The organism is Burkholderia sp. KCJ3K979, from assembly GCF_016759955.1.
Classification (GTDB): Bacteria; Pseudomonadota; Gammaproteobacteria; order Burkholderiales; family Burkholderiaceae; genus Burkholderia; species Burkholderia orbicola.
Map to the genome: position 1 here is coordinate 1 of NZ_JACFYV010000044.1, position 40,374 is coordinate 40,374.

The 40,374-nt window shown below is 68.3% G+C and carries 37 protein-coding genes; 27 read left to right on the plus strand and 10 right to left on the minus strand.

Annotated elements, in window-relative coordinates; all coding sequences use genetic code 11:
- Window positions 1-15: 15 nt before the first annotated feature.
- Together H3O04_RS12740 and H3O04_RS12745 are read right to left on the minus strand one after the other, a co-directional pair.
- Window positions 16-738, minus strand: a complete 723-nt coding sequence (locus tag H3O04_RS12740) for a haloacid dehalogenase type II (RefSeq protein ID WP_023478147.1) — start codon at window positions 736-738, stop codon at window positions 16-18.
- Between the two features lie 215 nt (window positions 739-953).
- Window positions 954-1,592, minus strand: coding sequence for a hydrolase (locus H3O04_RS12745; RefSeq protein ID WP_023476540.1), 639 nt, complete (start codon window positions 1,590-1,592; stop codon window positions 954-956).
- 302 nt (window positions 1,593-1,894) lie between these two features.
- Between H3O04_RS12745 and H3O04_RS12750 the strand changes: the two genes are divergently transcribed.
- Window positions 1,895-2,788: a LysR substrate-binding domain-containing protein gene (locus tag H3O04_RS12750; protein ID WP_124476427.1), complete on the plus strand. Its 894-nt coding sequence runs from the start codon at window positions 1,895-1,897 to the stop codon at window positions 2,786-2,788.
- Between the two features lie 281 nt (window positions 2,789-3,069).
- Window positions 3,070-5,319 (plus strand): putative bifunctional diguanylate cyclase/phosphodiesterase, encoded by a 2,250-nt coding sequence (locus tag H3O04_RS12755; protein ID WP_202587820.1) that lies wholly within the window; start codon window positions 3,070-3,072, stop codon window positions 5,317-5,319.
- 22 nt (window positions 5,320-5,341) lie between these two features.
- Here H3O04_RS12755 and H3O04_RS12760 read toward each other — a convergent pair whose 3' ends face one another.
- Together H3O04_RS12760 and H3O04_RS12765 are read right to left on the minus strand one after the other, a co-directional pair.
- A complete protein-coding gene (locus H3O04_RS12760) occupies window positions 5,342-6,403 on the minus strand; it encodes a diguanylate cyclase (protein ID WP_023476537.1) in 1,062 nt (353 codons plus the stop codon).
- Window positions 6,404-6,480: 77 nt separating this feature from the next.
- Window positions 6,481-7,485, minus strand: a complete 1,005-nt coding sequence (locus H3O04_RS12765) for a chemotaxis response regulator protein-glutamate methylesterase (RefSeq protein ID WP_023476536.1) — start codon at window positions 7,483-7,485, stop codon at window positions 6,481-6,483.
- A gap of 312 nt (window positions 7,486-7,797) precedes the next feature.
- On the opposite strand from H3O04_RS12765, the gene H3O04_RS12770 reads away from it, so the two are divergent.
- Complete coding sequence (locus tag H3O04_RS12770; RefSeq protein WP_043887657.1) at window positions 7,798-8,226, plus strand: hypothetical protein; 429 nt, start codon at window positions 7,798-7,800, stop codon at window positions 8,224-8,226.
- A 48-nt stretch (window positions 8,227-8,274) separates the two neighbouring features.
- On the opposite strand, the gene H3O04_RS12775 is transcribed toward H3O04_RS12770, so the two are convergent.
- Window positions 8,275-8,499, minus strand: coding sequence for a hypothetical protein (locus H3O04_RS12775; protein ID WP_011548005.1), 225 nt, complete (start codon window positions 8,497-8,499; stop codon window positions 8,275-8,277).
- A gap of 271 nt (window positions 8,500-8,770) precedes the next feature.
- Here H3O04_RS12775 and H3O04_RS12780 point away from each other — a divergent pair, with 271 nt between their 5' ends.
- The 4 genes from H3O04_RS12780 (at window position 8,771) to H3O04_RS12795 (ending at window position 12,668) form a co-directional block, all read left to right on the plus strand.
- Window positions 8,771-9,460 carry a DUF969 domain-containing protein gene (locus tag H3O04_RS12780; RefSeq protein ID WP_202587821.1) on the plus strand — a complete coding sequence of 230 codons (690 nt, stop codon included), beginning with the start codon at window positions 8,771-8,773 and terminating at the stop codon, window positions 9,458-9,460.
- Window positions 9,457-10,407 (plus strand): DUF979 domain-containing protein, encoded by a 951-nt coding sequence (locus H3O04_RS12785; protein WP_011548003.1) that lies wholly within the window; start codon window positions 9,457-9,459, stop codon window positions 10,405-10,407. Before H3O04_RS12780 ends, H3O04_RS12785 begins: the two co-directional genes overlap by 4 nt.
- Before the next feature lie 19 nt (window positions 10,408-10,426).
- Entirely contained in the window at window positions 10,427-11,449 is a 1,023-nt protein-coding gene (locus tag H3O04_RS12790) for a DUF2891 domain-containing protein (RefSeq protein ID WP_043887661.1), read from the plus strand.
- Between the two features lie 157 nt (window positions 11,450-11,606).
- Complete coding sequence (locus H3O04_RS12795; protein ID WP_077179695.1) at window positions 11,607-12,668, plus strand: asparaginase; 1,062 nt, start codon at window positions 11,607-11,609, stop codon at window positions 12,666-12,668.
- Between the two features lie 53 nt (window positions 12,669-12,721).
- On the opposite strand, the gene H3O04_RS12800 is transcribed toward H3O04_RS12795, so the two are convergent.
- A complete protein-coding gene (locus tag H3O04_RS12800) occupies window positions 12,722-13,696 on the minus strand; it encodes a LysR family transcriptional regulator (RefSeq protein ID WP_124476424.1) in 975 nt (324 codons plus the stop codon).
- Between the two features lie 142 nt (window positions 13,697-13,838).
- Here H3O04_RS12800 and aspA point away from each other — a divergent pair, with 142 nt between their 5' ends.
- Both aspA and H3O04_RS12810 read left to right on the plus strand, forming a co-directional pair.
- Complete coding sequence (gene aspA, locus H3O04_RS12805) at window positions 13,839-15,245, plus strand: aspartate ammonia-lyase (RefSeq protein WP_027808950.1); 1,407 nt, start codon at window positions 13,839-13,841, stop codon at window positions 15,243-15,245.
- Window positions 15,246-15,322: 77 nt separating this feature from the next.
- Window positions 15,323-16,828 (plus strand): amino acid permease, encoded by a 1,506-nt coding sequence (locus H3O04_RS12810; protein ID WP_202587822.1) that lies wholly within the window; start codon window positions 15,323-15,325, stop codon window positions 16,826-16,828.
- A 68-nt stretch (window positions 16,829-16,896) separates the two neighbouring features.
- Here H3O04_RS12810 and H3O04_RS12815 read toward each other — a convergent pair whose 3' ends face one another.
- Entirely contained in the window at window positions 16,897-17,580 is a 684-nt protein-coding gene (locus H3O04_RS12815) for an alpha/beta hydrolase (RefSeq protein WP_202587823.1), read from the minus strand.
- A gap of 257 nt (window positions 17,581-17,837) precedes the next feature.
- On the opposite strand from H3O04_RS12815, the gene H3O04_RS12820 reads away from it, so the two are divergent.
- From H3O04_RS12820 to H3O04_RS12855, 8 genes are all read left to right on the plus strand, one after another.
- The gene (locus H3O04_RS12820) at window positions 17,838-18,080 is read left to right on the plus strand and encodes an antitoxin (protein ID WP_069230948.1); all 243 of its coding nucleotides are present in this window, start codon (window positions 17,838-17,840) and stop codon (window positions 18,078-18,080) included.
- On the plus strand, window positions 18,077-18,484 hold the full coding sequence (locus H3O04_RS12825; RefSeq protein WP_202587824.1) for a type II toxin-antitoxin system VapC family toxin: 408 nt from the start codon (window positions 18,077-18,079) through the stop codon (window positions 18,482-18,484). Before H3O04_RS12820 ends, H3O04_RS12825 begins: the two co-directional genes overlap by 4 nt.
- A 400-nt stretch (window positions 18,485-18,884) precedes the next feature.
- Window positions 18,885-21,272: an MCP four helix bundle domain-containing protein gene (locus H3O04_RS12830; protein ID WP_202587825.1), complete on the plus strand. Its 2,388-nt coding sequence runs from the start codon at window positions 18,885-18,887 to the stop codon at window positions 21,270-21,272.
- A gap of 22 nt (window positions 21,273-21,294) precedes the next feature.
- On the plus strand, window positions 21,295-22,023 hold the full coding sequence (locus H3O04_RS12835) for a methyl-accepting chemotaxis protein (RefSeq protein ID WP_202587826.1): 729 nt from the start codon (window positions 21,295-21,297) through the stop codon (window positions 22,021-22,023).
- Window positions 22,020-22,601 (plus strand): hypothetical protein, encoded by a 582-nt coding sequence (locus H3O04_RS12840; protein WP_202587827.1) that lies wholly within the window; start codon window positions 22,020-22,022, stop codon window positions 22,599-22,601. The genes H3O04_RS12835 and H3O04_RS12840 overlap by 4 nt, the downstream gene beginning before the upstream one ends.
- Window positions 22,602-22,626: 25 nt before the next feature.
- Window positions 22,627-23,592, plus strand: a complete 966-nt coding sequence (locus H3O04_RS12845) for a chemotaxis protein CheX (RefSeq protein ID WP_043887651.1) — start codon at window positions 22,627-22,629, stop codon at window positions 23,590-23,592.
- Between the two features lie 36 nt (window positions 23,593-23,628).
- Window positions 23,629-23,994, plus strand: a complete 366-nt coding sequence (locus tag H3O04_RS12850; RefSeq protein WP_006486240.1) for a response regulator — start codon at window positions 23,629-23,631, stop codon at window positions 23,992-23,994.
- A gap of 143 nt (window positions 23,995-24,137) precedes the next feature.
- Window positions 24,138-24,596 carry a DUF3592 domain-containing protein gene (locus H3O04_RS12855; RefSeq protein WP_202587828.1) on the plus strand — a complete coding sequence of 153 codons (459 nt, stop codon included), beginning with the start codon at window positions 24,138-24,140 and terminating at the stop codon, window positions 24,594-24,596.
- 21 nt (window positions 24,597-24,617) lie between these two features.
- Here H3O04_RS12855 and H3O04_RS12860 read toward each other — a convergent pair whose 3' ends face one another.
- A complete protein-coding gene (locus tag H3O04_RS12860) occupies window positions 24,618-25,508 on the minus strand; it encodes a LysR family transcriptional regulator (protein ID WP_202587829.1) in 891 nt (296 codons plus the stop codon).
- 137 nt (window positions 25,509-25,645) lie between these two features.
- Between H3O04_RS12860 and H3O04_RS12865 the strand changes: the two genes are divergently transcribed.
- Together H3O04_RS12865 and H3O04_RS12870 are read left to right on the plus strand one after the other, a co-directional pair.
- Window positions 25,646-27,076 carry an MFS transporter gene (locus H3O04_RS12865; protein ID WP_202587830.1) on the plus strand — a complete coding sequence of 477 codons (1,431 nt, stop codon included), beginning with the start codon at window positions 25,646-25,648 and terminating at the stop codon, window positions 27,074-27,076.
- Window positions 27,077-27,263: 187 nt separating this feature from the next.
- Window positions 27,264-28,058, plus strand: coding sequence for an enoyl-CoA hydratase (locus H3O04_RS12870; protein WP_202587831.1), 795 nt, complete (start codon window positions 27,264-27,266; stop codon window positions 28,056-28,058).
- A 198-nt stretch (window positions 28,059-28,256) separates the two neighbouring features.
- Here H3O04_RS12870 and alr read toward each other — a convergent pair whose 3' ends face one another.
- Window positions 28,257-29,378 carry an alanine racemase gene (alr, locus tag H3O04_RS12875; protein WP_202587832.1) on the minus strand — a complete coding sequence of 374 codons (1,122 nt, stop codon included), beginning with the start codon at window positions 29,376-29,378 and terminating at the stop codon, window positions 28,257-28,259.
- A gap of 302 nt (window positions 29,379-29,680) precedes the next feature.
- On the opposite strand from alr, the gene H3O04_RS12880 reads away from it, so the two are divergent.
- Entirely contained in the window at window positions 29,681-30,052 is a 372-nt protein-coding gene (locus tag H3O04_RS12880; protein ID WP_023476519.1) for an MAPEG family protein, read from the plus strand.
- A 45-nt stretch (window positions 30,053-30,097) separates the two neighbouring features.
- On the opposite strand, the gene H3O04_RS12885 is transcribed toward H3O04_RS12880, so the two are convergent.
- Window positions 30,098-31,045 carry a LysR family transcriptional regulator gene (locus H3O04_RS12885; RefSeq protein WP_027805305.1) on the minus strand — a complete coding sequence of 316 codons (948 nt, stop codon included), beginning with the start codon at window positions 31,043-31,045 and terminating at the stop codon, window positions 30,098-30,100.
- 118 nt (window positions 31,046-31,163) lie between these two features.
- On the opposite strand from H3O04_RS12885, the gene H3O04_RS12890 reads away from it, so the two are divergent.
- The 7 genes from H3O04_RS12890 to H3O04_RS12920 form a co-directional block, all read left to right on the plus strand.
- Complete coding sequence (locus tag H3O04_RS12890; RefSeq protein WP_202587833.1) at window positions 31,164-34,703, plus strand: ABC transporter ATP-binding protein/permease; 3,540 nt, start codon at window positions 31,164-31,166, stop codon at window positions 34,701-34,703.
- A 507-nt stretch (window positions 34,704-35,210) separates the two neighbouring features.
- Window positions 35,211-35,963, plus strand: a complete 753-nt coding sequence (glnH, locus tag H3O04_RS12895; protein ID WP_202587834.1) for a glutamine ABC transporter substrate-binding protein GlnH — start codon at window positions 35,211-35,213, stop codon at window positions 35,961-35,963.
- A gap of 15 nt (window positions 35,964-35,978) precedes the next feature.
- A complete protein-coding gene (glnP, locus tag H3O04_RS12900) occupies window positions 35,979-36,686 on the plus strand; it encodes a glutamine ABC transporter permease GlnP (RefSeq protein ID WP_185714663.1) in 708 nt (235 codons plus the stop codon).
- On the plus strand, window positions 36,683-37,411 hold the full coding sequence (glnQ, locus tag H3O04_RS12905) for a glutamine ABC transporter ATP-binding protein GlnQ (RefSeq protein ID WP_006486238.1): 729 nt from the start codon (window positions 36,683-36,685) through the stop codon (window positions 37,409-37,411). Before glnP ends, glnQ begins: the two co-directional genes overlap by 4 nt.
- 20 nt (window positions 37,412-37,431) lie before the next feature.
- Entirely contained in the window at window positions 37,432-38,481 is a 1,050-nt protein-coding gene (locus H3O04_RS12910) for a C45 family autoproteolytic acyltransferase/hydolase (RefSeq protein ID WP_202587835.1), read from the plus strand.
- 15 nt (window positions 38,482-38,496) lie between these two features.
- Window positions 38,497-39,831, plus strand: a complete 1,335-nt coding sequence (locus H3O04_RS12915) for an aspartate aminotransferase family protein (RefSeq protein WP_023476516.1) — start codon at window positions 38,497-38,499, stop codon at window positions 39,829-39,831.
- A 25-nt stretch (window positions 39,832-39,856) separates the two neighbouring features.
- Window positions 39,857-40,374, plus strand: a 518-nt coding sequence (locus tag H3O04_RS12920; protein WP_202587836.1) for a carboxymuconolactone decarboxylase family protein, incomplete at its 3' end; no start/stop codon positions are given.

Genomic DNA, 40,374 nt, shown 5'->3' on the forward strand with positions numbered 1-40,374 from the left:
CCGCGCCGCAGGCCTTCAACGCGGGCAGCCGAGCCGATCCGCGAGTTCGTTCAGGTCCCTGACGTCGAAATCCCATGCCTCGTCGGCTTGCAGGTCGGTCGTCTGGCCGGGCCCGTGCTCGGTCGGCCGCAGCACGAACGCGGTAGACAGCCCGAGCCGGCGCGCGGCGCCCAGATCGCCGTTGTGCGCGGCCACCAGGCACAGCTCGGCCGGCGCGAGGCCGAGAATCTCGACCGCTTCGGTATAGACCGCCGGCGACGGCTTGTACGCGCGGGCGACCTCGGCGCCGAGAATCGCGTCCCACGGCAGCCCGCCATGCTTCGCGACGTCGACCATCAGCCGGATATTGCCGTTCGACAGTGGCGCGATGATGTAGCGCTGCTTCAGCCGGTGCAGCCCGGCGACGGCATCCGGCCACGGATCGAGCCGGTGCCACGCGAGATTCAGCGAGTCGATGTCGGCGTCGGGCACGTCGACGATCCCGAAACGGTCGAGCGTGCGCACCAGGTTCTCGCGATGCAGCACGTCGAGCCGCACGTAGCGGCGGCGTCCGCTGCGGATTTCTTCCATCGACGGCGAATATTCGGCGCGCCACGCATCGGCGAACGCGAACGGGTCGAGCGTCGGCGCGTGGCGGTCCAGGAATGCGGCGGCGCCGCGCGCGACACCGCTTCTCCAGTCGACGATCGTTCCGAAGACATCGAAAACGAGCGCCTTGATTTCGGCAGGGTTCGTCATGGTGATCCAGTGAAGGTCGTTCGATGAGGGTTCACATCGCCGTGCCGCCGGATGGCGCGGCGCCGGTTCGATCGACATTGAATCACGGATACGAAAACGCGGCCGGGGAGGCCGCGATAGGTGGCTCGCGCGCCGGTCACGCCGGCGCCAGCGAGCGGGGGCAGGGCGCGCGGCGCCGGCCGGACGGCGCCGGCCGCCGCGCGCGCCCTCGCCGGTCAGCTCTTGTCGTACGAGAACTGGATGCCGGCCGTGCCACCGGTTTCGATGAACAGGTTGATGAACGCCGGCACGGTGGCGCTGCGTGCCCAGTCGCGCTGCAATTCGCAGAACAACTGCGCGACGCTGATCATCTGGCCGCCGGCCTGCTCGATGCGGCGCAGCGCGGCTTCGTGCGCGGCGACCGACGTGCCGCCGACCGCATCGACGACCACGTACACCTCGTAGCCGGCCTTCAGCGCATCGAGCGCCGGGAACGTCAGGCATGCCTCGGTCCACAGCGCCGTCATGATCAATTTCTTGCGGCCGGTCGCCTCGACGGCCTGGCGGAACTCGACGTCTTCCCACGAGTTGATGCTCGTGCGGTCGTAGGTCGGATAGCCTTCGAGCGCCGCGCGCAGTTGCGGGATCGGCGGCTTGTTCAGCCCGGTCTTCACGTTGACGGTCGAGTGGACGATCGGGAGGTCGTATGCAACCGCCGCCTTCGATGCGCCGACGATGTTGTTGATCAGCAGTTGGCGATCCATCGACGCGATCGAGTTCACCTGGACCGGCTGGTAATCGATGACGATGAACGCGGAATTCTGCGGGGTGAGCAGGTGGTCGTTCGCGGGGTCGCGAATCGGTTCGCTTGCCATGGTTGCCTCCAGAGACAGTGCAGGAAGTGAAGGGAAATCCCGAGGTTCCAGGTTGGCGCGGCCGCGGTGTCGGGACACTCGCCGCGGCTGCACGCTCGCGCTGTCGCAAACGTCCGACTCCGGTTGCACGGCGGGCGAATGCTTCAAGCGTAGTGAACCGTGCGGCCGAGCGAGGTAGCCGGCTGAAAAAAATCCCGCTGGTCGCGGCGACATCGATCCACGTCGAAACACGATGCTAAGCGTGCAACAACGGGTGTTCCAGTCCCTTAAAATGCCGTCAGTGTTCTATGAATGGAACAATCATGGATGACCTGAACGACCTCTACTATTTCGTGAAGGTGGTCGAACACGGCGGATTCACGCAGGCCGGGCGCGCGCTGGACGTGCCGAAATCGACGCTGAGCCGGCGCATCGCGGCGCTGGAAGCGCGGTACGACGTGCGGCTGCTGCAGCGCACGACGCGCCATTTCACGGTCACCGAAACCGGGCGCGAATTCTACGAGCGCTGTCTCGCCGTGCTGGTGGAAGCCGACGCGGCGCGCGAGGTGATCGAGCGCCGGCACGCGGAGCCGCGCGGCATCGTGCGTGTGAGTTGCCCGACCGCCTTGCTCGAATTCCGCGTGAGCGAACTCGTTGCACGTTTCATGGCGATTCATCCTCAGGTGCACGTGCACCTCGAGGCGACGAATCGCCGCGTCGACCCGTTGAGCGAAGGGTTCGACCTTGCGCTGCGCGTGCGCTTTCCGCCGCTGGAGGACAGCGATCTCGTGATGCGCGTGCTCGCCGACAGCCCGCAGCGGCTGGTGGCCGCGCCGCAGTGGCTGGACGGGCGCACCGCGCCGTCGGACCCGGTCGAGCTGATCGGCGTGCCGAGCCTCGACTGGGGGCCGGCGCGGCATCACGTGTGGCAACTGGTCGGCCCGAACGGCGAGCATGCGCAGTTGCGCCATCACCCGCGGTTCGTGACCGACGACATGCACGCGCTGCGCGATGCGGCGATTCACGGCGTCGGCATCGTGCAACTGCCGTGCATGGTCGTCGAGGACGACCTGCGCGACGGCACGCTGGTCGACGTGCTGCCCGGCTGGGCGCCGAAGGGCGGCGTGGTGCACGCGGTGTTTCCGTCGCGGCGCGGGTTGCTGCCGCGCGTGCGCCTCCTGATCGACTTCCTGGCCGAGCACATCCGGAAGGATTGACGGGGCGGCGCGCCCGCGTTTTCGTGCGGCGCAGCAATCTGGCGGCGCGCCGGTCGCCGCCGGCGAGCCGGCCGGCAACCGAGCGTATCCCCTGATGCAAGCGGATACGCCGATCGTCACGGATTGGTGTTAAATACATTTCGGCGCGCCCTGGCTCGGCGCGCGAAACGGGGCGCACCGGGTATCGGCGTAAACCCGGGGCGGACAGGGTACGAAAGGCACGAAATATCGATAACGAATCGGGCGCATCAGACCCGGTCGGACAGACGGCAGGATTCATATTGAATACCGAACCGCAAAGTTCTCGCTACAGCCTCGGGCTCGCCGCGGAAGTACTCGCATCCGAGCAGAGCGTACTGAGGCTGATCACGCGCAACACGCCGCTACCGGAACTGTTGGTCGAGGTTTGCCGGCGTGCCGAGGCTTTGCTCGGCGACGGCGCGTGCTGCACGATCCTGCTGCTCGATACGGACGGCGTGCACGTGCGCGTCGGCGCGGCGCCGTCGTTGCCCGCGCAGTACAGCGCGGCGATCGACGGCGCGACGATCGGGCCCGCGGCCGGCTCGTGCGGCACGGCGATGTACGAGCGCCGGATGGTCGCCGTCGAAGACATCGAAACCGATCCACTGTGGGCCGGCTACCGCGCCATCGCGTTGCCGCTGGGCTTGCGCGCGTGCTGGTCGGTGCCGTTCCTCGACGATGCGGGCGCCGTGCTCGGCGCGTTCGCCGTCTATCACCACCGGCCGTGCCGGCCGAGCGACGAGGAAACCGCGCTGTTGCGCGATATCGGCAACAGCGTCGGCCTCGCGGTGCACCAGGACCGGATCGCACGACAACTCGCGCGCAGCGAGGAACATCACCGGCTCGTCGTCAACAGCCTGAGCGAGGGCATCCTCGTGATATCGCGCGAAGGCGTCGTGATCGCGAGCAATCCGAGCGCAAACCGGATGATGCGCGTGAAGGGCGAACTCGTCGGCCGCCGGCTGTCGACGGTGATCCTGCGCAAGCTGCGCGAGGACGGCACGCCGCTCGACCCGCACGACTGGCCGAGCCGGCGCGCGCTCGAGACGGCCACGCCGATGCTCGACTATACGGTCGGCTTCGGTCTCGCGGACGGCGACATCATCTGGGTGCGCGGCAACGCGGTGCCGATCGTGAGGCCGGGCGAGACGCAGGCCGACTCGGTGCTCGTGTCGTTCAACGACATCGGCCCCGTGCGCGAAGCGCAGCAGCAGTTGCGCTACATGGCGACCCGCGACGCGCTGACGGGCCTCTACAACCGCCGCTGGCTCGGTGACCGCATGCGCGAGCTGTTCTGCGCGCACGACGCGGCGGCCGGGCCCGCGCGCGTCGCGATCCTGTTCATCGATCTGGTCGGCTTCAAGAAGGTCAACGACACGGCCGGCCACGACGCCGGCGACGCGCTGCTGCGCAGCGTCGCCGCGCGGCTCGCGGCCTGCGGGGAGGGCCGCTACGCGCTCACGCGCGTCGGTGGCGACGAGTTCGTGATCCTCGTCGACGATTGCGACGATCCCGATCGCCTGTCGGTGCTCGCACGCGAGGTGATCGAGGCGATCGCGAAGCCGTTCGCGATCGCGAACAACGAATACTGGCTCGGCGTATCGATCGGCATCAGCGTCGCGCCGCGCGACGGCGACGATGCCGTGACGCTGATGCGCAACGCCGATTCGGCGATGTACGACGCGAAGCAGCGCGGTCGCAACCACTTCACGTTCTTTACCGCGCAGCTCAACCTGCGGCTGCAGCGCCGCTTCGCGATCGAGCAGTCGCTGCGGCGCGCGCTCGCGTCGGACCTGCTGCGGCTCGCGTATCAGCCCGTCGTCGATGCGCGCAGCGGCCGCACGGTCGGCGCCGAGGCGCTGCTGCGCTGGACGAGCCCCGAGCTCGGGCCGATGTCGCCGGCGGAATTCATTCCGGTCGCGGAAGATACCGGGCTGATCGTCGCGATCGGCCAGTGGGTGCTCGAAACCGCGTGCCGGCAGGCGGCCGAGTGGCGCCGCACGATCGCGCCGGACCTGATGCTGGCCGTCAACCTGTCGCCGCGGCAGTTTCACGAGGGGCTCGTCGAATCGGTCGGCCGCTGTCTCGCGCAGACGCGGCTCGACCCGTCGGCGCTCGAACTGGAGATCACCGAAGGCGTGCTGATGAACGACACGGATACCGTGCTGCCGATGCTCGAAGCGCTCACGGACATGAACGTGCGGATCTCGGTCGACGATTTCGGCACCGGCTATTCGTCGCTCGCGTACCTGAAGCGCTTTCCGCTGCACAACCTGAAGGTCGACCGCTCGTTCGTGTCGGGCGTGCCCGATCATCACGACTCGGTCGCGATCACGCAGGCGGTCGTCGCGATGGCGCATTCGCTCGGGATGAAGGTCACGGCCGAAGGCGTCGAGACGCAGGCGCAGTCGTGGTTTCTGCAGCAGATCGGCTGCGACATGCAGCAGGGCTATCTGTTCAGCCGGCCGCTGGATGTGAGCGATTACGCGCGCCGGCTCGGCGCCGCATAAGCGCGCGCTCGGCGGCGTTCCGCTAGCGCGCGCCGAACCCGCTGGCGCCTGGCGGCGTCGACGACGGATCGATCTCCACCCGGTTCTTGCCTTCGTGCTTCGCGCGATAGAGCGCGCGGTCGGCCGCCTCGATCAGGACGGTCGTCGGCAGGCCGGGCGCGGGCACGATGCTCGCGCCGCCGATGCTGATCGTCACGGTGTGGTTGCCCGTCGACGAATGCGCGTGCCGCAGTCGCAGCGCCTCGACCGCGAGCCGGATCTTCTCGCCGAGCAGCCGCGCGGCGCCCGGCGACGAGGCCGGCATCACGACCGCGAATTCCTCGCCGCCGAAGCGCGCGGCGAAATCGCCCGATTGCCCGAGGCAGCGCTCGATCGTCGAGGCGATCTGCTTGAGTACGCTGTCGCCCGATACGTGTCCGTACGTGTCGTTGTAGAGCTTGAAGTTGTCGACGTCGATCATCAGCAGCGACAGCTCGCTGCGCTCGCGCGCGCCGCGCCGCCACTCGTCGGCCAGGTATTCGTCGAGATAGCGCCGGTTCGACAGCCCGGTCAGGCCGTCGGAGTGCGTGAGGCGCCGCAGTTCGAGATTGGCCTCGAGCAATTGCTGCTGCGACTGCCGCAGCGCGCGATAGGCTTCGTCGCGCTGCAGCAGGTTCAGGTACGAGCGCGAGTGGTAGCGGATGCGCGCGACGAGTTCGATGCGATCGGGCAGCTTGACCAGGTAGTCGTTCGCGCCGGACGCGAACGCGGCGCTCTTGATCACCGGTTCTTCCTGCGTCGACAGCACGATGATCGGCACGTCGCGCGTCGCCGGATTCGCGCGGTACGCCTTCACGAGGCTCAGCCCGTCGGTGCCCGGCATCACGAGGTCCTGCAGGATCACGGTCGGGCGCGTCTCGACCGCGGTTGCCATCGCGTCGTCCGAACGCGGGCAGTAGTGGAAGTCGATGCCTTCCTCGTCGACGAGCGCGCGCCGCACGGCTTCCGCGACGATCGTCTGGTCGTCGACCAGCAACACCATCGCCGGCGCGTCGGCGGGCGACGCGGTCGGGCCGCCCGGCGGTCGAGTCAGGTCAATCGTCATGGTCGATGCGGGTCGTGGCGGTGGTCGCGGTCGTTGCAGGGGCAGGCATGGGTGTTGCGCGTGGTCATCGTCGGAGTTCAGATCCGCGCTAGCGCCGCCAGTTCGCCCGCGATGCGCCCGAGCGGCAGGATCGCCCGCGCCGCGCCGAGCGTCGCGGCCGCCTTCGGCATCCCGTAGACGGCGCTGGTTGCCTCGTCCTGCGCAATCGTATGGTAGCCCTTCATCCGCAGCGCCTTCAGGCCGATCGCGCCGTCGCGGCCCATCCCCGTGAGCAGCACGCCGATCACGCGGCCCGGCCAGTGCTCGGTCAGGCTGTTGAAGAATACGTCGACCGACGGACGATACGGCGTGGCGGCCGGTTCCCGCGTGTATTCGAGTGTGCCGGCGCGCGTGATGCGCAGGTGATCGTCGGTCGCGGCGAGCAGCGCGACGCCTGGCTGCGGGCGGTCGCCTTCGCGTGCGACGCGCACGGCGAGCCGGGTCTGGCCGTCGAGCCATTGCGCCATGCCTTCGGCGAACGCGCGATCGACGTGCTGCACGATCACGATCGGCGCATTGAAATCGGCCGGCAGGTTGCCGAGGATCGACGCGAGCGCGCCGGGGCCGCCGGCCGATGCGCCGATCGCGATCAGCGGGCCGGCGCCGCCGCGCGCGGCCGCGCCGGCGAGGCGCGAGCCGCCCGGTGCGTCGAGCAGGCGGCCGATCTGGTCGATCTTCGCGAGCAGCAGTTTCGTCGTGTCGCCGGCCGCGCCGTCGCCGAGCCGCGGCGTGTCGACCGCGTCGAGCGCGCCGGCGCCCATCGCCTCGAACACGCGCCAGGCGTTCGAGCCGATGCAGCTCGTCACGATCAGGATCGCGCACGGTCGTTCGGAGCGCATGATCCGCCGCGTCGCCTCGATCCCGTCGAATTTCGGCATGATCAGATCCATCAGCACGATGTCGGGCGGCTGCGCGGCGCACAGTTCGACGGCTTGCGGGCCGTCGGTCGCGACCCACAGCACGCGGTGCTCGGGCCGTCGCGCGATCGCGCGGCGCATCGCCTCGACGGCAAGCGGGAGGTCGTTGACGATGCCGATGTTCACAAGCGGAATTCTCCGGTCGGTTCGTAGTGTTGGAGGTGGGCCGGGTTCATGGAAGGGCGCAGCCTGTTCGGCGCGGCCGGGCGGCATCGGCGGCCGGACGGCACGGCATTCTTTTCGGTTGGCGACGCCCGAATGCTGTCATGCGGCGCGGGCGGCGGCAATCGAAAAATATGCGCATTGTGCGGTTTCAGTACGTTTCCTCTATGGCGATTCCGCATTGTCGGCACGCGGGGCGGTCGATCCTGTCCGACAGGCCGCAAAAGTCCGCATGTTACCGTGCCGGCATCGACAAAAAAGCAAGGAGAGAACCGGATGAGCGCGCCCTATACCGTCCTCGTCAGCCGCGACCCGTACGCGCCGATCGTGATCGAGCAGGACGGCCGTTTGCTGTACCGGATCCACATCGAGAGCGGGCACGCGTCGTTCGACCGCGATTTTCCGGTCGAACCCGATGCGGTGCGCGTGCTGCGCGACGATGCCGAGCGCTACTACTTCCTGTTCGCGGCGCTTCACCATCCGTACCAGCTGAGCGCGACGAACCTCTCCGACGCCGAGCGCGAGCGTTATTTCGGCACGATCCTGTTCGCCGGCCGCGACGAAGTCGAAGCCTTCATGACGGAACGCGATCGTGCCAGCAACGGCGCGGTGGCGAACTTGCTGAGCATCTTCACGCAGGCCGATTACCGGCAACTGCGCGAGGGCCGGTGGTTCGGCATGGGCGCGGGCATGCCGGCCGCGTAGCGGGCCGTAGCGCGCATCGGGCCGCGCGGCGGCCGTGCCGCCACGCCGTCAATGGCTGCGCGCGTAGCCCTGGATCAGCGCGCGCATCATCCCTTCGACCGTCGCGTCGCGCAGGTCGGCTTCCTGCTCGGCTTCCTCGACCAGCGCGGCATAGGCGGTCGCGAGCGTCACGCGGTCGACTTCATGGCGTTGCTCCATCAGCGTCACCATCCCGTCCTTCGCCAGATGAGCGGAGAACGCGCGGCTGCCGATAGTCTGGAATACGTCAATCATGGCGGCTCTCCCGTACGTTGCCGATGCTCTTCAGTGTAGTCGGCGTCCCGGGGCTGCGCCACGCGCGCCGGGCGGCCCGATTCATCCGATGAAACGCGGCCGACACATGGCGCGGGCACGGTGTCCATCGGCTTCAACGTTTACCCGAACCGGCAAATTGTCGACTTTTTATCGATAAAGTCTCGTGTTAGATTGCGCCGTCCGAGCCCGATGCAAACCGGGCCGGCCGCGCGTGGCCGGAGTGCCGCGCGTCCAGACACAAGGAGGGGAAATGCTGGTGCTGATTGGGGTGCCGATCGTCGTGATCGGCTTCGCGCTGCGCTTCAATGCGCTGCTGGTGGTCACGATCGCTGGGCTCGCGACGGGGCTGGCGGGCGGGCTGAATTTCGTCGACATCGTCAGTGCGTTCGGCAAGGCGTTCACCGAGAACCGCTACATGGGGCTGATCTGGCTCACGCTGCCGGTGATCGCGCTGCTCGAGCGCAACGGGCTCAAGGAGCAGGCGAAGCGGATGATCTCGCGGGTGCAGGCGGCCACCACGGGCCGCGTGCTGATGCTGTACTTCGTGCTGCGCCAGGCGACCGCCGCGCTCGGCCTCACGTCGCTCGGCGGCCATGCGCAGATGGTGCGGCCGCTGATCGCGCCGATGGCCGAGGCCGCCGCGGTCGGCCGGCACGGCGAGCTGCCCGAGGCGGTGCGCCAGCAGATCCGCGCGCATGCGTCGGGCGCCGACAACGTCGCCGTGTTCTTCGGCGAGGACATCTTCATCGCGATCCAGTCGATCCTGCTGATCAAGGGCTTTCTCGAACAGAACGGCATCGCCATCGAGCAGCTGCACCTGTCGGTGTGGGCGATCCCGACCGCGATCGCCGCGCTGCTGATCCACTGCACGCGCCTCGCGCTGCTCGATCGCCGGCTCGCGCGCGGCTTCGGCCTGGTCAGGCAGGAGGGCGCGCGATGATCGGCCTCGAATCGCTGTACACGCTCGCGGGGCTGATGTTCGCCGCGTTCGCGTACTTCAACCTGACGGATCGCACGAACCCGCGGCGCGTCGTCAATTTCGCGTTCTGGGCCATCTACGCGGTCACGTTCCTGTTCGGCGCGCTGCTGCCGCATTTCGTGACGGGGTGCCTCGCGATCGCGCTCGCGGTGATCGCCGGCTCCGGCAAGCTGGGCCGCGGCCGGTCCGACGAGGCCGGCGAAGCGGCGGCCGGGCGGCGCGAGACGCTCGCGCAGCGCTTCGGCAACCGGCTGTTCCTGCCCGCGCTGCTGATTCCGCTCGTCACGCTGATCGGCACGTTCGCGCTGAAGCTCGTGCCGTTCGTCGAGCCGAAGAGCGTGACGCTGATCTCGCTCGTGCTCGGCACGATCGTCGCGTTCGTCGTCGCGCTCGCGATGCTGCGCGATTCGCCCGTGCATGCGCTGAAGGAGGCGCGCCACACGATGGATGCGGTCGGCTGGGCCGCGATCCTGCCGCAGATGCTCGCGGCGCTCGGCGCGCTGTTCGCGGTCGCGGGCGTCGGCGGCGTGGTGTCTGGGCTCGTGAAGGACTGGGTGCCGATCGATTCGCCGTTCGCGGTGGTCGCGGCCTATACGGTCGGCATGGCGCTGTTCACGATGATCATGGGCAACGGCTTCGCCGCGTTCCCGGTGATGACGGCCGGCATCGGCCTGCCGCTGATCGTCCACCAGTTCCACGGCAATCCGGCGATCATGGGCGCGATCGGGATGCTGAGCGGCTTCTGCGGTACGCTGATGACGCCGATGGCCGCGAACTTCAACATCGTGCCCGCGGCGCTGCTCGAACTGAAGGACAAGAACGGCGTGATCAAGGCGCAGTGGCCGACCGCCGTGCTGCTGCTGGCCGTGAACACGCTGCTGATGTACGCGTTCGTATTCCGCTTCTGATTCGATGGACGAGATCCTCATGACCGACCGACTCACCCCCGAACTCGCGTCGAAATTCGCGTCGCTCGCGCTCGCGCACCTGACCCGCGAATATCCGAACAAGCTCACGCATGCGCTCGAAGGGCCGCACGACGTGCAGGGCCCGCGCGCATTGCACCCGATCTTCTACGGAAGCTACGACTGGCATTCGTGCGTGCACGGCTACTGGCTTGTGCTGCGCGTGCTCGAACGCTTCCCGGCATTGCCGGAGGCCGAGCGCATCGTCGCGATCGTCGACGCGCATTTCACCGACGCGAACGTCGCCGGCGAGCGCGCGTATCTCGCGCGGCCGCACAACGCCGGCTTCGAGCGGCCGTACGGCTGGGCGTGGCTGCTCGCGCTCGTCGCGCAGCTCGAGCGGCTCGCGCTGAAGGGCGTGCTGCCGCAGGCCGCGCGCTGGGCGAAGACGCTGGCGCCGCTGGCCGACCTGTTCGTGTCGCGCTTCGAGACGTTCCTGCCGAAGGCCACCTATCCGCTGCGCGTCGGTACGCACTTCAACACCGCGTTCGCGCTGGCGCTCGCGCTCGATTTCGCGCGCGATACGCGGCGCGACGGGCTCGCGGCGCTGATCGTCGATACCGCGAAGCGCTGGCACCTGAACGACGTCGCATGCCAGGCGTGGGAGCCGTCGGGCGACGAATTCCTGTCGCCCGCGCTGATGGAAGCCGAACTGATGCGGCGCGTGCTGCCGGCCGCCGAATTCGACGGCTGGTTCGCGCGCTTCCTGCCCGATCTCGCGCAAGGCGAGCCGGCGACGCTGTTCGAGCCGGCGACGGTCAGCGACCGCAGCGACGGCAAGATCGCGCACCTCGACGGGCTGAACCTGAGCCGCGCGTGGTGCCAGCGTTCGCTGGCGGGCGCGCTGCCGGAAGGCGATGCGCGGCGCGCGAAGCTGCTCGATGCGGCCGACCGGCATCTCGCGAGCGCGCTCGCGCACGTGGCCGGCGACTACATGGGCGAGCACTGGCTCGCGACGTTCGCGTTGCTCGCGCTGGACGCGTAGCGCGCCATCGGGCTTTCGTGGAAGGCGACCGCCTTTGCGTCGGACGCAACACCGCTTTCCACGACCGGGCCGACGCGCGGCGGCGACGACTCGCTACACTGCCGTACCGGTTGGATGGGCCCCGGCATCAGGCCCGCGAGCAAGGAGACAGAAGAGGATGGAGACCCCACGCGCAGCGGTCGTCACGTACCGCGGCAATGCGATCGAGAACACGCACGTCGCCCATGTGGCGGTCGTCGATGCACGCGGCCGGCTGCTGGCCCGGTTCGGCGATCCGTACCGGATGACGCTCGCGCGGTCGGCGGCCAAGCCGGCGCAGGCGCTGTCGGTGATCGAGACGGGCGCGCCGGAACGCTTCGGCTTCGACGACGCGGACATCGCGCTGATGTGCGCGTCGCACAGCAGCGAGGATCGCCACATCGAACGCACGCGCGCGATGCTCGCGAAGGTGGCCGCGCACGAATCGGATCTGCGCTGCGGCGGCCATCCGCCGTTGTCCGATGCGGTGTACCGGTCGTGGATCAAGCGCGACTACACGCCCACCGGCGTATGCAGCAACTGTTCGGGCAAGCATGTCGGGATGCTGGCCGGCGCGCAGGCGATCGGCGCGGCGATCGCCGATTACCATCTGCCCGACCATCCGATGCAGGTACGCGTGAAGCAGGTGGTGGCCGACGCGTGCGGCCTGCGCGACGACGAGGTCGACTGGGGCATCGACGGCTGCAACCTGCCGACGCCGGCGTTCTCGCTGGACCGGCTGGCGCGCCTGTACGCGTCGCTGGCCGACGGCGCGGACGCGGTGGAAGCGGGCGGCGCGGTGACCGATCGGGTGCGCGCACTGGCGCGCATTCATCGCGCGATGACCGCCTATCCGGAACTGGTCGCGGGCGAAGGACGCTATTGCACGGTGCTGATGAACGCGTTCGGCGGGCAGGTGGTCGGCAAGCTCGGCGCCGATGCGTGCTACGGGATCGGCGTGCGCGCGTCGGAACGCACGCGGCAACTCGGCGCGGACGGTGCGCTCGGCATCTCGGTGAAGATCGAGGACGGCAATCTCGACGTGCTGTATATGGTCGTCAGCGAAATCCTCGAGCGGCTGCGGATCGGCACGGCCGAGCAGCGCGCGCAACTGGCCGCGTTCCACCGGCCGCGGATGCTCAACACGCAGGGCGTCGAGTTCGGGCACGCGACGTTCCCGTTCGACTTGCAGGCGGCCTGAACGCGGTGGCCGCGCCGATGCGCGGCCCGCGATCCGGGCCCCGCATCGGCGCGCTACGCGCGAGCGTCGCGAATCTTCGCCAGTTCCCGCTCCGACAGCTCGCCGATCTGCGCGAGGTGTTCCGCCAGAAAATCCTTGAGCACGCGCAGCTTCGCCGAGCTGCGCCGGTTCGCCAGATACGCGATGTAGATGAATTCGCCGGTCAGCCGGTTCTGCAGCCGGTAGCGCGGCAGCACGGCTTCGAGCTGGCCGCTCGCGAGCAGGTCGCGCACCAGCCAGATCTCGAATTCCGCGATGCCGAGCCCCGCGCAGGTCGCTTCCAGCAGCAGCTCCGAGTGGTCGGTGACGAGATTGCCGGCCGGCAGCACGCTGTGCTGCGTGTCGCCGCGCACGAGCGCCCAGCGCGGATCGCCTTCCGGGTGCACGTAGCGCAGGCAGTTGTGGTGCGTCAGGTCCTCCGGCGTTGCGGGGCGCCCGCAGCGGTCGAGGTAGCCGGGCGTCGCGCACAGGATGCTGTCGTTGCGCGACAGCCGGTGGACGACCAGGTTGTCCAGGTAGTTCTCGCCTTCGTGGATGTCGAGGTCGAAGCCGCCCGCCACGAGGTCGTTGTGGTTGTCGGTGAGCCGCACGTCGAGCTGGATCGTCGGATAGCGCGCGAGAAACGGCGCGATCAGCGGCGCGAGATGGCGGCGGCCGAACGCGACCGGCGCGGTGAGCTTCAGCGGGCCGCTCGGCTGCGCATTCAGCTCGGCGACGACGCGTAGCGTGTCGTCGAGATCGGCGATCAGCGTGACCGCGCGCTCCAGGTAGATGTGGCCGGCTTCGGTGAGCGTCACGCTGTGCGTGGAGCGGTGCAGCAGCGCGACGCCGAGCGCCTCCTCGATCGCCGTGACCTTGCGCGCGACGGTCGACGTCGACACGTGCATCTCCTTCGCGACCGCCGAAAAACTTCCTGTTTCGACCACCCGCACGAATGCGCGCATCGCGCCCAGATGATCGATGCCGGTTTCTCTCGCGCCTTTTTTCATTCGATTCTCGCTGTTGCGTCTCACGCAAAACCGCTTTCGATAATACAGAAGCGAGCTTGTTTTTGCAAAGGCATAGAATGCGAACCCGTCGCGTCGGGAAGCGGCGAACGACGAGCGGCACGAGACATCCAGGAGGGGCACGATGACCGAAAACGGCTTCCGCGTCGAAGCGGATCTTTTAGGCAAACGAAGTATTCCCGATACCGCCTATTACGGCGTCCATACGCTGCGCGCGAAAGAGAATTTCGACATTTCCGGCCGCACCATTGCGTCGCTGCCGTACCTCGTGATGGCGCTCGCGTCCGTGAAGGAAGCGGCGGCCGACGCCAATTGCGAACTCGGGCTGCTGCCGCGGCCGTACCGCGATGCGATCGCCGCCGCGTGCGTCGAGATCCGCGAAGGGCGGCTGCACGACCAGTTCGTCGTCGACGTGATCCAGGGCGGCGCCGGCACGTCGACCAACATGAACGCGAACGAGGTGATCTGCAACCGCGCGCTCGAAATCATGGGGCACGCGCGCGGGCAGTACGAATACCTGCATCCGAACGAGCACGTCAATCTCGCGCAGAGCACCAACGACGTCTATCCGACCGCGATCCGCATCGCGACCTGCTTCGCGGTCGAACACCTGCTCGAGGCGATGGCGCGGCTGCGCGATGCATTCGCGGAGCGCGCCGACGCGTTCGCCGGCTTGCTGAAGCTCGGCCGCACCCAATTGCAGGATGCGGTGCCGATGACCCTCGGCCAGGAATTCTCGACCTACGCGGTGATGCTGACGGAAGACATCGCGCGGCTGCAGGAAGCCGGCTGGCTGATTCGCGAGATTAACCTCGGCGCGACCGCGATCGGCACGGGCATCACCGCGCACCCGCAGTACGCGGAGAAGGCGCTGGCCGCGCTGCGCCGCATCACCGGGCTCGACCTGAGCACCGCGCCGAACCTGATCGAAGCGACGCAGGATTGCGGCGCGTTCGTCCAGGTGTCGGGCGTGCTCAAGCGGATCGCCGTCAAGCTGTCGAAGATCTGCAACGACCTGCGGCTGCTGTCGAGCGGCCCGCGCGCGGGCTTCGGCGAGATCAACCTGCCGCCCGTGCAGGCCGGCTCGTCGATCATGCCCGGCAAGGTGAATCCGGTGATCCCGGAAGTCGTCAACCAGGTCGCGTTCGAGGTGTTCGGCAACGACCTGACCATCACCTTCGCGGCCGAGGCCGGCCAGCTTCAGCTCAACGCGTTCGAACCGGTGATCGCGAGCGCGCTGTTCCGCAGCTTCAGCCACCTGACGGCCGCCTGCACGACGCTCGCGCAGCGATGCGTGAGCGGCATCACCGCGAATCCCGAGCGGCTGCGCGAAACGATGGAGCGCTCGGTCGCGCTCGCGACCGCGCTGAACCCGTACATCGGCTACAAGCGCGCGACCGCCGTGGCCGCCGAAGCGCATGCGACCGGCAAATCGATCCGCGAGGTCGTGCTGGCGCACGAACTGATGACCGACGCGCAACTCGACGAAGCGCTGCAGCCCGAAGCGCTGATCCGGCCGCGGGCGTTCTGACGCCGGCCGGCTCGCAGCCGTACCGAAAGCGCCTCCGTAGCGGGGCGCGACACATCAACAAACAACGGAGACTCACGATGACACACCCCAGCGAGCGCCCGGCCGGCCCGGCCGGCGGCGCGGATGCCGTGCATGCCGACCCCGATGCGATGTTCGCGTCGCACGAAGCCGGCTATGCGAAGCAGTTGAAGCCACGCCACGTGCAGATGATCGCGATGGGCGGGGCGATCGGCACCGGCCTCTTTCTCGGCGCGGGCGGGCGCCTGCAAAGCGCGGGGCCGGCGCTCGCGCTCGTGTATCTCGTGTGCGGCGTGTTCGCGTTCCTGATCATGCGCGCGCTCGGCGAGCTCGTGATGCACCGGCCGACCAGCGGCAGCTTCGTGTCGTACGCACGGGAGTTCATGGGCGAGCGCGCGTCGTTCGTCGCGGGCTGGATGTACTACCTGAACTGGGCGACGACCGGCATCGTCGACATCACCGCGGTCGCGATCTACATGAAGTACTGGGCCGTGTTCACCGACGTGCCGCAATGGGTATTCGCGCTCGGCGCGCTCGGGATCGTGTCGGTGATGAACATGATCGGCGTGAAGGTGTTCGGCGAGATGGAGTTCTGGTTCTCGCTCGTCAAGGTCGGCACGCTCGCGGTGTTTCTCGCGGTCGGCGCGGTATTTCTCGCGAGCGGCCATCCGGTGGCGGGGCAGATGACGGGGCTGCATCTCGTCGCGGATCACGGCGGGATCTTCCCGCACGGCATCCTGCCGGCCGTGCTGATCGTGCAGGGCGTCGTGTTCGCGTACGCGAGCATCGAGCTCGTCGGCGTTGCCGCGGGCGAGACGGCGGACGCGCGCAAGGTGCTGCCGAAGGCGATCAACAGCGTGATGTGGCGCATCGCGCTGTTCTATGTCGGCTCGGTCGTGCTGCTGACGATGCTGCTGCCGTGGACCGCGTACAGCGCGCACGAAAGCCCGTTCGTCACGTTCTTCAGCAAGCTCGGCGTGCCGTACGTCGGTACGGTGATGAACGTCGTGGTGCTGACCGCCGCGCTGTCGAGCCTGAATTCCGGCCTCTATTCGACGGGCCGCGTGCTGCGCTCGCTCGCGATGGGCGGCTCGGCGCCGCGTTTCGTGTCGCGGATGAACGCGCGCGGCGTGCCGTACGGCGGCATCCTGATCACGGTCGCGATCAACGCGATCGGCGTGCCGCTCAACTACATCGTGCCGGCCCAGGCGTTCGAGATCGTGCTGAACATGGCGTCGCTCGGGATCATCACGACGTGGGGCTTCATCGTGATGTGCCAGATCCTGTTCCGCCGCGCGGTCGATCGCGGCGAGATGAAGGCCGTGTCGTTCCGGATGCCGGGCGCGCCGTTCACGTCGTGGCTCACGCTCGCTTTCCTGGTCGGCGTGCTGGTGCTGATGGCGTTCGACTATCCGGGCGGCACGTGGACCATCGCGACGATTCCGGTCGTCGTGCTCGCGCTGGTGATCGGCTGGAAGCTGGCGAAACGCGGCGCCGAGCGCGAGCGGGCGGCGGCGAAGCCTGCATCCGTGCGTGGCGTTGCGGACCCTGCGCGGAACGCGTGACGGCATGTACCGGGGGGGGGCGGTCCGTTCGCGGGCCGGCGCCCCTGGTGCGTTCGGTTCACATTCAGTTAGTTCAACCCGGCGCGCTCACCGACCCATCGGCCGAAATCGCCGGCCATCTCCGCGGTCAGCTCATGGCCGGCCGCATACAGCCGCGTGTCGTGCGCGACGCCGAGCGCCGTCAGCTTCGCGTCGGCCTTGTCCGCCCACGAGACGGGCAGCTTGTCGTCGAAGCGGCCATGCATCACCAGCGCGTGCAGCGTGCTCAATGCATCGCGCGGCGCGATCAGCGGATCGATTTCCGGCAGGATGCGCCCGCACAGCACGGCGAACGCACTCACGTCGCCGGGCGACGTGAGGCCGACGCTCGCGCTCATGATGCCGCCCTGACTGAAGCCGGCGATCACGGTCGGCAACGCGGGCGCTGCGCCATCCCGCGCGCGCAGCGCATGCAGCAGCGTGATCAGTTGCACGCGGCTCTCGTCCGCACGCGCGGCATCGATTTCAGGGCCGTTCGGGCCGAAACGCACCGGAAACCACGCATGCTGACTGGGCCCGAACGTGAGCGGGCCGCGCAGGAACGCGATTTCGATGCGCCGATCGATCACGTCGGCCACGTTCAGCAGGTTGGTTTCGTTGCCGCCGACGCCGTGCAGCAGCAACAGGCGGGCGGCGGGACGGCCGGCGGCCGGGCGTACACGGTACTGCAGGCCGGAATCGGGATCGGTGGTCAGCGGCAGGGCGTCTGTCATCGCGTGGGTCCGGAAAGAGGTCGATGCGACAGTCTAGAGCGGGCGGATCGGGAGAGGAATCGCCGGGGCGGGATTGATTGTTTCCTGGGCGGAATGAATCGGGGCACCATGCGTTGCGGAGCAGATCGCGATGTCACGCGGCCACGCATGGCCGGACGGCCCGGATATACGCCGACGACAGGCCGATTGGACGACTCGTCATTCTCACGTACAGTTGATAAAATAGATACATTCTGTAGATACGTGAAGGTGGAGCGATGGATACTGCAAAGCTCTTCAAGCATGGCGGCTCGCAGGCTGTCCGGCTACCGAAGGATTTCCGCTTCGATACGGCCGAGGTCCGCATCCGCCGCCACGGGGCGGCCGTCATTCTCGAGCCGATGCCGCAAGACTGGGCTTGGCTGGCACCGCTGATCGGTCCGGTGGACGCCGATTTCGAGGCTGCCGCGACCACGCAGCCGTCCGGTCAGGAGCGCTCGGGTCTGGACGTGTTCGAATGAAGTTCCTGCTGGATACCGACGCGGTGATCGCCATTCTCAAAGGCGAGCCGGCGATACTGGCCCGTTTGCATGCCTGGCGGCCGGCCGATTTCGGGATCCCCGCGATCGTCGCGCACGAGCTCTATTACGGCGCGTACAAGAGCCAGCGAGCGGCTGCGAACGTCGCGCGTGTCAACGCGCTGCAGTTCGAGGTCGTATCGTTCGACACCGAGGATGCACAGCATGCGGGTGAAATTCGTGCGCACCTGATCGCGGCCGGCACGCCGATCGGTCCATACGATGCATTGATCGCAGGGCAGGCGCGTGCGCGGCACCTGGTGCTGGTCACGCACAACGTCCGCGAATTCGAGCGCGTTCCGCGGCTGCAATTCGAAGACTGGCTCGCCGAGCCGAGCGAAGGCTGAACGGTCGATCGTGCGGGGTCGACATTAACGAACCAGCCAGGCGAATACTGCAACGATTATAAAAAATACCAAAACAAACCGGCCCGCCGATAATGCGCAAACGTTTTGCCGGCATTCAATAAAACGGATTTGGCGAGGCATGAATAAAACAATGAATATCCGCTATTCCTGTGCTTCGTCGAACGCCGCATCCTTACCGGGTATGGTGGCCCAAAGTTAACGGCAAGCCGACAAAAAACTTTAGGCTTTTCCCCGCGCAATTATCCATTTCATTTTCCTCAATGACCGATTGATTTTCGGTCATCGGACAGTCATACACCATCCCCGATAATTCGGCGCTCACATTCTTTCAATAGACCAAAGGGCGATCGAACCCGGATCGCTGCGGGGAGCTGTACTCATGACCATCCGTCATCGCATTACGCTGCTAGTCGTCCTGACGTTCTTCGCGCTGTCCGCGATCGGCATCTACGCCGTGTACCAGACGCGCAAGAGCGCATCCGAGGTGCGTCAGGTCACCCAGGGAATCGTGCCGAGCGCGCTCGCATCGGCGGATCTCGTCGCCGATGTGAAGAACATCCAGATCGCGACGATGACGCTCGTCTACGCGCCCGACGCGAACACCGCCGCCCAGGCGCGCGACGAGCTGAAGGCGAAGCAGGCCGCGCTGCGCGCCGCACTCGACGCGCAGGCGAAATCGGCGGTCGGCCAAGCGCAGGTCGGGCTCGTCGCGCAGGCGAAGGACAGCGCCGCGAACTATTTCGCGGCGATCGCCGACACCGTGAAGATGAAGACGGACGGCAAGGCCGAGATGGCGCAGGCCTACCTGTTCGCGAACGTCGCGCAGTATCGCGACGAACTCGAAAGCATCGTCGACACGCTGCGCGTCGAGAAGAACCGCCAGAAGGACGACGCGATCGGCGCGCTGAACGGGATGCTCGCGACCACGGCGACCGCGATCGCGGGCGTCGCCGGCACGGTGATCGTGCTGCTGACCGCGCTCGGCTTCGTGCTGTATCGCCAGATCACGCGCCCGCTGATCGGGATGCAGACGGCGATGAGCGAGATCGCGACGAGCCAGGATTTCACGCGCCGCGTGCCGGTGGGCCGGATGGACGAGATCGGCCATTCGATCGTCGCGTTCAACGGGATGATCGAGAAGATCCAGGAGAACGCTGCGCAGCTGAAGCAGAAGACGGCCGACATCCAGGCGATGCTGCAGAACATGCAGCAGGGCATCCTGACCGTCGTCGAGGGCGGCGTCGTGCACGCGGAGTATTCGGCGTATCTCGAAACCATCTTCGAGACGAACGACATCGCCGGCCGCGACCTGATGGCGCTCGTGTTCGACGATTCGGCGATCGGCGCCGACGCGCGCTCGCAGGTCGACGCGGCCGTGCATGCGTGCCTCGGCGAGGACAGCATGAACTTCGGGTTCAACGAACACCTGCTCGTCAACGAAGTCGCGAAGCGGATGCCGGACGGCCGCGAGAAGTGGCTCGACCTGAGCTGGTCGGCGATCACGGACGAGACCGACACGGTGGTGCGCCTGATGCTGTGCGTGCGCGACGTGACCGAGATCCGCGAGCTGACCGCGCAGGCCGGCGAACAGCAGCGCCGCCTCGAGATGATCGGCGAGATTCTGTCGATCAGCCAGGACAAGTTCCACGACTTCGTGCACAGCGCGAAGGGCTTCCTCAGCGAGAACGAGCGGATGATTCGCCAGCACGAGCGCGTCGATCATTCGATCGTCGCGGCGCTGTTCCGCAACATGCATACGATCAAGGGCAATGCGCGCACGTACAGCCTCCAGCATCTGACGAACATCGTCCACGAAGCGGAGCAGGCGTACGAGTCGCTGCGCCGCGCGGACAGCGGCCCCGAGTGGAACCGCGACGCGCTGATGGAGGATCTGGCGCGCGTACGCGAGGCCGTCGACCACTACGCGACGATCAACGCGGTCACGCTCGGCCGTAGCGGCGAGCCGGCGCCGAACGGCGCCGATTTCCTGATGGTCGAGCGCGCACACATCAGCGAGAGCCTGCGGGTGCTCGACGGCGCCGATCCGGCGAACGCGTCCGACTGGCACGCGGCGCGCGATGCGGTGCGCCGCATGTTGAGCCAGCTCGGCACGCAAGGGATCGGCGACGCGCTCGGCGGCGTGATCGAATCGCTGCCGTCGCTCGCGGCCGAGCTCGGCAAGCCGGCGCCCGTCGTGCATATCGACAGCCACAGCCAGCGCGTGCGCAGCGAGATCGTCGCGACGCTGAAGAACGTGTTCATGCACCTGCTGCGCAATGCGATCGACCACGGGATCGAGTCATCCGACGCGCGGCGCGCGGCCGGCAAGCCGGCATCCGGCACGATCGACATCGCGGTCGGCGTGGGCGGCGGCGAACTGTGGTTCGTGCTCGCCGACGACGGCCGCGGCCTCGCGCTCGACCGGATTCGCGGCATCGCGCGCGAGCGCGGCTGGATCGATGCCGGCAACGAGGCGGCGTTGTCCGACGAGGACGTCGCCGAGCTGATCTTCCGGCCGGGCTTCTCGACCGCGCAGACGGTGACCGAAGTATCGGGGCGCGGCGTCGGCATGGACGCGGTGCGCAACTTCCTGAAGCGCGACGGCGGCGATATCGCGCTGCGCTTCACCGACGATCGCGTCGGTGCGCCGTATCGCGCATTCGAGACGATCGTGTCGCTGCCGGCACGCTTCGCGGCGGACGGCGCCGCGCCCGGCACGGGGCACGCGCAGCGCGCACGCGTCGCGGATATCGACGCAGCGGAGTGACGGCGTGATCGTGCAGGCGTGGATGACTCAGATGGCCGCTGCGCTGGCGGGCGGCGTGGTCGTCGCGATGGCGGCGGCGATCGTGTTTCGTGCGATGCGCAAACGGCTCGTCGCGACGCTGGCGCGCGAGGCCGACGCGTTGCGCGACGCGCTCGACGCAGCCGCCGCACGCGCAGATGAAGCGGCGTCCGCGCATGCGGAAGCGGCCGACGCATGGGCGCGACGCGAGGCGCAGCTCGGGGAGGCGCTGACGCGCGAGATCTCGGCGAACGGCGCGCAGCGCGACGCGTTGCAGGCGCTGTCGGCCGACCGTGCGGCGCTCGCGCAGCACGCGATGAAGATCGCCGACGAAGCCGCGCGCCTGCGCGGGCTGGCCGGCACGTTCGAGCGCTGGCACGAGCAGATGATCTCGCTGACCACGCAGAACCAGGACATGCGCGCGAAGAACCTGGAGCTGTCGGCGATCGTTGCGCACGTGTCGATCGTGTCGCTGAACGCGTCGATCGAGGCGGCGCGCGCGGGCGCGGCCGGGCGCGGTTTCTCGATCGTCGCGAGCGAGGTGCGCGGGCTGGCCGCGCGCTCGCAGCAACTGTCGAACAGCTATCGCGACAGCCTGAACCGCAACGATCTCGTGACGGCCGCGACGTTCCAGGACATCCAGGGCGGCGGCAAGATGATCACGGCCGCGCTCGCGACCGTCGAGACGCTGGCCGGGCAACTGCATGCGCGGATCGAAGGAGAGGCCGCGTGATCAGCGCGCAGGCGACGGCGGGTTTCGAGCGGATCTTCTTCGATGCCGCGCGCACGCGGCTCGCGGCCGGCGGCGCGTGCGACATCCGGCCGGCCGCCGGTCACGACCCCGACGCGCCCGATCGGGGGCACGCGAAGTCGCGATCGAAGCCGAAGGTGCCCGAGCATGTGGTCGTGCTGACGATCTCGGCGCTGCATTTCCGCCTGCTGCTCGCGCTGCGCTTCAGCGACGACGACGCGACGCGCCGCCATTTCGCCGGTACGACGGCGGGCACGAACAGCCAGCGGCTGCTGACCGACGCGTTCATGGAAGTCGCGAACCTGTGTTGCGGCGCGATCAACCAGGCGCTGACCGCGCCGTTTCCCGATCTCGGGATGTCGACGCCTTACCTGCTGAGCGGCGCGAGCATCGACTACATGCACGCGCTCGCACCCGACTACGTGGCCGCGTACGACCTGACGCTCGACGGCGACGTGCGGGTCGGCGCGACGCTGTGCGTGTGCGCGAACGCGCCGGTCGATTTCCACGTGCCGGAAACGGCCGCGGTGGACACCGGCGGCGAGCTCGAACTGTTCTGACCGACGACCCTCAGGAATCGATGAGATGACCGAAGACCAACCCGTCAGCAAGGTGCTCGTGCTCGATGACAGCCGCGTGCACGCCGATGCGATCAAGCGTTTCTGCGACGCGCACAACCTGGTCGGCCTGACCGTGCGGCGCAGCCGGCTGCTGAAGGTGCTGCGCTCGAACATCGATCTCGGCGCGATCCTGCTGGCCGAGGATTACGGCGGCTCGCCGGCCGAGAGCGCGATCATCGCGACGCAGATCGACGCGCTGCGCCCGGAGCTGCCGATCATCCTGCGCCGCGAATCGCTGGCGTCGCGCGACGGGCTGCCCGATGCGCTCGCGCGGGTCGCGTGCGCGGCCTACGTCGCCGACGACATGACGCCGCTCGAGCGCGCGATCGACGAATACCTGTTCGGCCGCGACTACCCGAACGCGCTGGTGCGCGGCATCTCGGAGATCACCGAGGCGCGCATCGACAGCCTGTTCCCGGGCATGACGATCGAGCACGACACGCCGTGCATCGTGCGCGACCAGATCATCTTCGGCGAGGTGTTCAGCCTGATCGCGCTCGAAAGCGCATGGTGCCGCGGCTACATGCTGCTGCAGACGAGCGAGCAGCCGCTGCTCGACATGCTCGGCGGCACGCGCGACGGCGACGGCGGTCGCGCGCCGGATTTCCGCGACGTGAACAGCGTGCTCGGCGAGCTGACCAACCTCGTGTGGGGCGCGTTCAAGAACCGCTATCTCGGCGACGCCGAGGCGCTGGCGCGCCATCCGGTGCAGGTGCCGCTCGTCGTCAATCACAAGCAGAAGTTCATCTCGTTCGGCGGCGACTGTCCGCAGCTCTGTTTCAAGTACCGGATGACCGATCCGGCATCGGGGCGTTCGGTCCGTCTCGACCAGCGTTTCGTGTTCAGCCTGAGCTGGTCGCCGGAGGATTTCCGCGAATCGGTGCAGGACGTCGGGCCGATGGTCGAGGCGGGCGAACTCGAACTGTTTTGAATGTTGAAGTCAGCAACGACGAAAGGGGAATACGACATGGCAAAGATTCTGGTGGTCGACGATTCGGGCACGGTCCGCGACGAAGTGGCAGGCTTCCTGCGCAATCACGGGCTCGACGTCGCGACGGCCGTCGACGGCAAGGACGGGCTCGCGAAACTCAAGGCGACGCCCGGCGTGCGTCTCGTGATCAGCGACGTGAACATGCCGAACATGGACGGCCTGACGATGGTCGAGAAGATTCGCGGCGAACTGGCGAACACGGCGGTCAACGTCGTGATGCTGACGACCGAAAGCAGCCCGGCGATGAAGGAGCGCGGCAAGGCCGCCGGCGTGAAGGGCTGGATCGTGAAGCCGTTCAAGGGCGATGCGGTGCTCGACGCGCTGAAGAAGCTCGCGGGCTGACGCGCGCGGCCGGCGAGCCGCTTGCGTACGCAATTTACAGCGTGCCGGGATGTCCGTATCCTGCCGGATGCCGAGGGCGGCGTGGCGGCGCATCATGCGCCGCATGCCCGGCATTGACGAACATCAGGAGCGGAACGAAGCAGATGGCATCCGAAATCGGGCGACCCGCTGCGCAGCACATCGAGTGGCGGATCGCGAAGGGCATCGTTTTTACCATCGTGGGCACGTGCATGCTGATCGGCACTGCGTTGTACGCGCAGTCGACACGCGAATTCCTGCGAACCTCGGTCGTCGTACCGGGGCGCGTGGTCAAGCTGAACGCAGGCCCGCATCATCCGGAGATCACGTTCACGACGCTCGCGGGCGAGCAGGTCGACTATGCGCAAGGCGGCGAAGTCAGCGTCGAGGACGGCGCGACGGTCGAAGTGCGCTACGCGCCGGACGCGCCGAGGACGACCGCGCGGATGAACACGTTCGGCGCGATCTGGGGCACCGTGCTGACCATCGGCGCGATGGGTATGGTTTTTTTCGCCGTCGGCGTCGGTCAGGTGTGGTCGGGCGTGCGTGCCTCGCGCAGCGGGAGAACCCCCTCGGTGCGCTGACGCGGAAGCCTGAAACCCGCGTTATCGGGCGGCGGTCGTCGCGCTCGCCGCCGTCGCGAATTCGTCGACGACGGCTTCGATCACCGCCTGCACGCGTGCGGTCTTGTAGAGATCGGCATGGGCGACGAGCCACACGTCGAAATGATTGCACCGCTGCGGCATGAGTCGCACCAGATCCGGCTCGGTGTCGGCGCGGAAGCACGGCAGCTCCGCAATGCCGAGCCCGGCCAGCGCGGCTTCCACCAGCATCATCGTCGACGAGGTCTGGAACATCACGCGGCCGCGTGAAGTCGGTTCACCGCACAGCGCGTCCCACATCGTCGGCACCACCGGTTGCTGATACATCACCAGATCGTGTCCGTCGAACGCGCTGCCCGCGACCGGTTCGCCCCGTTCGGCCAGATAGCGGCGCGATGCGTAGATGCCCGTTTCGAGATGCCCGAGCCGCCTGACGATCAGGTCCGGCGATTCCGGCCGCAACGTGCGAATCGCGAGATCCGCTTCGCGGCGCGTGAGGTTGGTGATTTGCGCCGACGTCACGCACACGACGTCGATGCCGGCATGCCTGCGCCGCAAGTTGGCGATCGTGGGCACGACGAAACGCTTGCCGAGCGTGTCGGTCGTGGCGATGCGCACGGACCCGGCCAGTTGCTCGTCGAGCCCCATCACGCGGCGTTCGATCGTCAGCGATGCGCGTTCCATCGTTTCGGCCGGTTCGAGCAGCGCTTCGCCGGCGGTCGTCAGCACATAGAGGGACGGCGTGCGCAGAAACAGCCGGGCCGACAGTTCGTCCTCGAGCGCGGCGATCCGGCGCCCGACCGTTGCCTGATCGACGTTCAGCTGCGCCGCGGCGCCGCGCAGCGTGCCGGTGCGCGCCAGCGCGAGGAAGAAGCGGGCGTTGTCCCAGTTCATACGGATCGATTGTGTCATCGGGCAAGCGGCGGCGGACGGGAATCGGTGATGCAGATCTGCATCATGCCAATGCGAAATTATCACTTTTCCGCATCGCGCGCCGGGTCCTAGACTCCGGGCATCTGCCTGGAGGTGTCATGTCCGATTGCCATTCCGTTTCCGTCCCCGTTTCCACCGTTCCGCTGGCCGCGCCGAGCCGCCCGACGGCGCGCGAGCAGCGCCTGACGCTGGCGCTCGTCGCGGTCGGCATGTTCATGGCGGTGCTCGATTCGACGATCGTCAACGTGGCGCTGCCGGCAATGCGCACGAGCCTCGGCGCGACGGTCGCGGAACTCGCGTGGATCGTCGACGCGTATACGCTCAGCTTCGCCGCGCTGATCCTCGCGGGTGGCGCGCTGTCCGACCGGTTCGGCGCGAAGCGCGTGTATCTCGCCGGGCTGGCGCTGTTCGTCGGTGCATCGGCGGCGTGCGGCGTCGCGTCGTCGGTGGCGCTCCTCGTGGCCGCGCGTTTCGCGCAGGGCATGGGCGCCGCGCTGTTCTTGCCCGCGTCGCTCGCGATCGTGCGCAGCACCTTCGACGTGCCGGCCGAGCGGGCGCGGGCGATCGCGGTGTGGGCCGGCATCGCGTCGGTCGCGGTCGCCGTGGGGCCGGTGCTGGGCGGCATCCTCGTCGACGATTTCGGCTGGCGCAGCGCGTTCCTGATCAACGTGCCGACCGGTGCCGTCGCCTTTGCCGGCGCGGCGGCGCTGGTTCAGGCAGCGGCCGCGCGGGAGGTGCGCCAGTTCGACTGGGCCGGCCAGTGCGTCGGTGCGGCGGCGCTCGGCGCGCTGTGTTTCGCTGTGATCGAATTGCCCACGCGCGGCGCCGGCGCCACCGAGGTCCGGTGCGCGCTGCTGATCGCCGTGCTCGCGGCCGTCGTGCTGGTCGCCGTCGAGCGGCGTGCCCGCCATCCGATGGTGCCGCTCGCGTGGTTTCGCAATCGCGTGTTCGTCGCGATGAACCTGATGGGCAGTCTCGTCTATGTCGGCTACTTCGGGCTGTTGTTCGTGCTGAGCCTGTACCTGCACGGGCGCTTCGGCATGAGCGCGCGGCAGATCGGGATGACGTTGTTGCCGTTCGCGCTGAGCCTGTCGCTCGGCAACCTGCTGTCGGGAAAGCTGCACGGCCGGGTTCGCCCCGTCACGCTGATGGCGAACGGCCTCGCGATGGCGGCGCTGGCCGTTCCGGCGATCGCGCTTGCGCTCGCGCTGCATGCGCCGTGGCCGGTGGTCTGGACGGCCATGGTCGCATTCGGCACCGGAACCGCGCTGTCGGTGGCGCCGATGATCGCGACGGTGCTCGAACAGGTGCCTGCCGACGCGGCGGGCGTGGCATCCGGGTTCCTCAACGCGGCGCGTCAGGCCGGCAGCCTGCTCGGCGTGGCCGTCGCAGGCGCCGCGACGATCCTGTTGCCGGATCCGACCGATGCGCTGTGGGCGGTCGCGGCGCTCGGGGGTGTCGCCTACGCGATTGCCGCGCTGGCGGCGAGGGCTGCCGGCCGTGCGGAAGCCGCGCAACGGGGGCGTTGACGCTCGCGCGGCATCGCCCCCGTTGCGCCGTGGCCTGCAGGCCGCCACGCACGCGCATGCGGCGGCGCGGCTGGACGCCGTGCGGAATGTGGAGGACCATTTCCTCGACATGCCGCGAGCGGGCGGGCGCGATGGACGCTCGTTCGCCTCGCCGCGAAACCTGCCGAACCCCGTCGAGCGGAACACCATGGAACCCATTCACGAGACTGCCGAGCCGATCCTGTTGCGCGACGCGCACGACGGCGTCGTCACGCTGCGCCTGAATCGCCCGCAGCAGTTCAACGCGTTGTCCGAAGCGATGCTCGCGGCCCTGCACGATGCGTTCGACACGCTGGCGGCCGATCCGCACGTGCGCTGCGTCGTGCTGGCCGCCGAAGGCAAGGCGTTCTGCGCCGGGCACGACTTGCGACAGATGCGCGGCAAGCCCGAACTCGACTACTACCGCACGCTGTTCGCGCAGTGCAGCCGCGTGATGCTCGCGATGCGCGCGTTGCCGGTGCCGGTGATCGCGCGCGTGCGCGGCATCGCGACGGCGGCCGGCTGCCAGCTCGTCGCCGCGTGCGACCTCGCGATCGCGGCCGATACCGCGCGCTTCGCGGTATCGGGCATCAACGTCGGGCTGTTCTGCTCGACGCCCGCCGTCGCGTTGAGCCGCAACGTCGCGGCCAAGCGCGCGTTCGACATGCTGATGACCGGGCGCTTCGTCGATGCGGCGACGGCCGCCGCGTGGGGGCTCGTCAACGAAGCCGTGCCCGAGGACGCGCTCGATGCGGCCGTCGCGCGCAAGGTCGCGGAGATCGTCGCGAAGAGCCCGGCCGCGGTGCGTTATGGCAAGCAGATGTTCTATCGTCAGCACGAGTTGCCGCTCGACGAAGCTTATGCGTATGCGGGCGACGTGATGGCGCGCAACATGATGGAAGAGGATGCGGGCGAAGGGATCGACGCGTTCCTCGAGAAGCGGAAGCCGACGTGGCGTTCGTGATGCGTTGACGGAGGCGGGCGGGGAGCGCTTCGTCTCTCGTCGTTGTGTGCAACGCGCAACGACGTACCGCATCGTCGCTGGTGCGCGTCGGCGGGTCGCCATAAACGCAGACGGGCCGCCCAAGGCAGCCCGCAGGTAAGTCGCACGGCATGCGCGGCGACGCGGTTGCGCACCGCCGCACCGCCGCAGCGACGCCGGTCAGCGCCCGTAGCTGCCCGTCCGCAGCGCCGGCTGCACGCTCGCCGCGCCGGGCGGCACGATCACGACCGGCACGCGGCGCGCGAGCGCGCACATCAGCTCGTAGCCGATCGTGCCGCTGGCTTCCGCGACATCGTCCACCTTCACCAGGTCGCCCCACAGCTCGACGCGCGAGCCGATGCCCGCGTTCGGGCACGGCGTCAGGTCGACGGTCAGCATGTCCATCGACACGCGGCCGACGACGCGCGTCATCACGCCGTCCACCGCGATCGGCGTGCCGGTGGGCGCGTGGCGCGGATAGCCGTCCGCGTAGCCGCATGCGACCACGCCGATCCGCATCGGCCGGTCGGCCGTGAAGCGGCGGCCGTAGCCGACCGTTTCGTCGGGCGCGAGCGTCTGCACGCCGATGATCTTGCTGGTCAGCGTCATCGCGGCCATCAGCGGCGTGTCGGCGATATCCCGCGCCGCGCCGGTCGGCGACGCGCCGTACAGGATCGTGCCGGGCCGCACCCAGTCGCGGTGCGCGCGCGGATGCCACAGCACGGCCGCCGAATTCGACACCGAGCGCTCGCCCGGAATCCCGGCCGTGGTCGCGTCGAACTGGTCGAGTTGCCAGTCGACCTCGCCTTCGTCGGCGTTCGCGAAATGCATCATCAGCGTGATCCTGCCGATCGACGGCGCACTCGCCGCGCGTTCCCACGCGGCGCGGAACGCGGCCGGCCGGTAGCCGAGCCGGTTCATCCCGGAATTCATCTTGAGCTGGATGTCGATCGGCTGCCGCGGCTTCGCGGCGATCAGCAGCTCGAGCTGTTCGTCGCAGTGCACGGCGACCGTCAGCCGGTGGTGATCGGCCAGCTCGACGTCGGCCGGCTCGAAGACGCCTTCGAGCAGCAGCACGGGCTTGTCCCAGCCGAGTTCGCGCACGCGCACGGCTTCGTCGAGATCGAGCAGCGCGATGCCGTCGGCGGCCGCGAGGCCGGGGTAGATCCGTTCGATGCCGTGGCCGTACGCGTTGGCCTTGACCACGGCCCACACGCGCGATTGCGCGGCGGTGCGGCGGATGAAGTCGAGGTTGTGGCGGACGGCGTCGGGGCGGATATGGGCGACGATGGGACGGGGCATGGCAAGGGCTCGGGTCGGATGTCGTTCGGCGCACGGCGGCGCGGAGGGAAACGGCCGGCTGGCGCGATGGCGCGTCAAGCCAGTGTCGAGCGCTATCTTATTGGTGTTCGACCAGTTTTAATTAACGTATTTATCGACGATTTGGTGGAAATTTTGGTGTCGTCGCGGCCTGGGCGCCTTCCCCGGCGGCCTGCGCGGCCGAGTCTCCCGTCTAGAAAACCGGTGCGCGAACGGCACGGCGCAATGCTAAGCTCTCGGCGATCTTGTCATTGATCAATGTAATCATAACGGAGGAGACTTTGATGACGACGTCCCAGCTGTGCCTGTTCATCGTGGCGCTGTTGCCGTTCCCGATGACGTTTCTCGCCAAGGCCCGCAAGGGTTACGACAACCGCGCGCCGCGCGATTACCTGGCGAAGCTCGAAGGCTGGCGTGCCCGCGCGCAGGCCGCCCATCAGAATTCGTGGGAAGCGCTCGCGCTGTTCACGGCCGCGCTGGTGGTGGCATGGCACAACGGCGCGAACGTGCATCGCGTCGACCAGCTCGCGATGGCGTTCGTCGCGATCCGCATCGTCTATGCGCTGATGTACCTGCTGAACTGGGCGTCGCTGCGTTCGCTCGTGTGGTTCGGCGGAATGGCGTGCATCGTCGCGCTGTTCTTCGCCACGCCGTAAGCGGCCCGCGGGCCACCCGAGGGCGGCTTGGCATGCCGGCTCTCGTCAGGCGCCGCCCGCGCCCCGTGCGTGACTGTCATTGGATGCGGGCGCAACCTTCTTCGAGACGAACGGCGGCGCGTCCGCTTCGCTGCGCAGGAACGCGATCAACGGATCGAGCAGCCGATGCCGCGTCGACGGATGGCGGCGCAACACGAAGCGCCATGACGCATCGCGCGAGAGGCCCGGCACCAGCGGCACCAGACGCCCGCTGCGCAGTTCGGGCTCGATCAGCGGCACGCGGCCGAGCGCGATGCCCGCGCCGCCCACGGCCGCGCCGATCACCTGGCTGAAACTGCTGTAACGGACGATCTTCGTGTCGAAGTCGTCCGGCAAGCCGAAATGCACCGCCCAGTTGCGCCAGTCGATCTCGGGGCTGTCCTCGTGCATCTCCTGCAGCAGCCGCGAGCGGCAGACGTACCCCGATGCGTACGGAAACAGCTCGGGGCTGCAGACCGGAAACACGGTTTCCCGCATCAGCACGTCGTCGTCGGCGCGCAGCCGGTGCGCGGGCACGTGCACGATCGCGAGGTCGACGCCGCTGCGCGCGAAATCCGGCTCGTCGTCGAGCACGACCGCATGCAGCGGGGTGTCGGGATGAAGCGACGAGAATTCCGCCAGCCGGCGTGCGAGCCACATCGACGAAAACGGCGCGTTGGCGGATACGGTGAGCCGTTGCGCGGTGCCGCGAATCTCGGCGCACGCGTCGGTGAGACGCGACAGCGCATCGCTGACGGCCGGCAGCAGGCGCGTACCGGCCGGCGTGAGACTGATGCCGCCGAGCCCCGTGCTGCGTTCGAGCAGCCTTGCACCCAGCGATTCCTCGAGCGAACGGATCTGGTGGCTGACCGCGCTGGTCGACACGTTCAGCTCGACCGCCGCGCGCGCGAACCCGCCGAGGCGGACGGCCGCCTCGAAAGCTCGCAGTGCGCTGAGGGGAGGAAGGTGCGACATGCGGGGTATTGTAGTTGACTCAACACCCGTTGAAAAATCATCTTTTGCCGCGTGCGGGCGGCGCGGGTAGCCTCGATCCGGTCAAGAAAAACGCAACGAAACACCGACTGGAGGCTTCATGTATTTCGACCGACGACTATGGGCAATGATGGCGGGATTGCGCTGGCGGGTGGCGGCGGCCGTCGCGCTCGGGCTGCTCGCGATGGGTGTCGGTATCCTCCGCTTCGTATTCCTCGGCCGCGTGCTGGCGCTGGTTTTTTCCGGCGCGCCGGCGCGCGGCATCGGCGAAGCCGTCGTTGCAACGGCGGCCTGCGTGCTGCTGCGTGCATGGCTCGATCATCGCCGCACGGTGCTTGCGCAGCACACGGCCGGCCGCGTGCAGGCCACGCTGCGCGCGCGGCTGTTCGACCGGATCGCCGCGCTCGGCCCCGCATGGTTCAGCGGCGAACGCACGGGCGGCGTGATGCTGGCCGTCGTCGACGGCGTCGAGCAGTTGCAGACCTTCTTCGGCGTCTACCTGCCGCAGCTCGCGATCGCCGCGTGCGCGCCGCTGATGATCTTCGCGGTGCTCGCGTGGTGGGACGTGCCGACGGCCGCGGTCCTGCTGGTCGCGGCGCTCGTTACGCTCGCGCTGCCGCAGCTCGTGCATCGCGCCGACAAGCGCGCGGCGCTCGCCCGTTCGGCCGCGTTCAAGGCGTTCGGCGAGGAGTTTCTCGACGCGGTGCAGGGCCTGCCGACGCTGAAGGCGTTCGGGCAGAGCACCGCGTTCGGCGCGAAGCTGGCCGCGAAGGCGCGCGCGCTGTCGGACAGCACGTTCTGGGTGCTCGCGCTCGGGCTGCTGACGCGGCTCTTCACGGATCTCGGCACCGGCCTCGGCGCGGCCGCGGCGATCGCGGTGGGCGCGTGGCGCGTGCGGCACGGCGACATGAGCCTCGAAGCGCTGCTGATCGTGCTGATGGCCGGCAGCGAGATCTTCCGGCCGCTGCGCGACCTGCGCGCGGTGCTGCATCAGGGGATGATCGGCCAGTCGGCGGCGAATGCGATCCATGCGCTGCTCGACGCGGGCAGCCATGCCCCTTCCGTCGACGCACCGCGCGTACCCGGCCTGCGGCCGGAGATCGCGTTCGATCGCGTCAGCTTCGCGTACCCGGGGCGCCGCGCGGATGCCCATGCGGCGTTGAGCTTCACCGTGCGCGAGGGTGAGACGGTCGCGATCGTCGGGCCGAGCGGGGCCGGCAAGTCGACCATCGTGCGCCTGCTGCTGCGCCAGCACGACGCGCAGGGCGGCGCGGTCCGGATCGGCGGCCACGACGTGCGCACGCTCGATGCCGACCAGGTGCGCGAGATGATCGCGGTCGTCGCGCAGGATGCGACGCTGTTCGACGGCAGCGTCGCCGACAACCTGCGGCTCGGTCGCCCGGACGCGAGCGACGCGGACATGATCGCCGCCGCGCGCGCGGCCAATGCGCACGACTTCATCTCGGCGCTGCCCGACGGCTACGCGACGCGTATCGGCGAACGCGGGCTCATGCTGTCGGGCGGCCAGCGCCAGCGCATCGCGATCGCCCGCGCGCTGCTGCGCGATGCGCCGATCCTGTTGCTCGACGAGGCGCTGTCGTCGGTCGATGCGGAAAACGAAGCGCTGATCCAGCAGGCGCTCGACCGGCTCACGCGCGGGCGCACGACGCTCGTGCTCGCGCACCGGCTGTCCAGCGTGATCGGCGCCGATCGCATCCTGGTGCTCGACCAGGGGCAGGTGGTCGACGAAGGGACGCATGCGGCGCTGATCGCGCGCGACGGCCCGTATCGCCGGCTGATGGGGCCGCAACTGGAAGCGGTCGCCGAGTCCGTCGGCGCGACGGCGGCGGCGGGCACGACCGCCCGCGCGTCGTCGGGCCCGCAGGTGCGGCCGCTGAACGACGACGCGGCGACGATCGGCTGGCCGGAAACGTTGCAGACCCTGCTGCGCTTCGTGCGTCCGTGGAAGGGCAAGGTGGTGCTGACCGTGCTGTTCGGGATCGGCCGCGTGCTCGCGTTCATCGGCGTCGGCGTGCTCGGCGCGCGGGTGGTCGGCGCGGTGCCGAGCGGTCACGTCGGCACGGGGCTGGTGACCGCGCTGCTCGTGATCGCGCCGGTCGCGGCCGTGCTGCACTGGCTCGAATCGTGGCTCGCGCACGACATGGCGTACCGGCTGCTCGCGGAAATGCGCATCGCGCTGTTCGCGACGCTCGAACGGCTCGCGCCGGCCGGGCTGCTAAGCCGCCGTTCCGGCGATCTCGTGTCGCTCGCGACGCAGGACGTCGAGACCGTCGAATATTTCTATGCGCATACGCTGGCGCCCGCGTTCGTCGCGGTGCTCGTGCCGGCCGGCGTGCTGGTGCTGCTCGCGTCGGTCGCATGGCCGCTCGCGCTCGTGCTGCTGCCGTTCCTGCTGTGGGCCGGGCTCGCGCCCGTGCTGGCCCGGCGCGACGTCGACCGGCTCGGCACCGGCGCGCGCGACGCGCTCGGCCAACTCGGCGCGCATCTGACCGAAACGATCCAGGGCCTCGCGGAACTGACCGCGTTCCAGGCGATCGCGCGCCGGCGCGCGGCATTCGTGGCCGAAGTCGACGCGTATCGCCGGCAGCGCGCGAAGCTGCTCGACGATCTGTCGACGCAAAGCGCCGCGCTGGAAGTCGCGAGCGGGCTCGGCGGGCTGGCGGTCGCGGCGCTCGGCGCGTGGTTGTGCGCACGCGGCGGGTTCCCGCGCGAGTCGTTGCCGCTGCTGGTGCTGGTCGCGGTGGCCGCGTTCATGCCGGTGGCCGAAATCGGCCAGGTCGCGCGCCAGCTTGCCGACACGATCGCGTCGACGCGCCGCTTGCGCGCGCTGGAGAAGGAACCCGTGACGGTGACCGACGGCGCGCATGCGATGCCCGGCAATCCGGCGGTGCGGTTCGACGCGGCGTCGTTCACGTATCCGGGGCGCAGCGTGCCCGCGCTCGACCGCGTGAGCTTCGAGGTGCCGCCCGGCAGCACGGTCGCGCTGGTCGGCGCGTCGGGCGCCGGCAAGTCGACCGTCGCGAGCCTGCTGCTGCGTTTCTGGGACCCGCAGCAGGGCCGCGTGACGCTCGGCGGCGTCGATCTGCGCGATCTGAGGCTCGACGACCTGCGCCAGCACATCGCGCTCGTCGCGCAGGACACCTATCTGTTCAACGACACGCTCGAGGCGAACATCCGGCTCGCCGCGAACGACGCGTCGGATGAGGACGTGCAGCGCGCGATCGACCACGCGGCGCTCGGCGATTTCGTCGCGCGACTGCCGGACGGGCTCGCGACGCGCGTCGGCGAGCGCGGCGTGCAGTTGTCGGGCGGCCAGCGCCAGCGTGTGGCGATCGCGCGCGCGTTCCTGAAGGATGCGCCGGTGCTGATCCTCGACGAGGCGACGTCGCACCTGGACACGATCAGCGAGCAGCAGATCCGCGCGGCGCTGGAGGACCTGATGACGCAGCGCACGTCGATCATCATCGCGCACCGCCTGTCGACCGTGCGCAATGCCGACCTGATCCTCGTGATGGAGCAGGGCGCCGTGATCGAGGCCGGGCGTCACGCGGAACTGATCGCGCGGCAGGGCGCGTATGCGCGGCTCGTGTCGCATCAGGCGAGCGGAGTCGCGGCGTGAGCGGGGCGGTATCGGTGCGCCGTCGTTCGGCGATGCCGCGCGAATTCCGCAATCTGCGTTGAGCCGCGCCGGCGGTTGCCGGCCTGGCGCCCACGGTCGTCCCGCCGAGGCGGCTGGTTGAATCGCCGGCCGTCCGCGCAAACCGATGTGCGGGCGGCGATGGCGCGGTCGTCATCCTGCCGCACGCGTTGCGCTGGACGGCCGTCGTGCCGGCCCGCGCCAGCCGCTGCAACCTTCCCTTCAGCCCTCTGCCTTGAGCCCGCCTGCACGCCCGCCCCTTGCATGTCGCCCCCCGCCGCCGCTTTCCTCCGATCTATCCGCGCCGCGCGCCGCGGGTTTGCCTCGATGCATTTATTTGTTGCGGACTTTTTTGTTGTCGTAGTATCGCCATTGACAACACTTGTTGCACTAAGGTCTAATTCAACATCGCATGTTGCGGTGCGGCTTGATGTCGTCGTTCCCCGGCCAGCCGGCCGGTTACATCGCTCAACCATGCGGAGAAATGCCATGAGTCGCCGTTCCTTCCTGAAAGCCGTCGCGGTTGCTGCCGCGCTCGGCGCCAGCCTCGCGCACGCGGACACCAAGACGCTCGTCGTCGGGACCGATACGTCGTTCATGCCGTTCGAGTTCAAGCAGGGCGACAAGTACGTCGGCTTCGATCTCGACCTGTGGGCCGAGATCGCGAAGGACCAGGGCTGGAAATATACGATCCAGCCGATGGATTTCGCGGGCCTGATTCCGGCGCTGCAGACGCAGAACATCGACGTCGCGCTGTCGGGGATGACCATCAAGGAAGAGCGCAAGAAGGCGATCGACTTCTCCGCGCCGTACTACGACAGCGGGCTCGCCGCGATGGTGCAAGCCGGCAATACGTCGATCAAGTCGATCGACGAGCTGAACGGCAAGGTGATCGCCGCGAAGACGGGCACCGCGACGATCGACTGGATCAAGGCGCACCTGAAGCCGAAGGAGGTCCGTCAGTTCCCGAACATCGACCAGGCCTATCTCGCGCTGGAAGCCGGCCGCGTCGACGCGGCGATGCACGATACGCCGAACGTGCTGTTCTTCGTGAACAACGAAGGCAAGGGCAAGGTGCAGGTCGCGGGCCAGCCGGTCAGCGGCGACAAGTACGGGATCGGCTTCCCGAAGGGCAGTGCGCTCGTGCCGAAGGTCAATGCGTCGCTCGTGAAGATCAAGGCCGACGGCCGCTACGCGCAGATCTACAAGAAGTGGTTCGGCGCCGAGCCGCCGAAGATGTGAGCGTGACCAGGCGCCATGGCGCGGCCGGGCGGCCGCGCCGGTCTTGAATCGAACGGGGAGCGACAAGTGAATTTCGATTGGTCGGCGATCTGGGCGGCGTTGCCGGACCTGATGGACGGGGTCCGGTTGACGGTGTTCATCGCATTACTGGGGCTGGTGGGCGGTTTCATCGTCGGGATGATCGCGGGCATGTTCCGCGCATACGGACCGAAGGCGATGAACGTGCTCGCACAGGTCTATATTGAATTGATCCGCGGCACGCCGATCGTCGTGCAGGTGATGTTCCTGTATTTCGCGCTGCCGCTGCTCGCGCATATCCGCGTCGACGGCCTGACGGCCGCGATCATCGCGATCACGGTGAATTCCGGCGCGTATCTCGCGGAAGTGGTGCGCGGCGCGCTGCTGTCGATCCCGAAGGGGCTGACGGAGGCGGGGCTCGCGATGGGCCTGTCGATGCCGCGCGTGCTGCTGAAGATCGTCGGGCCGCTGGCGTTCCGGCGGCTGATTCCGCCGCTCGGCAACCAGTGCATCGTGAGCCTGAAGGACACGTCGCTGTTCATCGTGATCGGCGTCGGCGAACTGACGCGCAAGGGGCAGGAAATCATCGCGGGCAATTTCCAGGCGGTCGAGATCTGGAGTGCGGTGGCCGTCATCTATCTGATACTGACCGGCGCGATGACGCTGACGCTGCGGATCGTCGAGAAGAGGATGCGTATCTTATGAGCATGATCGAATTCCAGAACGTGTCGAAGAGCTTCGGCCACGTGCCGGTGCTGAAGAACATCGACCTGAAGATCGACGCGGGCGAGGTGGTCGTCGTGGTCGGCCCGTCGGGCTCGGGCAAGTCGACGATGCTGCGCTGTATCAACGCGCTCGAGAAGATCACCGGCGGCGAGCTGCTGGTCGACGGCCAGAGCGTGCGCGGCAACGCGACGACGATCCGCAACATCCGGCTCGAAGCCGGCATGGTGTTCCAGCAGTTCAACCTGTTCCCGCAGATGACCGCGCTCGAGAACGTGATGTTCGGGCCGATCCAGGTGCGCGGCGCGTCGCGCGCCGACGCGCGCGACCAGGCGATGGCGCTGCTCGACAAGGTCGGCCTCGAATCGCGCGCGAATCATTACCCGTCGGAGCTGTCGGGCGGCCAGCAGCAGCGCGTCGCGATCGCGCGGGCGCTCGCGATCCGGCCGCGGTTGATGCTGTTCGACGAGCCGACCTCGGCGCTCGATCCGGAGCTGCGCCACGAAGTGCTGAAAGTGATGCAGGATCTCGCGACCGAAGGGATGACGATGATCGTCGTCACGCACGAGATCGGCTTCGCGAAGCGGGTCGGCACGCGGCTGCTGTTCATGGATCAGGGCGGCATTGCCGAGGACGGCCATCCGGTCGACCTGATCGACCGGCCGCCGACGCCGCGCCTGAAGGAATTCCTGAAACACGTATCCTGAACGGAACCGAACCCGCCGACATGCCGCTTTCCCTTTCTCCCGTCATCGCCGGCACGCCGTTCGACATCGGCGTGCGCCTGGGTGAGCTTGCCCGCCCGGTATTCGACGCGTACATGCAGCAGAGCAGCGCATGGCAGGCCGTGCGCCGCTGGCGCGGCGATCCGTTCGTCGCGGTGCTGCGGCAGGCCGCGCTTGCCGCGTATCCCGATCTCGTCGCGGAGCTCGACGGGATCGCGGCGGGCATCGGCTGGCCGGCCGAGGACATCTTCCTGTGGAACTGCCGTGGCGAGCTGATCCACAACGCGCCGGACGGCTGCACGACGCTCGCCGCGCGCGCTGCGAACGGCACGCGCTGGATCGCGCACAACGAGGACGGCGATCCGTACCTGCGCGAGCGCTGCCTGCTCGTCGACGTGCAGCCGGCGGGCAAGCCGGGTTTCATCAGTTTCTACTACCCGGGATCGCTGCCGGGCCATACCTTTGCCGCGAACCGCGCGGGTATCGCGCAGGCGATCAACAACCTGCGAATCCGCACGCCGGCGCCGGGCGTGCCGCGCATGATCCTCGCGCGCGCCGTGCTCGACGCGACGTCGCTCGATGCGGCCGCCGACGTGCTGCGATCGCATGGGCGCGCGAGCGGTTTTCATCACACGCTCGGGGCGACCGGCGATGCGCGCGTGCTGAGCATCGAGGCGAGCGTCGCGCGCTGCTCGGTCGTCGACGTCGCGCACCTCAGTGGGCACGCGAATCATCTCGTGCATGCCGGCTGCGATGCGGAAGCACAGATCGTCACGCAGTCGTCGGCCGACCGCCAGCGCCGCGTCGATACGCTGACGCCCGGCATCGACACGATCGACGCCGCCGCGCTGCTGCGCGTGCTCGGCGATCGCGCGCCGGAAGGGCTGCCGATCTATCGTGACGATCCGGCCGATCCCGACGACGAGAACACGCTGGCGACCGCGGTGTTCGAGATTCATGACACCGCGATCGACTTCACCGCTCATCAACACGGCACGCAGCGCTTCGCGACGCGCATCGTGCCGTCCGGACGCGCACACCGCGCATCCTGATCCATGAGGCCACGCATGACGACCGTTTTCCATCGCGCCCCGCGCGCCACCTTGCCCGTTGCCGTCGCAGGCGACGGCATCGAGATCATCGATTCGACCGGCAAACGCTATATCGACGCGTGCGGCGGCGCGGCCGTATCGTGTCTCGGCCACAGCAACCAGCGCGTGATCGACGCGATCAAGCGACAGGCGCAGCAATTGCCTTACGCGCATACGTCGTTCTTCACGACGGAAGTGGCCGAGGCACTGGCCGACCGGCTCGTCGACGCCGCGCCGGCCGGGCTCGACCACGTGTATTTCGTATCGGGCGGCTCCGAGGCGATCGAAGCCGCGCTGAAGCTCGCGCGCCAGTATTTCGTCGAGAAGGGCGAGCCGCAGCGCCGTCATTTCATCGCCCGGCGCCAGAGCTATCACGGCAACACGCTCGGCGCGCTCGCGATCGGCGGCAACGCCTGGCGGCGCGAGCCGTTCCTGCCGCTGCTGATCGAAGCGCACCACGTGAGCCCGTGCTATGCGTACCGCGACCAGCAGGCGGGCGAAACCGACGAAGCGTACGCGCAGCGCCTCGCGGACGAGCTCGAACGGAAGATCGTCGAGCTCGGCGCGGAAAACGTCGCGGCGTTCGTCGCGGAAACGGTAGTGGGCGCGACGGCCGGCGCGGTGCCGCCGGTGCGCACGTACCTGAAGAAGATCCGCGCGGTGTGCGACAAGTACGGCGTGCTGCTGATCCTCGACGAGATCATGTCGGGGATGGGGCGCACGGGCTACCTGTATGCATGCGACGAAGACGACGTCGCGCCCGATCTGCTGACGATCGCGAAAGGGCTCGGCGCGGGCTACCAGCCGATCGGGGCGACGCTGGTGAGCGACCGCATCTATCGAACGATCGTCGACGGCTCGGGCTTCTTCCAGCACGGCCACACCTACCTCGGCCACGCGACCGCCTGCGCGGCCGCGCTCGAAGTGCAGCGCGTGATCGCCGAAGACAAGCTGCTCGACAACGTGAAGGCGCGCGGCGAACAACTGCGTGCGTCGTTGCGCGAGCATTACGGCACGCATCCGCATGTCGGCGACGTGCGCGGCCGCGGGCTGTTCGTCGGCGTCGAACTCGTGCGCGATCGCGACACCAAGGCGACCTTCGACCCCGCGTTGAAGCTGCATGCGGCGGTCAAGCGCGAAGCGATGCAGAGAGGGTTGATGGTGTATCCGATGGGTGGCACGATCGACGGCGTGCACGGTGATCACATCCTGATTGCGCCGCCGTTTGTGTGCACCGCGCAGCAGATCGACACGATCGTCGAGCGGCTGTCCGGCGCGGTCGGCGCGGCGCTCGCGTCGGCCGGCGCATGAACCCCGATCTCACCGAATCCTCGCCATGACAGACAGACTGCCACCCTTCGATCCCGCATCGGCCACCGACGAACAGAAGGCCGTGCTCGCCGACATTCTCAGCGGCCCGCGCGGCAACCTGAACGGGCCGTTCCTCGGCTGGATCGCGAGCCCCGAGCTGGCCCAGCACGCGCAGAAGCTCGGCGCGTTCTGCCGCTATCGCACCGGGCTACCGCTGCGCCTGTCGGAGCTCGCGATTCTCGTGACGGCCGCGCGCTGGCGCTCGCAGGCCGAGTGGCACATCCATCATCCGATCGCGCTCGAGGCCGGCGTGCCGGCCGCGACGGCCGACGCGATCCGCCGCGGCGTCGCGCCCGCATTCGAATCGGACGACGATGCGCTGATCCATGCGTTCGCCACCGAGCTGTACGACACGCGCCGCGTGAGCGATGCGACGTTCGCGCGTGCACAGGCGCGCTTCGGCCACGAGACCGTCGTGAATCTCGTCGCGCTGCTCGGCTATTACGCGCTCGTGGCGATGACGCTCAACACGTTCGATATGCG

What these genes read in the sequence shown, in the direction of transcription:
- H3O04_RS12740 (WP_023478147.1), bottom strand. Translation starts at nt 738, where the DNA reads ATGACGAACCCTGCCGAAATCAAGGCGCTCGTTTTCGATGTCTTCGGA.
- H3O04_RS12745 (WP_023476540.1), bottom strand. Translation starts at nt 1,592, where the DNA reads ATGGCAAGCGAACCGATTCGCGACCCCGCGAACGACCACCTGCTCACC.
- H3O04_RS12750 (WP_124476427.1), top strand. Translation starts at nt 1,895, where the DNA reads ATGGATGACCTGAACGACCTCTACTATTTCGTGAAGGTGGTCGAACAC.
- H3O04_RS12760 (WP_023476537.1), bottom strand. Translation starts at nt 6,403, where the DNA reads ATGACGATTGACCTGACTCGACCGCCGGGCGGCCCGACCGCGTCGCCC.
- H3O04_RS12770 (WP_043887657.1), top strand. Translation starts at nt 7,798, where the DNA reads ATGAGCGCGCCCTATACCGTCCTCGTCAGCCGCGACCCGTACGCGCCG.
- H3O04_RS12775 (WP_011548005.1), bottom strand. Translation starts at nt 8,499, where the DNA reads ATGATTGACGTATTCCAGACTATCGGCAGCCGCGCGTTCTCCGCTCAT.
- H3O04_RS12780 (WP_202587821.1), top strand. Translation starts at nt 8,771, where the DNA reads ATGCTGGTGCTGATTGGGGTGCCGATCGTCGTGATCGGCTTCGCGCTG.
- H3O04_RS12785 (WP_011548003.1), top strand. Translation starts at nt 9,457, where the DNA reads ATGATCGGCCTCGAATCGCTGTACACGCTCGCGGGGCTGATGTTCGCC.
- H3O04_RS12790 (WP_043887661.1), top strand. Translation starts at nt 10,427, where the DNA reads ATGACCGACCGACTCACCCCCGAACTCGCGTCGAAATTCGCGTCGCTC.
- H3O04_RS12795 (WP_077179695.1), top strand. Translation starts at nt 11,607, where the DNA reads ATGGAGACCCCACGCGCAGCGGTCGTCACGTACCGCGGCAATGCGATC.
- H3O04_RS12800 (WP_124476424.1), bottom strand. Translation starts at nt 13,696, where the DNA reads ATGAAAAAAGGCGCGAGAGAAACCGGCATCGATCATCTGGGCGCGATG.
- aspA (WP_027808950.1), top strand. Translation starts at nt 13,839, where the DNA reads ATGACCGAAAACGGCTTCCGCGTCGAAGCGGATCTTTTAGGCAAACGA.
- H3O04_RS12810 (WP_202587822.1), top strand. Translation starts at nt 15,323, where the DNA reads ATGACACACCCCAGCGAGCGCCCGGCCGGCCCGGCCGGCGGCGCGGAT.
- H3O04_RS12815 (WP_202587823.1), bottom strand. Translation starts at nt 17,580, where the DNA reads ATGACAGACGCCCTGCCGCTGACCACCGATCCCGATTCCGGCCTGCAG.
- H3O04_RS12820 (WP_069230948.1), top strand. Translation starts at nt 17,838, where the DNA reads ATGGATACTGCAAAGCTCTTCAAGCATGGCGGCTCGCAGGCTGTCCGG.
- H3O04_RS12825 (WP_202587824.1), top strand. Translation starts at nt 18,077, where the DNA reads ATGAAGTTCCTGCTGGATACCGACGCGGTGATCGCCATTCTCAAAGGC.
- H3O04_RS12830 (WP_202587825.1), top strand. Translation starts at nt 18,885, where the DNA reads ATGACCATCCGTCATCGCATTACGCTGCTAGTCGTCCTGACGTTCTTC.
- H3O04_RS12835 (WP_202587826.1), top strand. Translation starts at nt 21,295, where the DNA reads ATGACTCAGATGGCCGCTGCGCTGGCGGGCGGCGTGGTCGTCGCGATG.
- H3O04_RS12845 (WP_043887651.1), top strand. Translation starts at nt 22,627, where the DNA reads ATGACCGAAGACCAACCCGTCAGCAAGGTGCTCGTGCTCGATGACAGC.
- H3O04_RS12850 (WP_006486240.1), top strand. Translation starts at nt 23,629, where the DNA reads ATGGCAAAGATTCTGGTGGTCGACGATTCGGGCACGGTCCGCGACGAA.
- H3O04_RS12855 (WP_202587828.1), top strand. Translation starts at nt 24,138, where the DNA reads ATGGCATCCGAAATCGGGCGACCCGCTGCGCAGCACATCGAGTGGCGG.
- H3O04_RS12860 (WP_202587829.1), bottom strand. Translation starts at nt 25,508, where the DNA reads ATGAACTGGGACAACGCCCGCTTCTTCCTCGCGCTGGCGCGCACCGGC.
- H3O04_RS12865 (WP_202587830.1), top strand. Translation starts at nt 25,646, where the DNA reads ATGTCCGATTGCCATTCCGTTTCCGTCCCCGTTTCCACCGTTCCGCTG.
- H3O04_RS12870 (WP_202587831.1), top strand. Translation starts at nt 27,264, where the DNA reads ATGGAACCCATTCACGAGACTGCCGAGCCGATCCTGTTGCGCGACGCG.
- alr (WP_202587832.1), bottom strand. Translation starts at nt 29,378, where the DNA reads ATGCCCCGTCCCATCGTCGCCCATATCCGCCCCGACGCCGTCCGCCAC.
- H3O04_RS12880 (WP_023476519.1), top strand. Translation starts at nt 29,681, where the DNA reads ATGACGACGTCCCAGCTGTGCCTGTTCATCGTGGCGCTGTTGCCGTTC.
- H3O04_RS12885 (WP_027805305.1), bottom strand. Translation starts at nt 31,045, where the DNA reads ATGTCGCACCTTCCTCCCCTCAGCGCACTGCGAGCTTTCGAGGCGGCC.
- H3O04_RS12890 (WP_202587833.1), top strand. Translation starts at nt 31,164, where the DNA reads ATGTATTTCGACCGACGACTATGGGCAATGATGGCGGGATTGCGCTGG.
- glnH (WP_202587834.1), top strand. Translation starts at nt 35,211, where the DNA reads ATGAGTCGCCGTTCCTTCCTGAAAGCCGTCGCGGTTGCTGCCGCGCTC.
- glnP (WP_185714663.1), top strand. Translation starts at nt 35,979, where the DNA reads ATGGCGCGGCCGGGCGGCCGCGCCGGTCTTGAATCGAACGGGGAGCGA.
- glnQ (WP_006486238.1), top strand. Translation starts at nt 36,683, where the DNA reads ATGAGCATGATCGAATTCCAGAACGTGTCGAAGAGCTTCGGCCACGTG.
- H3O04_RS12910 (WP_202587835.1), top strand. Translation starts at nt 37,432, where the DNA reads ATGCCGCTTTCCCTTTCTCCCGTCATCGCCGGCACGCCGTTCGACATC.
- H3O04_RS12915 (WP_023476516.1), top strand. Translation starts at nt 38,497, where the DNA reads ATGACGACCGTTTTCCATCGCGCCCCGCGCGCCACCTTGCCCGTTGCC.